Raw genomic sequence first — 57671 nt, forward strand, 5'->3', positions numbered from 1 at the left:
CGGGTTTTAAAACACGCCCTAGAAGAACAGCACGTATAATCACCTGCTCACACAAAAAAGCACTGAACAAATTCGTTCAGTGCTTTTTTTTAAGATACATACAGTGTTTTCTGAAAAATATAGTATCAAGTTTATCCGATAGATAATTTCAACATTCATAAAGAGTCTGATTATGAACAGCAGGCGTTAATCTAAATAACGGTCGATCTTAATCTTGTACGGAAATATTAACGGGAATCCATAAATAGTATCTATTCTGCACAGACAGTATCGATAACGGTGCAACAAATAATATAAACACCATAAACATAATCGTAGTTCTGTATAGAAAATGCCTACAGATCGTCACGACTCGACGATTCAGGTAGATCGGAGAATCAGTAATGAAGTTTCTCAAGGATCAGTGGTGAAGTTCCTCGCGGAATCCTTCTCCATGTACATCGTTCACTTCATTGATAACTACGAATGCACGGGGATCGACCGATTTTACGATATTATGTACACGACGAATCTCCTGACGGGAGACGACGCAGTAGGCGACTTCCTTGGCCTGCTTGGAATAAGCGCCAATCGCCGGAATCAGTGTAACTCCGCGATCCATTTCTTTCATAATAATCTCGGCAATCTCTGCGGCATGATCGCTAATGATGGTAAAGGCTTTGCCGGAATAGGCACCTTCCTGAATAAAATCGATAATTTTGGTAGCGATAAATACAGTGACCAGTGTGTATAATACCAGCTCTTTGGAAATGAAAAACAGGGAGCCACCAATAATGATAATATCCAGCGCAAGCATGATCTGGCCGATACTCCAGCCGAATGCCCGGTTCAGGATCGTCGCAATAATATCGGAGCCGCCAGTTGTCCCGCCAAACCGGAATACAATGCCGAGTCCAATCCCTAGTGTAACTCCTGCATACAGCACAGCCAGAATATAATCATGCTGTGTCTGAAAAGGAATGATCCAGCCGATATCAATCATTCGCTCGAATAACCACAGGAAAAAGGTTAGCGCAGCGATTCCTACACCAGTATAGATCATCTGCCTGCGACCGAGCATTTTGAGACCGATCAGGAACAGCGGAATATTGATAATCAGCGTAGACAGCGAGGGAGAGATGCCAAACGCATAATTCAGCAAAATGGTAATCCCCGTTACGCCACCTTCCATTAACTTGTTGGGAATAATAAAATAAAGCAAACCAAATGCGTACACTCCCGCTCCGAATAAAATCGGCAGAATCACGTGGAATTGTCGCCAGAATCGATGTGACATGTTAGCAATACCTCCAGTGGAATAGTAGAATGCAAGGACAATATTTACAGTAAAAAGGATTTGTTTTCAAAATCGCTTTAGGATAACATGGTAATGACATATTCAAAGGGAGTCATATCGCTGGATCATACATAAAAATGATATGAAATCCCCGTTACGGTCCGGCCCATCCTTAACTATATGGGGGAGTCATGGATTCGGCAATAGGCAGTATTGACAGCTCGGTAGAGCGTATACATACCTATACATGGTTTGTAATTTTTATACTATATATTTGGATGTTACGGAGGGATTGGAATGACAGAGAAGTCACTCGCGGAAATGCAAAGAGAGGTAGATGCCTACATTTCCCAATTCAAGGAAGGATACTTTTCACCACTGGCTATGCTGGCGAGAATGTCCGAGGAAGTCGGTGAGCTGGCGCGTGAAGTCAACCATTCCTATGGTGAGAAGCCCAAGAAGAATGACGAAGCGGATAATTCGATCGAGCTGGAACTGGGAGATATCCTGTTTATTACGATTTGTTTTGCCAATTCGCTCGGGATTGATCTGGCAGAAGCGCATGATAAAGTTATGCATAAATTTAATACCCGTGACAAAGATCGCTGGACACGTATCGAAGAGCAGACCGGTGAGAACGATCAATAAATAATGCCGGATCAGATTGTACTGGCTCATTTGACGGATACACACTTATAATAACTATCTATATAATGATAATGAATAGAAGCGGTAAAGGAGATTAATCATGGACAAACCGATTCGTGTAATAGTAGCTGGCGCCGGTGGGCGTATGGGCAAGGAAGTTGTTAAACTGGTACTGGGTGATGAGGAACTGGAGCTGGCAGCAGCTGTCGGTCGTTCCGATGCGGGCCGGGATGCAGGTGAAATGGTAGGAATGGGTACGTCCGGTGTGTTGGTCACTGCCGAACTTCAGGAGGCGTTGGCTGCTGGACAGGCAGATGTATTGGTCGATTTTACAAACCCGGAATTTGCCTATGAACATGCCAATCTGGCGATTGCGGCAGGAGTCCGTCCGGTAATGGGGACTACAGGCTATACCCCTGAGCAGATTGAAGAATTAAATACCAAATGCGAGCAAGCCGGTATTGGCGGATTGATTGCTCCAAACTTCTCGATCGGTGCTATTCTGCTGATGCGTTTCTCGGCTCTTGCCGCCAAGCATTTCCCGCATCTGGAAATTATCGAATACCATGGTGACCAGAAGCTGGATGCACCTTCGGGTACAGCAGTGAAGACCGCAGAGATGATCTCTGAAGTACGTGAATCGATGAAGCAGGGTAATCCCAAGGAAAAAGAAACGATTCCTGGATCGCGTGGTGGAGAATATGATGGATTCCGTATTCACAGTGTTCGTCTGCCAGGGGTATTCGCTCAACAGGAAGTTATATTTGGGAGCTTTGGACAGTCTCTCAAGATTCGTCATGATTCCTACGAACGTGCAGGATACATGCCCGGTGTGAAGATCGGGGTACAGAAAGTAATGGAATATACCGGCATGGTCTATGGATTTGAGCAGTTTGTCGACTGATCGGCATATTATCCTGAATGTCTTGTATCTCTATAATTAAGGCTAATAACGAAGTGACGGAAAAATATACCTATAAATAGATAAATGACAGGAGAGATATCTGTGTTTCACATTGCTTTTATCGCGCATGATCGTAAAAAGGATGAAATGGTTAACTTTGTAACGGCTTATGAACATGTATTTCATGGACATCAGTTGTATTCTACAGGAACAACCGGACTGCGTATTATGGAACAGACCGATCTGAAAATTCACCGCTTTATGTCGGGTCCGCTTGGCGGTGATCAGCAGATTGGTGCGCTGGTAGCCCAGAATGAGCTGGATCTGATTATTTTCCTGCGAGATCCGTTGATGGCACAGCCGCATGAGCCGGATATTACGGCATTACTGCGTATTTGCGATGTGCAGGGAATTCCGGTAGCAACCAATATTGCAACAGCGGAGATTCTGGTCAAAGCACTGGATCGTGGCGATTTTGCATGGCGTGAACTGCCGGATAAATACAAACCGGTGGAGGGTGTGGAATGAGTGAGCAGTTGGACATTCTGATCTTCGGCGCGCACGCAGATGATGCGGAGATTGGAATGGCAGGAACCATTATCAAACATACCGCAGCTGGCCTGCGTGTAGGTATTTGCGAGTTGACCGAAGCAGAGATGTCTTCCAATGGTACCGTGGAGCTGCGCAAACAGGAAGCGGCAGCTGCCGCCGAAGTGATGGGACTTGCTTATCGCAACAATCTTCAGCTGCCTGACCGGGGGCTGGAACGATCACGTGAACAGCTGGATGCGATCACGGCAGAGATTCGCCGCTGTGCACCGAAGATTGTATTTGCTCCCTACTGGGAAGATCGTCATCCCGATCATATGGTATGCAGCAAGCTGGTGGAAGAAGCTGTCTTCAACGCCAAGCTGCGCCGCTATATGCCGGAACTGCCACCGGTTACTGTACAGCAGACGTATTTCTATTTTATTAATGATCCGGGTCCGGCTAATCTAATGGTAGATATCAGTGAGCATTATGAACGCAAAATAGAGACATTATCCTGTTACGCATCCCAGTTTGGAGGTCTTGGCAGCGACAGCGATACTGTAGCTACACCGCTTAATCAAGGGTATGTAGAACGTGTTCGCTACCGCGACTCATTAGCGGGACAGCGCAGTATGACACTCTATGCAGAAGGATTCGTTACCAAAACGCCTTACGTTGTGGATCGGCTTCTATAGTTCTGCGCTTGATATCCGCATTGCACAGCCATCTGTCACAATTGGGATATCCCTTTCGCACAGGTATAACAATAGAAGACAGATGCATAGTATTTCCCTCACAAGATGTAAACTAATGAAGGATTAAAGGAAGGGAGACTGCCCTTATGGACAAGATGCTGAAAATTGGCATCACTTGTTATCCGTCACTTGGCGGATCCGGCGTCGTGGCGACCGAACTTGGCAAGCTGCTTGCCGAAAAAGGGCATGAAGTGCATTTTATTTCGCATAGTGTCCCTTTTCGTCTGGGAACTTTTCACAAAAATATTTTCTATCACGAAGTCGAGGTTAACGACTATTACGTATTCAAATATCCACCGTATGATCTGACACTAGCTAACAAAATGGCGCAGGTAGCCAAAATGCAGCAGCTGGATGTGCTGCATGTACATTATGCGGTACCGCATGCAGTCTGTGCTTTTCTGGCCAAGCAGATGATTGGTGATCATCTGAAAGTGGTAACGACACTGCACGGAACCGATATTACGGTGCTGGCTCAGGATGAATCGCTTAAGGATCTGATTCGTCTGGCAATTAATGAAAGTGATGCAGTGACAGCCGTCTCCAAGGATCTGATCCGTGAGACGCATGAGCTGCTCGATATCACGCGTGATATTGATCTAACTTATAATTTTGTCGACAAACGGGTCTATTATCCACGGGAAACTGCCCAATTATGTGAAGATTTCGGCTTTGGTGATGATCGGATTATTATGCATATTTCCAATTTCCGTCCGGTAAAACGGGTAGGGGATGTAGTGGATACGTTTGCCCGTATTAATGCCGAGATTCCTTCACGCCTGCTGTTTGTTGGAGAAGGACCGGATTTGCCAAAAATTCAGTGGCAGATTCAGGAGCTGGGACTAACCGATCGGGTACATTTCCTGGGTAAACAGGATGATATTCCACAGGTGATCTCGCTGGCGGATATTCTTATGCTGCCTTCCGAAAAAGAAAGCTTTGGACTGGTAGCGCTCGAAGCAATGGCCTGCGGTGTACCGACGATCGGTTCACAGGCAGGTGGGATTCCGGAGCTGGTCATTCATGGAGAGACCGGTTATCTGGCACAAATCGGAGATACGGAAGCAATGGCAGGTTATGCGCTACAGCTGCTGCGTGATCCAATGCTGATGCAGCAGGTACGTGAACAGTGTATCCAGCGTGCGCAGACCGAATTCAGTAATGAAGCGATGTTAAATAAATACGAACAAATTTACTACCGGGTGCTGGGACGCGAGATGTCCAAGCCTTCTCCGGTACAAGGTTGAGAGGGATCGGCAATGGATTGGAAATGGATAGATCCACAAATGGCGGAGCAGGGTATATCTCTGCTCCGTCGTCTGATTGAACAGGGATATGAAGGTTATTTTGTTGGTGGCTGTGTTCGCGATGAACTGATGGGGCGGCCGGTAAACGATATGGATATCGCGACCAATGCCACACCCGAACAGGTAATGAATATATTCGAACACACTATTCCGACAGGGATAGCGCATGGAACGATTACAGTCATTATGAATGGAGAACAGTTTGAGGTAACTACATACCGTACCGAGAGTGACTATACCGATCATCGGCGTCCAGAGCAGGTACAGTTTGTCAGTGATCTGTATGAAGATCTGCGCCGCCGGGATTTTACGATGAATGCGATTGCCCGCGGTATCGACGGCAGTTATGTGGATCCGTTTCATGGCCAGGAAGATCTGGAGCAGGGAATTATACGCTGTGTAGGTGATCCGGAAGAGCGTTTTGAGGAAGATGCACTGCGAATGCTGCGTGGTATACGGTTTTCGTCCGTGTTTGATTTTACGATTGAACCGGCTACCTGGCAGGCACTCGTGCATCGGCGTTCGCTGATTCGGTATATTGCCGCCGAACGTATTCGCGTTGAAATGGAGAAAATGATCGCCGGTCTTTATCCGTTTAAAGGAATCCGTTTGTTACAGGAGAGCGAGCTTGTTCCCGATATGAAAATTAATGTTCCATGTCCGCCGGAACAGCCGGAGCTGCTGATGCGATTGGCTGATATTCCGGCAGACCCCGCTGTACTGCGCTGGACGCTGATTGTGATGGCAATGGGACTGGACAGCGAACGGATGAAGCCGTACATGAAGGAGTGGACATTTTCCAATGCCTTTATGGATCAGGTATCCCGTCTGCTGCGTATGAATGAGCGACTGTTAACTGCTGCAGGTACGGATGCTGAGGAATCTTTATTTGAAGTGTATATATCCGCAGTTGTCCATTACGGACGTGAGACGGCCTTGCAATGGCAGCAACTGTATCCGGTTCTAATGGATAACGAACAGCAGCAGCTCGCGATATTTGCAGAACATGGCAAGCAATGGCTGGATGAAATGAATATATTCAGTCTGGGTGATGTAGAGATCAATGGACAGGAGCTGCTCGCAGCCCTTCAGGCCAAAGGCGGTCCATGGCTGGGCAAGCTGATGAACGAGATTCTGCTGGCGACGGCTGCTGGACAACTGGACAATACACGGGAAGCCATTCTGGACTATGCCCGTCAGCAGTATGAAAAGAGGGATAACTGATGCGCGATGAACAACTATTGGCGCTCTTGACCGATCGCCCGGGTGAATATATCTCAGGGGAAGAGATCAGCCGCCGGATGGCTGTCAGTCGTACCGCAGTATGGAAAGGAATCAATCGGCTCAAGGAGCAAGGATACGAATTCGAATCAGTTACCCGCAAAGGCTACCGAATAACCCGTTATCCGGATCGATTTGATGAAGTGTCCCTGCGCATGCGATTGGATCAGGTAACCTCCTGGGGACAGCCGCTGCATTTGTTCCCCTCTGTTAGTTCAACTCAGGATATCGCACGGGCTCTGGCAGAAGAAGGAGCACCTGAAGGTACATTGGTCATCGCTGAGGAACAGATCAGCGGCCGTGGCCGTCAGGGACGACACTGGCACTCGCCTCCGGGACGTGGTATCTGGATGAGTCTGATTATGCGTCCTGTACAGCCTCTGCAGTATACGCCGCAGCTGACACTGCTGGCAGCAGTCGCAGTCTGTCGTGCGCTGCGAAGTGTGAGTGACCTGAATATCGGTATCAAGTGGCCCAATGATCTATTGATCGACGGACGCAAGGTATGCGGTATTCTGGTAGAATCGGCAGCCGAGGACGGTTATGTACGGCATGCTATCGCAGGGATCGGTATCGATGTGAATCTGGCAGCCGAGGATCTGCCTGAGGAGCTTCAGGCTATTGCCACCTCCCTGCGTATGGAGAGCGGCGGAGATCCGCTGGATCGTACGCTGGTGGTAGCCGCAGTGATCCAGGAACTCGAAGCCATGTATCAGCTGTATAGTCAACAAGGATTCACGGCGATTGCCGCTTTATGGGAAGCATTGGCTTTCTCAATGGGACGGCATCTGACTGTTCATACACCGCAGGGTGAGTTGCAGGGTACAGCTACAGGTCTGGGCAATAACGGAGAGCTGCTGCTCCAGCAAAAAGACGGCAGTATTCTGCCAGTCTATTCCGGTGAAATTCATTTATAAAAAGGTATCAGGGAGATAGCAGCTGGGTCTGCATATCTCCGGTAGGTAAGTAATAAAATGTAATCAACTTTAAATAGTGAAATTGTGGAACGACTCTGGTATACTAGCAGGGAAGACGGTATCGGCATGTCCGAACCGTACTTTATGATGTTAACTTGGTGTAAGCTGGCAGGCGAGCACCATCAGACAGGATGGAGATGCAGCAGGTATTTTTTTCGGTTCGATTATATCCGACCGGCAGCCTGAAGGTAGCTTTTCTGTACGAATGAACACATTTCTGTCTGATTACATTCTGCCCTATCCAAATCATGTATTCTTCGGGATACCCATACGAAGCGAGGTGTTGGCTAACTTCAATTCTGCTCTGAGCCGTGAACTGGACCGAGACAGAAGAGATGATCGCAAAGTGACTCTTTTTTGGACTCTGGACCTTTTTAGTGAATCACTAAAAGGTTTTTTATTTTGTCCAAATACTATATTGATTAGAAGGAGCTTGATGTCACATGGCAGCCAAAACGCCGCTGAATATTGTTAAAATGAAAAAAATGAAAAAAGAAGGCGATCCGATTACGATGGTGACCGCCTATGATTACCCAACCGCCCAGCTGGCAGAAGAAGCCGGCGTAGAAATGCTGCTGATTGGGGATTCACTGGGCAATGTGGTACTGGGATATGATTCGACTATCCCGGTAACGGTAGATGATATTGTCTATCATTCTCGTGCAGTCGCACGTGGAGCACAGTCTACTTTTATCGTGGCGGATCTGCCGTTCATGACATATCACGGAAGTATAGATGAGACACTGCGCAGTGTGAAGCGCATTATGCAGGAAGGTCATGCCCACGCCGTAAAGCTGGAAGGCGGAGCAGAGATTGCCGATACCGTAGCAGCAATTACACGTGCGGGTGTGCCCGTGCTCGCTCATATCGGTCTGACACCGCAATCGGTGCATCAGATCGGTGGGTATCGTGTACAAGGCAAAGACGAACAGGATGCTCAGCGTCTGCTGAATGATGCCAAGACACTCGAAGCTGCAGGCGCATTTGGTGTAGTACTGGAGCTGGTTACGGAAGATACAGCTGCGATGATTACAGGCCAGCTGTCTATCCCGACGATCGGGATCGGAGCAGGACGCGGGTGTGATGGTCAGGTGCTGGTATTTCATGATGTGGTCAAATATACATCCGCTTATCGTGAAAAGCGTTTTGTTAAAACGTATGCCGATATCGGAACTACCATCCGCACAGCTTTGGAAGAGTATGTAAACGAGGTCAAAACACGCGCTTTTCCGGCGGAGCAGCATGCTTTTAATCCAGATCAGGAAGCACTCGACTCCTTATATGGGGCTAAAGGGAAAGGAGAGGAACAAGCGTGAAGGTACTACACAGCATCGCAGAGATTCGTCAGGAAGTGAAAAGCCTTCGCAAACAGCGTTCTCTCCATAATCATGAAGCGACGGTCGGTCTGGTACCTACCATGGGATTCCTGCATGAAGGTCATGCCAGCCTGATGCGCAAAGCCCGTGAAATGAGCGATATCGTGGTAATCAGCATTTTCGTCAATCCGATCCAGTTTGGACCGAATGAAGATTTTGAGCGCTATCCGCGTGATGAACAGCGCGATCTGGCGTTAGCGGAAGCAGAAGGTGTAGATATTGTATTCCTGCCGGCGGTAGAGGTAATGTATCCATCGCCAACTAAGACGCATGTGAGCGTAGCAGAACTGACCGATACACTTTGCGGCGCATCTCGTCCGGGTCATTTTGATGGTGTATCGACTGTAGTCACCAAGCTGTTCAATATCGTCAAACCGGATCATGCCTTTTTCGGAGCCAAGGATGCCCAGCAGGTAGCCGTTATTCGCCAGATGGTGGATGATCTGAATATGGATATCGAGATTGTTCCTTGCCCAATTGTTCGTGAACAAGATGGATTGGCACTTAGTTCACGCAATGTCTATCTCTCGGCAGAAGAGCGTGAGCAGGCATTGGTATTATCCCGTTCCCTGCGTCTGGCTAGTGAAGAAATAATCAGTAATCCGCAGATGACAGCTGGTCAGGTACGCGAACTTCTACGCCGGGAAATCGGTACTTCTGCTATCGCCGTTATCGATTACGCAGAGATTCTGTCATTCCCGCAGCTGGAAGTGCTCGCTGACGATACTGTTCTTTATCAATGTAATGGAGAAATCATTATGGCGCTGGCTGTCAAATTCGGTCCAACCCGTCTGATCGATAATGTAATCATGGAAACGAAAGGTGTGTCCCTTCATGTATAGAACAATGATGAAATCCAAAATCCATCGTGCTACGGTGACAGAAGCCAACCTGAACTACGTCGGCAGTATTACAATCGACGAAGATCTGATGGAAGCTGCAGATCTGCTGGAAAATGAAAAAGTGCAGATCGTTAACAACAACAATGGCGCTCGTCTGGAGACGTATGTGATTACCGGTCCACGCGGCAGCGGTGTTGTTTGCCTGAATGGGGCAGCTGCACGTCTGGTACAGCCTGGTGATACGGTTATTATTATCTCCTACGGCATGATGAGCCATGAAGAACTTCAGGAACATCGTCCAACTGTTGTATTCGTGGACGGTCAAAACAAACCGGTAATGGAAGCCCACAAAGAGGTTCATGCTACCATTATGTAACGCGAATGATATACATGGAGCTATGAACCGGATCTGCAGTCTGTCCAGGTAGATAATATGCGTAGGCGTACTAGAGGAAATCATGTATAATAAAAGAAACATAACGCCTAAGCAAGGTGATACTGCGTGCCTGTCAAACACGTCATGTATCACCTTTTTTTATGCATCTACAGAATAAAGGGGCGGTCGGGGAGAGATTGCTGGGCAGCCGCGATAATGGGGATGCCGAATGCGTCAGTTTCCGTCACCTCGCCACGTTTTCAAAACCGTCCTGTTCTGGTATGCTGATAGGTGAACATTTTGACATCAGGTGTGACGACTGCAAGGAAAGGATTTAGACATCCATGAAATTTGCCGTACTGGATTTTGAGACAACAGGAACCCAGTCCTCGGATGATATCATTCAGGTGGGTCTTGCTGTTATAGATCATGATTTAACGATTACACAGGTATACAGCTCCATGGTCAAACCCGGAGGGAAGATTCCTCCATTTATTACCGGATTAACGGGTATTCGCAACGAAGATGTAGCAGACGCTCCAGAACTGGATGACGTGATGCTGGAGATGATTCCGCTACTGGAAGATGCAGTGCTGGTCGGACATAATGTAGCTTTTGATTTGGGCTTTTTGCAGCGTGCACTGGACCGTACCGGTTATTTGCCGTTTACCGGCAGAGTGCTGGATACGATGGATTTCCTGCGTGTATTTTTCCCGAATCTGCCTAGTTATCAGCTGAGTATGGTCAGCAGCTCGCTTGGATTCGAACATGATCGTCCCCATCAGGCGGATAGTGATGCACTGGCGACAGCCTATGTATTTCTGAAATGCCTGGAAGAATTGGATGGTCTGCCGCTGATTACAGTACAGCGCCTGGCAGAGCTGTTCGACAATCAGGATAGTGATCTGGGCTGGTACTTTGATGGTGTGCGCATGCAGCGTGAAGCACAGCCGGCACAGGATCTGGATGAACATCGATTCTACCGCCAGCTTGCGCTGAAAGTAGGCGACTGGATGGATATCCCTTCTGCCGAGGAAGCAAGAGAAGGCATGCCGCTGGCAGATGTGTCCTTTGATGAGTTCCTGGAACAGGTCAAAGACAACTTGCGCAAGCTGCTGCCGGATTATGAAGAACGTGAGCCGCAGAATCAGATGTTTGACGAAGTAGTACGCGCACTTACGGATGAGAAGCATTTATTGATTGAAGCAGGAACCGGAACGGGCAAATCGCTTGGTTATTTGCTGCCTTCCATTTATCATAGCGTCAAAAACAGCGAGAGAGTTATGGTCAGCACGCATACGATTAATTTGCAGGAACAGCTGCGCGAACGGGATGTTCCGCTGCTGACACAAGTGATTCCGTTTGCTTTTCGTGCTGCCGTGTTCAAGGGACGCCAGCATTATTTGTGTCTGCGCAAATTTGAGCATAAAATAAATACAAAGGAATTTCAGAGTCCCAAGGAAGATGTGCTGATCGCTGCCCAGATGATTGTCTGGCTGACAGCTACCGAGACCGGGGATGATGAAGAGCTCAATATGGGCAACCGCGGTGGCGATTTCTGGGAAACGGTCGCCAGTGATACCGATTCCTGTCTGGGACGTGCTTGTCCATGGTTCCGGCAGTGCTTTTATCACCGAGCCAAGCATGAAGCCGGTGCAGCAGATGTGGTAATTACGAACCATTCCAAGCTGTTTACCGATATCAAGGCTGGACATCAGCTGCTGCCTGCCTACGAGCATCTGGTTATTGATGAGGCTCATCATCTTGAAGATGTAGCCGGCAAACATCTGGGCATGCACATGAAATATTTCACATTGGTTCATCCAATGCTGCGTCTGTTCAAGGACAGCAAGACCGGTCAGCTGGCGATTTTGCGTCAGCAGCTGGGATCTTCTGGCAGTGAACGCGGTATGGAGTGGGCAATAGCCATCGATAATCTGTATCCGGAACTAACAGATGTTAAAGAAGACTGGGATAAGCTTAGTGAGCTGTTGTTCGCTCTGCTGCCACAGCGCAGTGATGCGGCTCCAGGCGAGGCTGCGCAGTTTACCCTTCGTCTGCTGCCGCAAAAGAAACCGGAAGAATGGGCCGAAATCGCGGAGCTGGAAAATCGGATTTATATTGGTCTTAGCCAGATTATCCGTAAGGGTGAACAGGTCATGAACAAGATCAAGGAATCGGATGAGGTGCTGGATAGCGATGGACTCGTAACCGATGTATCGGGACTATTCAAGGATCTGACCGGTGTTCGCGATGATCTTCGTCATTTTATCAAGCTGGATAGTGACGATACGGTCTACTGGTATGAAGCGAACGGCAATTATCGCAGCAAATCGCTGCAGATGTATGCTGTTCCGGTCGATGTCAGCCAGCAGCTCAAAGAGCATTTCTTTGACAAAAAGAAAAGTATTGTGCTGACATCTGCAACACTGTCGATCGACAAAAATTTCCAGTACATGATCGAACAACTGGGGCTTAAGGAAGCCGAGCAGCAGGGCAAGCTGAATACCTCGATGCTGGAATCTCCGTTTAATTACCGGGAACAGTCACTTGTACTGATCCCAAGAGACTTCCCAAGCGTGAAGGGAAGTGTCGGTGATGAACACTTTGTCAGCATGCTGGCCCGTTCGCTGGCAGATGCTGCCGAGGCAACGCGCGGACGTATGCTGGTCTTATTTACTTCTTATCGCATGCTCAAGCAGGTGTACGAGCCTCTGAAGGAGAAATTATCACAGAGCGATATTGCCGTATTCGGACAGGGTGTGGATGGAGGCAGCCGGACCAAGCTGACCCGCCGTTTCCAGGAGCATCCGGCCTGCGTACTGCTGGGGACGAGCAGCTTCTGGGAAGGCGTCGATATTCCCGGAGAGGCACTGACCTGTCTGGCGATTGTGCGACTGCCTTTCCAGCCGCCCAATCATCCATTGGTAGAAGCCAAAAGTGAACGGCTCAAAAAAGAGAAGAAAAATCCATTTATGAAATTATCTGTACCACAGGCAGTTATCCGGTTCAAGCAGGGCTTTGGCAGACTGGTCCGGACAGCGAATGACCGCGGTATTGTACTTATCTATGATACCCGTGTTATCGAATCGTATTATGGTAAGCACTTCCTGTATTCGCTGCCCGGTCCCAAAATGGAACATATGCCTACGCAGCAAATGGTTCCCCGTATTGCGGAATGGCTGAGCCATCGTGAGAACGAGAAGGATGCTGCAAATCAAGAGGGGGAGCAAGCATGAAATCCGATAAAATATCAGAAGCGGTCGTGCGAAGATTACCTGTCTACCTAAGATACCTGAACGAGCTGCATACCCGTGAGGTACCCACTGTATCTTCGCAGGAGCTGGGACAAAAACTGGATCTCAACCCAGCCCAAATTCGTAAAGACCTTGCTTATTTTGGTGATTTTGGTCGTAAAGGAATCGGATATGATGTATCCTATCTGATTGAGAAGATACGTCATATCCTGAAGCTTGATCAGCAGATCAATGTCGCGCTGATTGGAGCAGGTAATCTGGGACACGCGCTTTCCAACTATAATGTCTATCTGCAGGAGACGATGAAGATTATAGCAATCTTTGATTCGTATACACCCAAGGTAGGGACCCAGATTAATACGCTGACTGTACAGCCGATAGATGAGCTGTCCGAGACAGTGAAGTCCAAGCATATCCGGGTCGGTATTATTACCGTTCCCAATACCGAGGCACAGCGTGTTGCCGATCAGCTGATTGAAGCAGGCATCGAGGCGATTCTGAATTTTGCACCGATTATCCTGAAAACACCACCACATGTACGTGTGCATACAGCAGATTTTACTACCGATCTGCTGAGTCTGGCCTACTACCTTGAAGATGGAAAGGAATTAGAGACGAATGAACAACTCACCGAGTAAATGGATGATCAAAAACGGAATCTTCGCAGCTTCCCATGGAGAAAAATCTGTATTATACGGACACATGGTTATCGAGAATGATGTGATTACTTATCTGGGCGAAGAGGAGCCTGCTGATCAGGAAGGCATGACGATCGTAGACGGTAGACATCAATTCTTTATTCCCGGATTAGTGAACAGTCATGGTCATGCGGCCATGTCCTTGCTGCGCGGTTATGGAGATGATCTGGCTCTGCAAGTATGGTTGCAGGAGAAAATGTGGCCGATGGAAGCCAAATTTACGAGTGATGATGTCTACATCGGTACAGCACTGTCTGTTCTGGAAATGCTCAAAGGCGGCACAACAACATTCCTTGATATGTATGACCGTTCCGAGCGTGTTGCCGAAGTCGTTGAGCAATCCGGCATGCGCGCAGTCCTGATGCGCGGCGTTATCGGTCTGTGCTCGGAAGAAGAGCAGAACGAGAAGCTTAACCAGGCGGTACAATTCGTACGCGACTGGCATGGTCAAGCGAATGGACGCATCACCACAATGATGTCTCCACATGCCCCGTACACTTGTCCACCGGCATTTATCGAGAAATTCGTGCAGGCTGCTCATGATCTGGATGTTCCACTGCATACCCATATGTCCGAGACCGTGGCTGAGGTAGAACAAAACGTACGTGACTACGGTCTGCGTCCGGTAGATCATCTGGAAAAACTGGGTGTATTCACTCGTCCAACCTTGCTGGCACATGCTGTTCATCTGACTGATGAAGAGATTCAAAAACTGGCTGCCCACAAAGCAACCATTTCTCATAACCCGGGCAGCAACCTTAAGCTGGCGAGTGGTGTAGCACGTGTACCTGATCTGCTGCGTGCAGGCGTAGTTGTATCCCTGGGTACGGATGGACCTGCAAGCAATAACAATCTGGATATGTTTGAAGAAATGCGCCTGGCCGCATTGATCCATAAAGGCGTATCCGGTGATCCTACGGCTGTACCTGCACTGGAAGCTCTGCGTATGGGTACCGAATATGGTGCCAAATCCGTATTCCTGGATAACACAGGCGTATTTGCAGTGGGAATGAAAGCCGATATCACATCTCTGAATATCGATCAGCCTCATTTCCTGCCGTTTACGGACTTTATCTCTCACACGGTATATTCAGCCAGCGCCAAAGATGTACTGCATGTCTGGGTAGACGGCAAGCAGCTAATCAAAGATGGCGTATCGCTGACGTTGGATGAAGAAAAAATCCGCCGTGAAGCACAGCTTGCTTTTGAAGGTTTGCTCACACGCTAACCGCAAGTTGAACAGAAAGGATGGCGTGTCTTGCGAAATTTGGGAAGTGGCAAGTGGATAGCGATTATTATTACAGTAGTAGGTCTAATAGTACTATGTGTGAACCAGTTCTATGTGCATGTTATGGCCAAGCCATGGAGCCATGAACAGGAAGCGCTGGAGATTGCCCAGAAGCAGGCTAACCTGACTTCGCTTACCCGCACGTACCAGTCGGTCTGGAATGAAAAGTCGATCTATTGGGTAGTGCAGGGACAGAATGATCAGCAGCAGGAAGTAATGGTCTGGGTCAAATTTAATAAAGACGGCACTCCGGTACAGGGAGCCAATGCTGTACATGTAGAGAAAACAGCAGGAACCATAAATGTACAACAGGTGGATCAGCTGGTACAAAAAGATCTGCCAGGTGCTGAAGTGGTTCGTACCCTACCGGGTTCGTACAACGGTAAATACACATGGCAGGTATTCGCCAAATCAGGAGATCATTATTACTATGTATTTTACAACTTCCGTGATGGCACCAAGCTGGGTGGACCGATGGAGCTGCCTAACACATTGTCCGGCAATTAATCCGGCGATATTGTTACCAGGTCATGAATGATTAACAACGATCCATAAGAAAATGAATATAAAAAGCGGCTGCAGAGATAGTAATCTCATATGCAGCCGCTTTTTTGTATATTATCACCTATTCTGCGTAGAGAATGACGTACATCCTAGCGGGAAGCCTATGGAGTCTGCACCAGAGTCTGTCGATGATCTCGATGCGGAGTGTCCAGCAGCAGCGTGTTGATCCCGTTAATCAGCGCCAATGCACTGGCCCGAATAATATCCGTATCCATCGCTCGGCCGGAATAGGTCTGTCCTTCGTAATCAATCTGTACGCTGACACGTCCGATCGCTTCCTGACCTCGTGAGATGCTGTTGATTTTGTAATGTCTCAGACTGATATCGATTCCGGTCAATTGACGAACCACACTGTATAGCGCATCAATCGGACCGTCACCGGTAGAGCTTCCCGTATACACCGATTCGCCTTTACGCAGCTGTACGGTAGCAGTGGGATGCAGATCTCCTGTGATGACTTGAAAAGAATCAAGAGAATATAGTTTGTCGGATTCATTACGGTTGGAAGATTCACTGAGCAGAAACAGCAGGTCATGATCATAGATTTCCTTTTTACGATCAGCCAGTTCCAGGAATGCGGCAAATAATGCTTCTACTTCTTCAGGCTGACGATCGCCATAGCCCAGTTTGCCGATTGCATTACGAAAGGCATGGCGTCCGGACCGTGCGGTCAGGATCAGTTCCATAGCACCCGCACCGACCTGCTCGGGAGACATAATCTCATATACATTCTTGTCCTTGAGCAGTCCATCCTGATGAATGCCCGAAGAGTGGGCAAATGCATTTTCTCCTGTAATGGCTTTGTTTACCTGCACATCAAGACCGGTCAGATGCGTCAGCAGCCGTGAGGTATTCATCAATTCTTCGGTACGTATACCCGTTGTACAGCGGTAGAGGTCTTCTTTGACCTTGAGTGCCATTACCACTTCTTCAAGTGACGTATTACCGGCACGTTCGCCAAGGCCATTAATCGTACATTCTACTTTTTGGGCACCATTACGTATCGCACTCAGCGTATTGGCAGTCGCCATGCCCAGGTCATTATGACAATGAACACTCAGCATAACCCGATCATTCAGATTCTGAAGCCGGTCATGAATACGATGGATCAGATGTCCAAATTCATCCGGTTCCGCATAACCAACCGTATCAGGAATATTGATAATAGTCGCACCTGCCCGTACCACGGCCTCAATCGTTTGCCATAAATATTCAAAGTCGGATCTTGAAGCATCTTCGGTCGAATACTGGACTTCAGGCAGCAGCGTACGTGCATATTTGACAGCATCAACCCCCATTTGACGGACAGCTTCATGAGAACGTTGAAATTTGCTCGTTACGTGTACATTGGAAGTACCCAGCACAATATGAATAAATGGATGCTCTGCAGCTTTGATGCTTTGATAAACAGCGTCAATATCCGAAGATACCGCTCGTGCCAGTGCGGTTACTGCCATGGATTGACCGGTAATAGCTGCAATTCGCTGTACAGCCTCAAAATCCCCACGGGAAGAAGCGGGAAAGCCGGCTTCAATCATATCCACTTGCAGCCTTTTGAGTTGATGGGCAAATTCGATTTTTTGCTCCAGATTCATTCGTGCCCCAGGTACCTGTTCGCCATCACGCAGTGTTGTATCCAGTACAATAATATTACGGTTCATATCCATTCCTCCTGAGTAATAGTGGTGATTCTCCATACATAACCGATACAACTTTCAACCATATCCCTAAACCATATATATAAAGCGGGGCTGCCCTGACCCGGAATCAGAACAGCAAAAAGCCCCGTCTCTGTTATAGAGACGGGGCTGAACCCGCGGTACCACTCTAATTGATAACCCGATAGTACAGGGTATCATCTTTTTCGATGGCAATCACCATCTATCCCTGTAACGGTGGAAGTCCGGCATACCCTACATATCAGGCAGCTGTTCATAGATCAGTTCGGAATGATATGCGCTACCGCTTTGCACCAACCAGCGGCTCTCTGTAAGGTTTATCAATCCTACTACTTCTAATCAGCACATTTGGCTATTATTAAGATTCAAGTATAATATATAACAAGAACATTATACGTAAGAAATCCATACAAAAGGTTGAATATGTAAATGTTTTACACAATATAGCATAGACCAATAGCCAAAAACAAGCCTTATCCGGATTTGCCAAACTTGCAGCAGACTATCCAAAAGCGTTAGTATAGTAATAAGCTTTTTTGGGATAGTACTATATATTTGCTGGTGATATAGAGGCAGATAGGCGTTTTCAGATAAATACTGCCCGTAGATAATAATGAATTATACGAATTTGCTCCAAAATATGGATTGCTTGATATAACATATTCGACAAATTAAAAAATCCGAAAGAGTTCGTCTGCATCAAGCAAACGTATCATTTTCGGATTTTGTATTATTATTTTATGTAAAATAAAGTTCATAGAGTTGCCTTAAAATGGAGCAAATGGGTATGATATACTACAATTATCTACAATTTGTGTAAATTATTTTAGAAAAACAAAAAAAAACCTGTCGTTTTTGGGTTACCGAAAGGCTAATGTCTGCCGAAATAAAGTTATACGAAAAATAACTGCATCATGTATATACACAGAGGAGGACATGTATGAAACTTCGGGCGCTGCCTGTTATGATTACCGTGGTTGTTTCAATTGCCGTACTGTTTGGGGGCTGGTTTACGTATCGTCAACTTACCCTTCACAATCCACTTATGAAAATTGTCCAGTCTTATCCGGGTGTCAACTCTGCTCAGGTTACTATTAACCAGAAAGAGGTTGCTTTGAAACTCGATTTGAAACCGGAAGCAGATTTGGGAGCTATTGTTCAACAAATTCATAAACAAAGCACCGATATTCTGGGTACACGTACTCTCAAATTAGAAGTTGTTGACCATTCCGATGCCAAGCTCAACAAGATCTGGGAAAATGCAATGTTCCCTGTATCCCAGGCAATGGCCAATCGTGAATATACCGAAATCCCCAAAACGCTTGAAGAAGTTGCCAAACTAAACAATGGTGTTCAGGCCAAAGCAGAGATGGATGATCGCAATGTCTATGTATCCCTAAGCAATGGTAAAGCAAGCAAGTTTCTGATTCTGCCGCGCACTGCTCAAGTTACAGGAGGGAATGCCTAATGCCTAAATGGACCAAAGAAATCGTTATCGGATTTGTACCTGTTATGCTCATTTTCTTATTATATATTGGATATAATATACTACCACTGCTGTTGTTAATGGCTATGGTCGGCGGCATCCTGTTCTTTATGCAAATGCGCGGTGGACTCGCAGTCGGTGCGAGCCAGGAACGCAATCGCAAAAAAGCCGGTCCTACCAAACTGACCTTTGAACAAATTGGCGGTCAGGACAATGCCAAGCGCGAACTGCGTGAAGCACTGGATTTCCTCGTACGTCATGATGAAATTAATAAATTTGGTATTCGTCCGCTCAAAGGCATTTTGCTGACAGGCCCTCCGGGAACTGGTAAAACACTCATGGCCAAAGCAGCTGCACATTATACCAATTCAGTATTTGTCAGTGCATCCGGTAGTGAGTTTGTAGAAATGTATGTGGGTGTCGGTGCCGGTCGTATCCGTGACCTGTTCAAGGATGCACGTACCCGTGCTGCCAAAGAAAACAAACAAAGCGCTATTATCTTTATTGATGAAATTGATGTAATCGGTGGTAAGCGTGAAGGTGGACAACAGCGCGAGTACGATCAGACGCTGAACCAATTGCTTACCGAGATGGATGGTATTTATAGCAATGAAGCACCACGCATTCTGATTATTGCCGCAACAAACCGTAAGGAAATGCTGGACAGCGCTCTGCTGCGTCCGGGTCGTTTTGACCGTCATATCCAGGTAGATCTACCGGACAAAAAAGGTCGTAAGCATATTCTGGAACTGCATGCTGCGAACAAACCGATGGCTGCAGAAACCAATCTGGATAAACTGGCAGAAGAAGCATATGGATTCTCCGGTGCACAATTGGAGAGCGTAATGAACGAGGCAGCTATCTATGCGATGCGTCAGGATGAAGAAGTGATCAGCCAGCGTCATATGTCGATGGCGATTGATAAAGTTATGATGGGCGAGAAGACGGATCGCGAATCCAGCGCAGAAGAAAAGCAGCGCGTTGCAATTCACGAGCTCGGTCATGCGATTATGGCAGAAGTTGTTCGTCCCAATAGTGTAGGTCAAGTTGCTCTTAGTCCACGTGGTCAGGCACTCGGTTATGTTCGTCATAATCCACAGCAGGAGCAATACCTGTATACCAAGCCATTCCTGGAAGAGCAAATTATGATTGCACTGGCTGGCGCAGCTGCCGAAGAAATGTACTATGAAGGTCGCAGCACAGGTTCCAGAGGTGACTTTGACCAGGCACTAAATATCGTACAAAATATGGTTGAAGCCGGTCTGACTAAGCTTGGTATCGTAACAATTAATATGGTTCCCAAAGAACTTCTGATGAAAGAAAGTAATGCAATTTTGGAAGATTTGGGTGAACGTACCCGCAAGCTGCTCGAAGAACGTCGTCACATTTTTGACAGCTCCCTTAACATTTTATTACAAGAAGAAATCCTCTCGGGCGAGCAATTCCGTGAACAGTTCAAGAAAAGTTCAAATGTACCAGCTTAATTCACTAAGCTGGTACTTTTTTTTTACTTTTTGCCTGTGCTACGGTATTATTAGTTGTTGGAGATTATATAGAAGCCCGGCATTTTTCATCATTACATTTCTTATGCTTGGCATAATTGAAATAGACGAAAACAATCGTTTGTCTCGTTCTGTTTTGCTTTAAATAGAGCTTGAGAAGAATATGAAAGTGTGAAGGGCCAGATGGTGTCCGGCTAGAATGATTAGCTTATACCATACTGAATATTGGAAGGGTGGAATAGAAAGCATGAATTTTAAAAAAGTCGGCGTAATCGGCGGCGGTACAATGGGTCAGGGCATTGCAGAAATGCTGGCCAAAAAAGGTATCGAGGTGCTGTTGGTTGAGAAAACTCCAGAAAAGCTGGACAATGCATGGAATATGATTGAGACCAGTCTGGACAAGCAAATGGAAAAATGGGCACTGACCCAGGCGGAGAAGAAACTGATTCTCGGCAAAATCCAGAAAGTGACTCATTTCGCAGAGCTCGGTTCCTGTGATCTGGTTATCGAGACAATCAGCGAAGATCCGGAAGCGAAAAAAGAAGTGTTCGCACAGTTGGATCAAGTTTGCTCCAGCAGCGTTATTCTGGCGAGCAACACGTCTACACTCAGCTTGACCGAGCTGGCAAGCTCCACCAAATATCCGGAGCGTGTAATCGGACTTCACTTTATCTATCCGGTATCCAAAATTGATCTGGTAGAAATCATCCGTGGTCTGCGTACTTCCGACAAAACGTTTGATCAAACCAAAAACTTTGTGGAAGAGACAGTGGAAAAAAGAGGAATCATGGTCTACGAATCTCCTGGTTTCGTAACAAGCCGTATCATCTGTCTGCTGATCAACGAAGCACTGCATGTACTTGAAGAAGGCGTAGCTTCGGCTGAAGATATCGATGATGCTATGCGTGTCGGCTACCAGTTCCAATACGGACCACTGGAAATGGCAGACCGCTTTGGTCTGGATTCCGTCAATGCTGCACTGGAGCGTATGTTCCGTGAGTATGGCGAGCTGAAGTACCGCCCGGCGATCATTTTGAAAAAAATGGTGCGTGCAGGCAGTCTAGGCGTGAAAACAGGCGAAGGATTCTTCAAGTATGACAAGGATGGTGACCGGATATGAAAGTACTCGTAATCAACTCAGGTAGTTCTTCACTCAAATACCAACTGTATGATATGACCGATGAATCCGTTCTGGCCAAAGGTCTGGTAGAGCGGATCGGGATGGACTCTTCCATTCTGACGCACAAGCCAACAGGCAAAGAAGAAGTAACCGAAGTTAGCGAAATTCTGGAGCATAACACAGCAATCCGCAAAGTTATCGACAAGCTGACTGACAAAACGCATGGCGTACTGGAAAGCGTAAGTGAAATCAATGCTGTTGGCCACCGCGTTGTACACGGCGGCGAATTTTTCAAAGAGTCTGCTGTTGTTGACCAGCAGGCTAAAAAAGATATTCGCGCACTGATCGATCTGGCGCCGCTGCACAACCCGGCTGCAATCATGGGTATTGAAGCTTCCGAAATCAATATGCCTGGCGTACCGCAGGTTGTTGTATTTGATACAGCGTTCCACCAGACAATGCCTGAAAAAGCATATTTGTATGCAATTCCACGGGTACTTTACAACAAATACAAAGTACGTCGTTATGGATTCCACGGCACGTCCCACTATTATGTCAGTCATGCAGCAGCCGAATTCCTGGGCAAGCCGCTGGAAGATCTTAAAATTATCACTGCCCATATCGGTAACGGTGGCAGTCTGACAGCTGTACAGGGCGGTGTCTCTGTAGATACTTCCATGGGTATGACTCCACTGGAAGGTCTGATGATGGGTACACGCAGTGGTGACCTTGATCCGGCAATCGTACCTTATGTAATGAACAAGGAAGAGCTGACGGTCAGCGAAGTAAATCTGATGCTGAACAAGCATAGTGGTCTGCAGGCGATTTCCGGAATCAGCAGTGACATGCGCGAGATTACCGATGGTCTGGAAAAAGGCGATCCTCATTCCACACTGGCATTTGAAATGTACGAATACCGTCTGCGTAAATACATCGGTTCCTATGCGGCAGCGATGAATGGCGTGGATGTACTCGTATTTACAGCCGGTGTAGGCGAAAACTCTGCAATTGTACGTAAAGCTGTTTGTGAGAACCTGAGCTATCTGGGTGTAGAGATCGACGAGGAACTGAACAAAGTACGTTCCGGCGATCCGCGCCGCATTTCCACACCAAATTCCAAAGTAGAAGTGCTGGTTGTACCTACCAATGAAGAGCTGGTGATTGCACGCGATACCTACCAACTCATCAACAAGTAAAAACAACAGCATGGTATAGACAAGGGGAGAATGAAAGAATGTCCACTAAAACCGTTATTAAAAGAGTCAATGAGCATATTGGCGAAACCGTAACGATTGGAGCATGGATTAACAATAAACGTTCCAGCGGTAAAATTCAGTTTTTGCAGCTGCGTGACGGTACAGGCTACATCCAGGGCGTTGTCGTAAAAAGCGAAGTTCCGGAAAGTGTCTGGAATGATGCAAAAAGCATGACCCAGGAAAGCTCCCTGTACGTAACGGGTGTTATTCGCGAAGAACCGCGCAGTAAATCCGGTTATGAAATGACCGTGACGGATATCGAAGTGATTCATATTACATCCGAATATCCGATCACGCCAAAAGAGCACGGTGTTGATTTCCTGATGGATCATCGCCATCTGTGGCTGCGTTCGAATCGCCAGCGTGCAGTAATGGTGATTCGCGCCGAGATTATTCGTGCTGTTCAGGAATTTTTCAATACTAACGGATTTACCAAAGTAGATCCTCCAATTCTGACGCCTTCCGCGGCCGAAGATACAACCGAGCTGTTCCATATCAAATATTTCGATGAAGATGCTTACCTCACACAAAGCGGTCAGCTGTATATGGAAGCTGCTGCTATGGCGCTGGGTAAAGTGTACTCGTTCGGTCCGACATTCCGCGCCGAAAAATCCAAAACCCGTCGTCACCTGATCGAGTTCTGGATGATCGAGCCGGAAATGGCATTTACTACGCACGAGGAAAGTCTGGAAGTACAGGAGCAGTTTGTATCCCATGTGGTCCAATCCGTACTGAAAAACTGCCGCGCCGAGCTGGAAACGCTGGAACGCGATGTAACCAAGCTGGAACATATCGTAGGCCCATTCCCGCGCATCACTTATGATGAAGCGATTGAGTTCCTCAAAGGCAAAGGCTTTGATATCCCTTGGGGTGACGACTTTGGTGCACCGCACGAGACTGCGATTGCTGAAGCTTATGACAAACCGGTATTTATTACTCATTATCCAAAAGACATCAAGGCATTCTATATGAAGCCTGATCCGCAGCGTCCGGAAGTTGTTCTGTGTGCGGATATGATCGCTCCGGAAGGTTACGGGGAGATTATTGGTGGATCACAGCGTATTGACGATCCGGAACTGATGGAGCAGCGCTTCCAGGAGCATAATCTGGGTGAAGCCTATCAGTGGTATATGGACCTGCGTACGTACGGAACCGTGCCTCACTCTGGATTCGGACTAGGTCTGGAACGTACAGTAGCATGGATCTGTGGTCTGGATCATGTACGTGAGACCATTGCTTTCCCTCGTATGCTGTATCGTCTGTATCCATAATTTCTGTACGGACACATGACTCAGGGTGGACGTATTGAAAGGATGGTTAAAAAAATGGGCGGAGAACAATGGAAAGCATGGGCAAAAGGCGCTGCGTATACAATGGGCATGCAGACAGCCAATATTCCTTATGCGCTGCTAAAGTATTATCAGGCATTGGATCTGGATGATGCCGAAGCGATGCTGCTGCTGCAGCTGCTGTCTTTCCGTCAGGTCGAGCATAATGAATTCCCGACGCTGGAAGAGCTGGAATGGAGAACAGGTGCAGCACCCGGCATAATCGCTGCCCGTATCCAGAAGCTCATGAAAGCCGGGTTTATCGTGATAGAAGATGAACAGGACCCAATGACAGGCATTCGCTATGAGCGGTATGATCTGAGCGGCCTGTACGAGAAGCTGGGTACAATTCTGGCTTCCGAGCAGCAGGAACGCATTACGGCGATCAGTCAGCCACCTGCGGATGCCGTGAACCAGGCAACCAAAGAAGAAGAACGGGAGCGTAATCTTTTTATTATTTTCGAAAAGGAATTTGCTCGTCCGTTATCGCCGATGGAATGTGAGACAATCTCCGGGTGGCTGGATCAAGACCGCTATCCGGAAGAATTGATTCTAATGGCCCTCAAAGAGTCTGTGTTTGCCGGCAAGCTGCATTTCCGGTATATTGACCGTATTTTGCTGGAATGGAACAGAAACCGTGTACGTACGGCTGAAGACGCCAGAGCATACACTCAGAAGTTCCGGCAGCGTTAAAAAGTATAATATGCAGATGCACTGTAAGAACAGGATATCGATATGTGCACTGTAAGAACAGGTTGTATATAAATATCAAAAAGCTGCTTTCAGGGAAAATTACTGAAAGCAGCTTTTTTGATATATAGAGAACAGTCTGGGATCACATGATAAGGGTTTAAATGCCCATCACCAAATATTATTTATAAAGTCAGTAGAAGGATCAAATAGACAAGATTCAAATAAATAATGAGGGAGATTGCTGTAGTGATAATGAGAGGATAAAAGAACAAATTGAAATATGCACGATATACAAATAAGCAGTAAGTGAACAAAAAAAATAGAAGAGATAGGCAGGAATCAAACAAGAGATAAAAGCAAAAAAACGCATTGAAATCCCTAAAAAAAGAGAGTGAAAAAAATTTTTTTCTATATTTATTTTCTCGTATTTATTTACATTAATTAACTTTTATAGTTCTACTTATACATTTTTATCAAAATGAATAAATATTCAAATATAAGAGTATTTATGTTTATGTAGTAAGATGAGAAATAATGGATAATTATTACATCAATATACATTAACGGAATATATACAGGTGAATACTCAAATAAAAAAATGATAATGTTATTTTATCTAACATAATAAATAGAGATGAAAATTATTTATATTCATGAAAATTCAGAATTCCACTGAAAAATAACATCGATTTTCAATAACAAACCCGTATATAGCAAGTTATTTAGGATATCTATATAAGTATAAAGTAAAGATCTATAAGAATAAGTATAAAATTGTTGATTCAATTAGTAAGCAAATGATAATAAAAGAAGCAGAAAAATTGTCAAAATAGCTAACATATTCGTAAATATCGTACAAAATGTGAACAACAAGTGACGTGAAGAGAATTGTAAACAGAAAATGAAACAATATGCATCCAAAAAATAGAATTGTAAAATTTATGTAAAATGTAAGCGTTACAATAATTAGGTTAGTATATAGTCATAATTGAATTTAATTTTACAAAATCATATCCATGTTGATTTCATTAGGCTTGCAATTTATTTGAAATAGGAGTAAAGTAACTTTTGCCCTTAATAAACAAGTACCGGTTGTTTGAAAAATGTGTGTAGGAGTTTATATTTATTCATCAGCGCATTTCATCATACCAGAGTACGAAGCAAAATAAGCAGTAGAATCGGTAACAGGATTTTACTTAAATAACGATGTAAAAAAACATAATTCGAGGAGAGTTAAAACCATGAACGCAAAAATTCAAAAAGTATTATTGTCCACAGTAGTAGCAGCAGGTCTGGGAACTGTTGCAGTTGGAGGAACTCACGCTTTCGCAGCTGAAAACAAATCCAATCATGATAAAATCAAAGACAGAGCAGAAGCAATCTCTGACAACGCGGCTTTCCTGGCTGCACAAGAAGCACAATTCAACGCACTGTTTGGTACTAAAGAAGATACAACTACAAAAGAAGAAGCAGCTGCCCCAACTGAGACAACTGCTCCAACTAAAACAGATGCTAAACAAGATATCGTTGTTGTAGTTCCACAAGGTGCCAGCCTGACTGAAATCGCTGCTCAATACGGTATCACTGTAGACCAACTGGTTGCTGCCAACAACCTGCTGCCTGCTGGTTACCAACTGACTGTTCCACAAAAATAAGAATTATCCACTGATCGGCCAAGAGCAGAGGGATGAATAGAGCATAAATGGAGCTCATTTGCTGCCACAAATGGGTTCCTGCTCTCAAACTTATTTTATGTAACATGCAATCTCAGATATGCAGAATCAACTTGATACTGTATGTCTGTTTTTATAATTTAATTCAGTATACGGGTATTTGTTGCAAAGGGCAATAATAAAAATAGTTTTTTATACAATAAAAGCTGACATTCCAGTGAATGTCAGCTTTTTTGTACGCTTTCATTGTTTGAAAACCGAACGAAATAAAAGAATATGATTTATTTCGTTCGGTTTTATATAGAAAAAGGACTGTTTATGATTTGCGAAGCAGTAGATCACGATAAATATATTCAAAAATAAATTCAAAAGCTTCTAAATGCCGTTTGGCTTCGAATGCATTTTTACCCCAGGCGTAAATGCCATGACCACGCAGCAGAATACCTGGAATAGCAGGGTTCAATACGCCCGACACCAGTTCGGCAATGCGGGGAATCTCCGCATAGTTGGGCAGTACCGGAATCGTAATGGCTGCATTTTCTTCCCAGATATTAAAAGCCTTGATCAATTCCAATCCCTGAATAGGCACAGCGCCGCCCTCGCCAAAGTATTCACTTACCAGATTGTTGAACACAGTATGCACATGGAATACAGCCCCACAGCCCGTCTCACGATAAATTTCGCAATGAATCAGGGTCTCTGCGCTTGGTTTTAGATCGGTAGTCTCGCATGGACGACCCGCCTGATCCACAAACAAAAAGTCGGAAGGCGTGCTAACCGATTTATCTTTGCCGCTGGCTGTAATAGCAAAATGGAAATTATCCGAAGCATAGTCACCTATACGCAGGGACAGATTGCCGCTTGTACCCGGAAACCAGTGACGTGCTGCAAACTGCTCCTTAATGCCGCTCAGCTCCTGCCAGACAGCCTGTTTTTGCTCAAGAGGTATATTAACAAAGCTCATGAATGAATCGCTCCTATTCGTTGACGAAAATCATTAATAATATCATGGAAAGTATGGAAAGGAACGTGCGAGACACCCAGCTCCTTGCACTTCTCTGTTAATACGGAGCGGGAGTAGACCAGATCAGCTATACGAGCACCTTCAAAGTCAGTCAGGCTATCGCCAATGAGGATGCGTTCATACTGTTCTGGAGGAAACTCGCGCATAACCGTCGTTTTGCACATGCCGCAATCATTCTCGCAATGTTCATCACACGGATGCGGCCACAATATTTCGATATATTCGCCGGAGAAATCCGCGCTATTGCAGAAGATATGGTCTTCCGGAATGCCGAATGGTTCCAGCAGCGGCTTGAGGAAGAAATCAATCCCTCCGCTAGTAACATAATAAGGAATCTGATGCTCTCGAACCAGATTCAGAAATTCTCGATACCCTTCACGGATACCGGCATGTGTCATAACAAACTCGATAATCTCCGCTTTGCTCGATGAAGGCATCAGAGCGAACATTGCAGTTACTCCATCGCGTATGGAGCGTTTCTGAGCGACAACCTCATGCATGATCTCTTCATAACCTGGAGGAGAGAAATGCTTCATAATGGCAACAATATTATCGGTGTTGGTAATTGTACCGTCGAAATCGCAAAAAATAACCGGTTGTTTGGATGTCATCGTTCTCCACCCCAGATCTCAATCGCCTGGGCAAGTTCCTGATGTCCCTGAACAGCGTAATCTGCCAATGAGACACCGGACAGTGCAGCATCAATCGCCTGCTGGAAAGCTCTTCCGCCTGCGCTGGCGCCGCCTGGGTGTCCGTGGATGCCACCGCCTGCATTGATAATAACATCTGTACCAAAATCCTTGAGAATCAAAGGTACGAGCCCTGGATGAATGCCTGCAGATGGAACCGGGAAGCTCTGCTTATACGGCAGGCTGCCAGTGATCAGTTGTTCGCGGATCGCCATATTTTCTTCACGCGGCATGGTGACCGAACCGTATGGAGAAGGGAACAGTACCAGATCTGCGCCTGCCAGACGCATGAGCTGACCCAGCAGTACAGAGGCGGAAATGCCGTAATAGGGTGAAGGATAATATGCGCCTGCCAGAGCAGGATGCGCCATAATCGGAATCGAAATGTCCGGATCGGCACTCAGTTCGGATAATACATCATAGCCATAGGACAGTACATTGAGCAGCAGAGCGCTGGCACCGGCATCCATTGCTTTTTTGGCCTGTTCTTTTAATTGGAAAGTATGGCCGGTCAGATTGGCAGCATACAGCACTTTTTTGCCTGTTTCTGCCTGGGCAGCTTCTGCAGCTTGGCGGCAGGCTGCTACACGTTTCTCAATCGGTGTCAGTTCGTTCTCGAACAGAATTTCGTCATCTTTGATCAGATCAACGCCTCCGAGTGCCTGTGCACTGAATTGGCGGGTCAGTTCATCGAGGTCATGACCGATGACCGATTTGAAAATACTCATCAGCAGTGGACGTTCCGGTACACCCAGCAGCTGCCGAACACCGTGAATACCGAATTTGGGCCCTTTGAAATGGCTCAGGAAGGATTCGGAGAATTCCAGATGAGTTAATTTAATGCGTCCATCCATAGAGATTTTGCCAAAAACGGTTACCAGCAGGGCAGGAATGTCACTGCTGAAATTGGCATCCGGATAAGCAATACGTACATCGGCATAACGCTCGCCGCCTTCAGGCTCATGAACTTCTACCGAAATAACTTCACCAAGGTGTTTTTTCATAGACTCCTGCTTGGCAGCAGGAAGTTCGGTCCAGCTCCCTACAGTCATTCCGACTGCAATTGACTGGGCTTTTTTGTGGAAATCCGCTTTGTCATCATGAATGCGGTAAGAAGCGATACAGTAACTCATGAATTTTCCTCCTTTAATACGGCTCCCATCTCGCGGGAGCGCTCTGTACAGCGTTCAATCGCACGGATAATGGTATCTTTCATATGTTCTTCTTCAAATACCTTCACAGCGGCTGCAGTAGCTCCATTGGGAGATGTCACTTTGGCGCGCAGATCAGCAGGATCTTCACCGGTTTGCTGTACCATATGAGCGGCACCGATAGCTGTCTGTATCGTCAACTCGCGTGCTTGCTCCATCGACAGTCCGCCTTGAATACCTGCTTCGATCATTGCTTCCATCATATAGTATATATAAGCGGGACCACTTCCGGAAATCCCGGTCAGCGTTTCCATCTGATTTTCCTCAATTTCGGTCACTGTACCTACGGCTTCGAACAGGTAGCGTACCAGTCGTCTCTGATCGGCAGACACTTCATCCGAGAAGACAATCCCGGTCGCTCCCAGACCGATCGTACTGGATGTATTCGGCATGGTACGGGCAACAGGCTGACGCTGTCCGAGCAGATGTTGAATACTTTCTACAGATAGACCTGCGATAACGGATACGAGCAGCTGATCGGGACTGAGCAGAGGGCCCAGGTGGCGTAATGCCTGGGCAGCATCTGCCGGTTTCATTGCCAGAACGATGACTTTGGAAGTGCGAAGTACATTTTCGCGTTCCGATTCATGAGCGATAACGGATACTCCATAGCGCTGAATCAGATAATTGAGGCGTTCCTGGTTGCCGCGATTCAGCATGGTCACCTGTCCCGGTACAACAACCGAGCGATGGACCAATCCCCGCAAAATGGCTTCCGCCATCGAACCTGCTCCATAAAAACATATTGGTTCCTCAATAAGTGTGTGTTGCTGTGTAGAGTGACTCATCATACATTCATCCTTTCTGTTAAAACCTTCATGGAAGGTTGGCTTGCATTAGAGTAAGCAAGTATATCGTAATTTTGAAATGACAGATTTGAACGACTGTTATTACATAGTTAATAGGTTGACCGAAATAGTGGATCGAGCCTAATGATCTGTACTATAAAACGAAGCTTGAGAATAAAATAATATTTTCAGTTGGAAATAATTTCTCATGAATAGCAGGATTCATCGTTTACGACTTCTTATTAAGAAGCTACTCACTGCTTGGATGCAGGAGCAGCAGATAGACTGCTTACTGACGAATCTGGCCGTTGCCGTAGATGCGATATTTGGTGGAAGTGAGGGCAGGCAGTCCCATTGGACCGCGTGCATGCAGCTTTTGTGTACTGATGCCAATCTCTGCCCCGAATCCAAATTCGAATCCATCGGTAAAACGGGTAGAGGCATTATGATATACAGCTGCTGCATCGACTTCCTGCATAAAGCGGGCTGCATTTTCTTCATCATGTGTAACAATGCATTCGGAATGCTTGGTGCCGTAAGTTGCAATATGCTGAAGTGCTTCATCCAGATTATTTACGAATTTAATATTCAAAATATAGTCATTATACTCGGTAGCATAATCCTGCTCTGTAGCGCTCTCTGCCCAAGGCAGCAACTCTCGGGTATGCGCGCAGCCGCGAATCTCTACCTGATGCTGACGCAGTGCATCCGCCAGCTGTAAAAAGGCTTCCTGATCATAACCAGTATGAACGAGCAATGTCTCCATCGAGTTGCAGACTGAAGGACGCTGTACTTTGGCATTGAGTACAATATCACGGGCCATATCGGCATCTGCAGAAGCATCGATGAAGGTATGACAGATTCCGGCACCTGTCTCAATCACAGGTACAGTTGAATTCTGCACGACATTCTGAATCAGGGAGCTGCCGCCCCGCGGGATAATAACATCGATCAGACCATTTAACTTCATCAGTTCATTGACCGAAGCGCGGTCTGCATCCTCGATTAACTGCAGTGCTTCTTTTGGCATGGCAGAACGTTCCAGTGCTTCATGCAGTACTTCAACAATCCTGCGGTTGGAAGACAATGCTGCCGAACCACCACGCAGCACCACAGCATTACCTGTTTTTAGCGATAATCCGGCTGCATCCACAGTCACATTGGGACGGGCTTCATAGATAATACCGATCACGCCGAGCGGAACACGAATTTTCTCGATAATCAAGCCGTTCGGACGCTCGATCGTATCCAGCAGGGTACCAACAGGATCGTCCAGATCGGCAATCTGACGGAGTGCAGAGGCAATCGCCTCAATACGCGTATAGTCCAGACGCAGACGGTCCAGCATGGACTCGGACGTACCTTCCCGGCGTCCTCGTTCAATATCTTCATCATTCGCCGTAATAATAGAATCTGCTTGATGGACAAGCGCTTCAGCCATAAGCATCAGTGCTTCATTTTTGGCAGTTGTGCTCAGATTGGCCAGCGCGCCGGCCGCCTGATGGGCCAGTGTAGCTTTGGTAACTACTTCACTCATGGGAATCCCTCCTGGATATGGGTTTTAATTCATTTTATGATTAATATCAAATTGTGAAATTTCTGGTATTGGGGCAGTATATGTTGATTATGCCATTTGTAATTTGTACCTATAGTGTAATCCATTCATCCCGGTGAATGGCTTCCAGATGCTGAATATCTTCCATTCCCAGTTTGGCAGCAATCTCGGTGCTGGGCAGACCGGCGATCTGCTGCAGCTGGTCATGATCATAATTAACAATGCCGCGTCCGAGTACTTCTTTTTGCAGATTCTGCACTTCGACTACATCGCCGATATGAAATTGTCCTTCGACCTGACGAATACCGACAGGCAGCAGACTGCGTCCCTGATGCAGCATTGCCTTTTCTGCGCCCTGATCGACGATTAAGGTACCGAGCGGGATAGAGAGGAAGCCAAGCCACTGTTTTTTCATCGGCAGGGAAGAGGTATGCGTTGTAAAATAGGTTCCTTTACCGGTTTCATTGGCAGCGTTCATCAGATCGCCAACCTCGCGTACCTGACCGACGAATACCGGTACACCACCACGGGTTGCAATCTTGGCAGCATCAACCTTGGAGCGCATACCGCCTGTACCTACTGCCGAACCGGCTCCACCAGCCATCGCATAGATTTCATCGGTAATCTCATCAATCTGTTCGTAACGTACCGCAGATGGATCTTTGCGTGGATCGGCTGTATACAGGCCATCCATATCAGTCAGAATCAGCAGATTGGCTGCTTTGGCCAGGTTGGCAACAAGTGCAGATAAAGTATCATTATCACCAAATTTGAGCTCGTCTACAGACACGGTATCATTCTCGTTAATAATAGGAATTACTCCCTGCTTGAGTAGCTCCTCGATCGTCATACTGGCATTGGCTGCCCGCTTGCGGTGGTTGAAGTCACTCCGTGTCAGCAGGATCTGAGCACTGACAATCCCGTGTTTGCCAAAAGCCTCTTGATAATCACGCATCAGCAGTGCCTGACCGACCGAGGCGGCAGCCTGTTTTTCATGCAGCAGCCTTGGACGACTACTGTATCCGATTTCCCGGAAGCCTGCTGCTACCGCTCCTGACGTTACCAGCAAGACTGAATATCCAGCCTGCTGCAGAGCAGCAATTTCCGCTGCAAAAAATTGGACGGCTTCATGATTCAGTCCACCCTGGGGACCCGTCAGCGAGCTGCTGCCGATTTTGACGACAATACGCTGTTGTACCATTAATCATTCACTCCTTTGATTCATACAAAAAAAGACCTTCATCCCCTGTATCGATTGATACAAAAGGACGAAAGTCTGTACTTCCGCGGTACCACCTTTGTTGACAGAAAATGCTTCTGTCCGGCTCCATTCCCTTATAACGGTGGGAAACCGTTCAGCGTTTGGGCGCTAAAAGCTCGGGGGCAGGTTCGGCAAGGGCTGGCGATGAATCCTTTCAGCCGGTGGGATTCACTCTCTATACACGCCGCGGGGTTGCTTACTATTCCCGTCATTGCAATTATTCATCCTATTGTCAGGACAGCTGCTGCCTATATAGAAGCATAACTTCTGTAAAAGTAGTTCTGTCCGGCATTCACAATGTTATCATTGCTGGTATTGCACATTAGAATAGCACGTTACGTTACTTTTGCCAAGCACCGCATTGCCTGCTTCCAGTAAAAAATACATTACTGACAAAAAATACAATAGTCATCTGCAATAGAGAGGTACTTTTAATTAAAGTATCACGTTGCAAAAGAATCTGTGGACTGTTCTGTATAGTAAGATCTATTCAGAGAATCAGATCCATTTCCGGTCTTAGAACAGGTTCAGTTTACCGATTCGGCGAACGGCTTCACGCAAGCGTTCTTCTGAAGTGAGCAGTCCAATACGTACATAGCCTTCTCCGTTCGTACCAAAACCGATTCCCGGTGCAACAGCCACATGTGCCTTTTCCAGCAGCAGGGTAGCAAATTCTCTGGAACCCATGCCGTCCGGTACGGGAAGCCAGCAGAAGAAGGAGCCTTTGGGAGCTTCCGCTTTCCAGCCGATCTGCTCCAATTCTTCAAAAAATGCATTACGCCGGGACTCATACATGGCTACCAGATCTTTGACACACTGCTGATCATCTGTGAGCGCACGGGCAGCTGCCGCCTGGATACCGCCAAACAGACTGACGTAGACATGATCCTGCATCAGATTGATCAGGCGGATAATTTCCTTGTTACCCAGAGCAAAAGCGACACGCCAGCCGGCCATATTATAGGTTTTGGAAAGCGTATAGAATTCGACGCCCACTTCCTTGGCACCGGGTACCTGAAGGAAGCTAACCGGCTGTTCACCGTCAAATCCAATAGCACCATAGGCAAAATCGCTGGCGACCACAATCTGATTTTCCTTGGCAAATTGTACAGTTTCTTCATAAAAAGAGTACGGAGCCGTTGCGGAGGTAGGATTATTCGGATAATTGAGAAACATCAGCTTGGCACGTTCCAGAACCTCGGGAGGTATTGCACTGTAGTCCGGCAGATAGGCATGATCCTCGGTCAGCGGCATAAAAGCCATCTCCGCACCGGATAGCGCTACACCAGACCAGTAGTCCGGATAACCTGGATCAGGGACGAGGCAGATATCACCGGATTCCAGCATAATCTGGCTGATCTCAATCAGTCCGGTTTTGCCTCCAAACAATATGGCTACTTCTGTCTCCGGATCCAGATCTACATTGTAATCTTCCTTATAGCGCTGGGCAGCTGCTTCTTTGAGAAAAGCATAGCCGGAAAATGGAGAATATTTGTGATACTGCGGATTACCTGCCGCTTCGCGTAATTCCTCGACGATATGTGGCGGAGTAGGTTGGTCGGGATTACCCTGTCCAAGATTGATTACATCATGTCCGGCAGCGACCTGCCGATTGACATCCTGAACGAGTTTGGCAAAAAACTGCTCGGGCAGCTGATTCATGACACCGGCAGGCTGGATAGCAAAAGCAGAGCCTGTTCCGTTGTTGTTATTTTGCATCGTATTCATCACTCCGGTAGGTTCATTTTGGGTAAAATCTACATAGTCTTCCTAATCTATCACGATTTATCCGATGAGTATAGATGTATTTTATGCAAACAATAGGCGGGGCATTGATTTTACCGGAATACTAAGGATATGATGGAGGCAAGCTGGATGGCATCGCAGTATGCCCCGGAATTGAATAGTAAGGAGAGAAGATGAATGACCATGCGTGCACTACATATTAGTCTGATCCAGATGGATATTGAACTGGGTAACCCTGAAGTGAATCTGCAGCGTGCCGAAGAATGGATTACTAAAGCGATGGAAGCTCATCCAAGACCAGACGTCATTGTACTGCCAGAGATGTGGAATACAGGTTATGCACTGGATCGGCTGGATGGATTGGCAGAACCGGAGAATGGACCATATACATTCTGGATGAGCGAGACTGCCCGGCATTATCGAATTACGCTGGTTGGAGGCTCGATCTCGGAACAGCGGCAGTCGGGATTTTATAATACGCTGTATGTGTTTGGACCGGACGGGGAACGTACAGCCCGCTATGACAAGATCCATTTATTTAAATTAATGAATGAAGAAAAGTTCATGCAACCCGGTGAAGAAACGGCATTATTTCCACTCGGTGATATTACGGCAGCCGCCTCGATCTGTTATGATATCCGTTTTCCCGAGCTTGCCCGTGCACTGGCACTCGCTGGCGCCAAAGTCTGGTTCGTACCGGCAGAGTGGCCGCATCCCCGCATGAATCACTGGCGTACGCTGCTCACAGCCCGTGCGATCGAGAATCAGATGTATGTGATTGCCTGCAACCGGGTAGGACAAGACGAGAAAAGCCATTTCTTTGGTCATTCGATGGTTATTGATCCGTGGGGAGAGATTGTAGCCGAGAGTAATGAAGAAGAAGGTATTCTGACAGCAACGATCGATCTGGATCTATCGGAAGAAGTACGTGGCAGAATCCCGGTATTTACCGACCGTCGTCCGGAGCTGTATCGGCACGAAGAGAAGTAATAATCCTGTATAGGCGAGCAGTCTATATATAATGGAAGAAGTCAATCCTATTATTGGCAAGAAAATAACCGTTCATTCGCTATACATCACTTAGGAATGGACGGTTATTTTAAGCAAAGAAAGATAACGCTTACATATTTTGTGCCAATCCATGTTTTCATATCCATCCACAGGGAGGCGAGTAAATGAGTACAACGTTTTTGTTGATCCGGCACGCACTGAAAGAGAAGGCGGCAGGCGATGTTGGAATCACGAGTAAAGGGAAAAGGCAGGCACAGCTCACTGCTGATTATGTGCAGCAGTATCCGATCGCTGCCGTGATAGCGAGTCCGCTGCGCCGGGCCCAAGAGACCGCTACATATATCGCTGCTGCAGTTCAGTGTCCTTTGCAACAAGACTCTCGTCTGAGAGAGCGGGCCAATTGGGGAGATCTGCCAGGTCAGACCTTCGAACAATTTGTGGACATGTGGGAACGGTGTACAGCGGATCGTCACTACGTACCTCCAGTAGGAGACTCGGCTGCCCAAGCAGCACAGAGACTGGATTCTGTATTATCCGAATTGGCAGCACAATATCCGGTAGACAGTACGATCATTATTGTCACACATGGCGGATTGATTACAGATTGGCTGGTTGGTGCCATACCGGAATCCCAGCTTGCACAATGGCATCCCGCATTTATTGCAGTTCAGAGTACGCTGATCCTGGAATGTTCGATCACTGAACTGACTTATGACCACGGAGAGTATAAGCTGCTTTCTTTTGCATCAACGACTCATTTGCATGAGACAAACGTATAATAAACAAAAACAAAAACAAAACGATCTTCATTACTTACTAAAAGTTAGGTAGTTGTGATTTAAAAACTGTTTTGCTTTACCCCCTTTCATTCTCGAACAGAGTGGATATAATAAAGATATAGAAATTATCTATAAATTAAGATATTTAAAAGTCGATGATTTCTAACTGACCATTACATCTATGAGTTACTATAAAAAAACAAAAAATACTAAAAATCCAATTGATAATGAAAAAGGAGCTGGAAATAATGACACTTCGTACAGCAGGAATTCACCACATCACTTCTTTTGTTACTGATCCACAGCGCAATGTAGATTTTTATGCAGGTATTCTTGGACTTCGCATGGTAAAACAGACTATCAATTTTGATGCTCCCGAAGTTTATCACTTGTACTTTGGTAATGAAGGCGGAAGCCCGGGGACTATCGTTACCTTTTTCCCTCAACCGGGTTCACGTAAAGGAGTAATCGGTGCAGGCCAGCTCGGAATTACCGTATTCGCTGTACCTCCGGGTGCATTTCCTTTCTGGGAAGAACGTCTGAACCGCTTAAATATTCATGTAGAAAAAGCAGAGCGCTTCGGGGAGCAGCTGCTTCGCTTTACGGATTATGATGGACTGCGTATTGAACTGGCAGAGCGTGAAGAAGGAGCTGCCAGCACCTGGGAATGGGATGGAATTACTTCCGCCCAGGCGATCAAAGGCTTTGGCGGTGGTGTACTGTTCAGTGGACGTCCTGAACGTACGTTGCATACGATCGAGCATGTACTCGGCCTGACCCGGATTGGTGAAGAAGACGGCTATGTACGCTTCAAAGCTGATGGCGATATTGGTAATATCATTGATGTGAATTCCCGTGATCTGCCGCGCGGAATCGGTGGGGCAGGCACAGTTCACCATATTGCCTGGCGTGCAGCCGATTTTGCAGAGCATGAGCAGTGGCGTGAACAGGTCGAAGCAGCCGGGTTCCAACCTACACCGGTTATCGACCGTCAATACTTCAATGCCGTGTACTTCCGTGAAGATGGAGGCATACTGTTCGAGATTGCGACTGATCCTCCTGGATTTGCCAATGATGAGACCGCTGAACAGATGGGCAGTAAATTGATGCTGCCAGAATGGTATGAACCACAGCGTGAATTGATCCAAAGCAATCTGCTGCCTATTCAAGTACGCAAAGTGGAGGGCAAATAAGATGACACTAACCATGAAGCATATATTCAAAAAGGGAACCAATCCCGATCTGCCGGTGCTGCTGCTTCTTCACGGTACGGGTGGTAATGAGAATGATCTACTGCCTCTAGCGGAAATGCTGGCACCGGAAGCTTCGGTGCTTGGCGTTAGAGGAAATGTGTCGGAGAATGGCATGCCGCGCTTTTTCCGTCGATTGGCGGAAGGTGTTTTTGACGAACCGGATTTGATTGCCCGTACACATGAGCTGAATGCTTTTTTGGACGCAGCAGCAGAGGAATATGGATTTGATCGCCGCAAAATAATTGCAGTCGGTTATTCCAATGGTGCGAATATTGCAGCCAGTCTGCTATTCCATGACGCACAATCACTCCAGGGAGCTATTTTGCATCATGCGATGGTTCCACTACGCAGTATTGAGCTCCCGGAGCTGGCAGGTATTCCCGTATTTATGGGTTCCGGTACCAATGATCCTATTATTCCGCGCGCTGAAAGCGAAGAGCTGGGAACATTGCTGGCAGACGCTGGAGCCGATGTACAGATGCACTGGGAAAATAGTGGTCACCAGCTGACCGCTACTGAAGTGCAAGCGGCAGCTGCATGGTATGCGGCAAAAATCCGCTAAAAGTGCTATCAAGTAATATACACGGGTAATTAGATATATCCAAAAGCGGAACAACGTCATAGTGACGCCTTGTCCCGCTTTTTTTATGATAAAAATGAACACTTCGGACCTAAAGTCATCTTTAGCATGCTTAATGAAAGAAGCTGATTTGTCCATGAGTACGAACTACCCACAACATTCAAATCAAAAAAACCGCCTTTCTCAATGGAAAGGCGGTTTTGGATATACAGATGAAAGTAAAATTATAAGCGATGCTGATGCTCTGCCAAGATCAATTACGGTATGACAATATTCGTTATAAAAGGATTTTTGGAGAATAATAAACAACTATTATTTCTGTTCTTCCGGTACTACGCAGGAACCGTCTGTACACATATCGCCATTAGCCGAATCACCAAGCATCTGCAGTGGATGGTCTTCTTTCCAGATATCATTTAGTGCTTTGCTGAACATTTCGGTCGGTTGGGCACCGGATACAGCATATTTATCATTGATAACAAAGAAAGGTACGCCGGTAATTCCCAACTGACTACCGAGATGTTCCTGACGGCGTACCAGCTCTCCATACTGTTCACTCTCCAGTACAGCAGTTGTCTGCTGGCGATCCAGTCCGACACTTTCAGCGATATCAATCAATGTGGCATGATCACCAATATGACGTGACTCGGTAAAGTAGGCACGGAACAGCGCTTCATTCATTTCTTCGGCTTTGTCCTGATCGGCCGCATACTGCATAAGACGGTGTGCATCAAAGCTATTAGTCAGGATCATGCTATCAAATTGGAAGTCGAGTCCTTCCTGGGCGGCCTGGTTACCTACATTCACATTCATCTCGCGCGCCTGTTCAATTGTTGTGCCGTATTTTTTGGCCAGACTTTCGTAAATATTCAATGGAATATCACGTTCTGCTGAAGGATCAAGTTCAAAGCTTTTATAGTTGACTGTTACTTCGTCGGCATGTGGAAATTGCGCCAAAGCATTTTGCAGTCTTGTTTTGCCAATATAACAGAAAGGACATTGATAGTCAGACCAGATATCGATTTTCATTTATAAAACCTCCATATGATTGTTTGCTGTTTTGTCTACAGATGGATATATGCCTGTAATGAATGCACCTGTTTTCTGACAGACGGTCAGTCACCAAACGTATGATTTTATCCTACAATAATTACTTTTAATAATCAACTAACAAATATACATATTTAAAAATCTAATACTATCCTAATCTAGTTAAGAATCGATGTTTATAGGTTGAGAACATGATTATAGAAAATAGAAAAGGAAATAAATACATCTGTCTTGGCAGGATGTGCTTTACTGTCTGGATTTCCTTGCTTATACAAATTAGATTTGTTCCTGGTTGACTACATTGGCCATTGTTTCCTTGAATGTCTCAATAAAAGCTTCTGCTGCTTTGGACAGGTAGCGTCCTTTGCGCCGGGCGATCACAAGTGTGCGGCTTGGAATAGGCTCTGCCAGGGGAAGATAGACGGGCAGGAATTCCCCGCGGCGTGCCCGGGCGATGTAATGCGGCACAAATGTAACGCCCATGCCTGTAGCAACCAGAGACTGGATCGTCTCAATATTATTACTTTCAAATACCACCTGCGGCTCAAATCCTGCTTCTCCACATACATCGAACACGATTTTGCGGAATCCCTGGCCTTTTTTCAATACAATAAACGCTTCATCCTTCAGCTCGGATAACTTGACCGGTGTATGATCACCTGCCAGAAAACGCTGGGCGAGCGGATGAGTAGGAGGAACAGCAAGATCAATTAATTCTTCTGCCACTGGCTCGTAGGTAAGTGAAGATTCGGTCAGCGGCAGAGCGAGCAGACTGAGATCGGTCTGGCCGCTGGCTGTCAGCTTCTCCAGATTGAGTGATGTATCTTCCAGTAGAACGACATCGATCTGCGGATAGGCTGCGCGAAAAGCAGGTAGTACATGCGGCAGCAGATGGGAACCGGTAATTTGCATACTGCCTACAATAACCCGTCCGCTCTGTAGCTGGGAAATGTCGGCCATTTCCTTGCGTAGCTGCTCGACGGAATCGATAATTTTCTGGGCATGCTCTACAAAGCTGGACCCGGCATGGGTGAGCTCCACTGTACTTGTATTACGTTGAAACAGCAGCACTCCGAGTTCTTTTTCCAGTTTGGATAGCTGCTGACTGAGTGAAGGCTGCGCGATATGAAGCTTCTCTGCTGCCCGTGAAAAATTGCGCTCTGCAGCAATTTGCAGTGCATATTGTAATTGTCTGAGTTCCATAATACGTCCCCTTTAGTTCACATTCTCTTATAAGATAAACCTATAACTTCTATAGATATAATATCTTAGACCTATCGCACACACAATGTTATATTGTAATCATTATAAAAAAGCCTGTTGAAACGATACAGACAGCCGATAAAGTAACTAACCATAATTTCCACAAATTTCAAATTCGAAAAAGTGGAAAGACAATTATTCAGCAGTGAAAGCAGTAGTGCATTTTCAGGTCCGATCTATACGGGAGGCGGGTTGACGCTATCCCACCGAAAATGCAGCTGCTTGGGATTACAATCCATGATGGGGTGAGAATAATGAGCAAAAAGACATTGTATGAGAAAATCTGGGATAACCACGTAATTCATCAGGAAGAAGGCAAGCCAAGCGTATTGTACATCGACCTGCATCTCGTTCACGAAGTAACTTCTCCACAGGCATTTGAAGGACTGCGTCTGAGCAACCGTCAAGTTCGTCGCCCGGAACTTACTTTCGCTACGATGGATCACAATGTGCCAACCTTTGACCGTTACAATATTACTGATCCGATCTCCAAGCAGCAGATTGATACACTGACTCAGAATTGTCGTGACTTTGGTGTGAAGCTGTTCGATCTGGATACAATCGACCAGGGCGTAGTTCACGTTATGGGACCTGAACTCGGTCTGACCCATCCGGGTAAAACAATTGTTTGCGGAGACAGCCATACATCGACTCATGGTGCGTTTGGCGCTCTGGCATTCGGTATCGGTACGAGTGAAGTAGAGCATGTACTGGCTACCCAGTGTCTACAGCAATCCACCTCCAAAACGATGGAAATCCGCTTTGTGGGTTCACGCAAGCCGGGTGTAACCGCCAAGGATATGATCCTCGGTGTGATTGCCAAATACGGAACAGACTTTGCAACAGGTTATGTTATCGAATATACAGGCGAGGCAATTCGTGAACTGTCCATGGAAGAGCGCATGACTGTATGTAACATGTCTATTGAAGGCGGAGCACGTGCAGGATTGATTGCACCGGATGAGACGACATTCTCTTATCTGCGCGGACGCCAGTATGTGCCGCAGGGCGCAGCATTTGACGAAGCAGTTGCCCGCTGGAAGGAATTAACTACCGATGAAGGCGCATCTTATGACACGATCTTGGAATTTGACGTAGATGCCCTGATTCCACAGGTGACCTGGGGTACAAGCCCGGGAATGGGAACCGATATTACGTCAGCTGTACCAAATCCTGCTGATTTTACAACTGAAAATGAACGCAGAGCCGCTGAAAAAGCGCTTGAATATATGGATCTCGCACCAGGTACACTAATGTCTGAGATTCCGGTTGATTATGTATTTATCGGTTCCTGTACAAATGGACGGATTGAAGATCTGCGTGCTGCCGCTGAAGTAGCTCGCGGTTACAAAGTATCCGATCGCCTGACAGCGATCGTCGTCCCGGGCTCCGGTCGTGTCAAAATCCAGGCAGAAAAAGAAGGACTGGATGTGATCTTCAAGGAAGCCGGATTTGAATGGCGTGAAGCAGGATGCAGTATGTGTCTCGCGATGAATCCGGATGTACTGAAGCCGGGACAACGCTGCGCATCTACATCCAATCGTAATTTTGAAGGGCGTCAGGGTCGTGGTGGACGTACGCATCTGGTATCTCCTGCAATGGCAGCCGCTGCAGCGATTACCGGTCGCTTTACCGATGTTCGTGATTGGGAATTCAAATCCGAGCCGGTATTGAACTAATTCGCATATAAGGGGGCCGTGTGACCAATATGAAATTATACACATGGTCTTGCTTCATTTATAACGGCAGAGAAAACTGCAGACTTATGTACGGTATTTAGAGAGGAGTCTATATCAATGGAACCATTCAAACAGTTAAACGGTATTGTCGCACCGGTGGACCGGGTCAATGTAGATACAGATGCCATTATTCCCAAGCAATTTTTGAAACGGATTGAACGGACAGGCTTTGGCCAGTTCTTGTTCTATGAATGGCGCTGGGATGAAGAAGGTAATGTGAATGAGAATTTTGATATGAACAAACCGCGTTACCAAGGAGCCTCTGTTTTGGTATCCCGTGCCAATTTTGGCTGTGGATCTTCCCGTGAGCATGCGCCATGGGCGATTATGGATTATGGATTCCGCTGTGTAATTGCACCATCTTTTGCAGATATCTTCTATAATAACTGCTTCAAAAATGGTATTCTTCCTATCAAGCTCTCCGAAGAGCAGGTACAGGATCTGTTTGAACGTACAGCTGAACATGAAGGATACCGTCTCAATGTAGATCTGGAGAACAAGCAGCTCACAGATGAGTATGGACTGCATATTAATTTTGATCTGGACGAGCATCGCCGGCAGTTCCTGCTGCAGGGACTGGACGATATTGGTCTAACGCTGCAGCATGAGTCCGAGATTACAGCTTATGAGCAATCCAGAGGTGCACACCTGTTTGTCTGAGTATCCAGGTCAGCAAGATGCTCCGATGTAATTTGTAGTTGTGTTTTTACAAATAGTTATTACAAAAATGCATAACTCTGTCGATATTAGCTACGACAGAGTTATGTATTTTTTTTGGTGAATGCTAATCCGGCGCAGACGGTGCAGGCTCTGCGATCTCGATCACTTGCGTCCAAAAGGAACAGGGAATAATCGAGAAAAGCATCCGGAAATGAAAATTCACTCGCAACTTTTGGAGAGCATAAGCGTCTAATATGTCGTCTGGTAATAACATTTGCCGGTACAGCCGTGCTGGGTAGTTCGGTAATCAAAACGGAAATGGTAGGGGTGAAGAATGAAGAAATTAGGTTTTTTAGTCTTTTTGTTGGTGTTTATGTGGTCCTTTCCCCATATCGGCGAAGCTGCCACAGACACGAAAGTTGTACTGAACGGTCAACAACTCAGCATTCCGGAAGAAGTGCAGAATGTCAAAGGTTCGGTGATGGTGCCGATTCGGGTGATTTCCCAGAATCTTGGTTATCAAGTGAAATGGGATCAATCTGCCGGTCAGGTCAATATTGATGGAGAAGGCAAGTCCATTCAATTGTATATTGGCAAGAATGCAGCTTCTGTAGACAACAAAACGTATAGTTTGAATACCGCGCCGGTAATCAAAAATGGTACAACAATGGTACCGATCCGACTGGTAAGTGAACAGATGGGTATCGGAGTACACTGGAACAACAGCGACAAAATTGTCACATTGACATCGACGGGCACGAGCACCGGCGGAGGAACGACTTCGGACGCGGACAATGCAACTTCCGAAAACGGTCTTGCACTGGTGAACGGCATCAGCTTCAGTGAAAGTCGCCTGCTGGTGACGCTGGACAAGAGCGTGACGCCAAAAGTATCCAAAATGGATTCACCAAATCGGATCGTAGTTGATCTGCCAAACGCTGATTTTGGCGGCGGATTCGCACAGGGACAGAATGCCGAAGCAGGACAGATTGCTACGCTGGCTGTACCAAACAACGATAATGTCTCTCAGGTTCGCTACTCTCAGTACAGTACCGACCCATCGAGTGTGCGTATTGTAATCGATCTGAAAAAAGCCAGAAACTACGAAGTCTTCAACGAAGGACAAGGACTACTGATTGTGGATCTGACAGCAGACAATGGTACGACCAAACAGCCAGATTCCAGCACAGGTGCAACCCAGCCGGGTTCATCGGTAGGTAATTCCGGTAAAAAGGTAGTGGTAATCGATGCAGGTCACGGCGACCAGGATCCGGGTGCCGTAGGCTCCCAAACTACCGAGAAAAGGTTGAACCTTGGACTGGCTCTCAAAGTAGAAGCACTGCTCAAAGATGATCCGAATATTGATGTCATTCTGACACGCTCGGATGATACCTTCCTCGAACTGAAGGAGCGTGTCAAAGTAGCTGAGAAGCTAAATGCGGATGTATTTGTATCCATTCATGCGAACAGCAGCGGTTCATCAGCAGCTTCAGGCACAGAGACGTACTATCAGCGCAGCAGCAGCAAAAAGCTGGCACAGACAATTCACAAGTACTTTGTAGCTGCTACAGGCTTCAAAGATCGTGGCGTACAATATGGTAACTTCCATGTTATTCGCGAAACGACTATGCCGGCTGTACTGCTGGAAGTTGGATTTATCAGCAACAGAACGGAAGAGTCCAAAATGATGGATTCCGCCAAGCAGGATCAGATCGCTGCATCTGTAGTGAAAGGGATCAAAGAATACCTGGGCGTATCCTGATCCATTTTGTAGCAGAAGAATATGAATCTACAATAATTCGTTCTAATCGAACCAGTCGCTCCCATCCGCAGGGAGGGCTGGTTCTTTTTTATTCCATTTTCTGTAATATTGTCAGCGTCTGAGTGATTGTAATCCATGACAATAAAATTACTGAAATTTCATGTAAAGTATAGTGCAATTACAGTCAGAACATGTTAAGATACGAATTGTATTGTCATTGAAGATGGAGCAACAGAGTCTGACACGTAATCCAGCAATCCCATCATCAGGTACCGTGAGACGATACCGTCTGCATCACGATCCATATCGTGAACAGGCGGTTTTTTGCAGGAGGAATGAAAATGAATGCCGCTACCGTAAGACATATTCTGGACACGCTTGCCGGCATGTTTCCCGATGCCCACTGCGAACTTAATCATAGTAATGCCTTTGAATTGACGATTGCCGTTCTGCTTTCTGCACAGTGTACAGACGCAACAGTCAATAAGGTAACGGTTGATTTATTTCAGAAATACCGTACACCGCAAGATTATCTGAACGTGCCGCTGGAAGAGTTGGAACAGGATATACGGCGAATCGGGTTGTATCGCAGCAAAGCCAAGCATATCCAGAATTTATGCCGGATTCTGATCGAACAGTATGGCGGCGATGTACCGAGTGAGCACGATCTGCTCGTACAACTGCCGGGTGTAGGCCGCAAAACGGCCAACGTCGTAGTATCCAATGCTTTCGGTGTGCCTGCTTTTGCCGTGGATACACATGTAGAACGGGTATCCAAACGACTGGGTCTTGCCAATTGGAAAGACAATGTACTGGAAGTTGAACGTAAACTGACGAAACGGGTACCGCGTGAAGAATGGACGCTATCCCATCATCGATTTATTTTTTTCGGAAGGTATCATTGCAAGGCGCAAAACCCGGCCTGTCAGATCTGTCCATTGCTTGATATTTGCCGTGAAGGCAAAAAAAGAATGAAAACGTCCCTTGTCATCAAGGACAAGCCGGCTAAGCCGCGTGTATCCAGAGCGAAGGACAAGCAATCTAATACTACAACATAAAAAGAGGTCGAACGTTATGAAATGCATTTCCGTCTACACTGATAACTTTGAACAATTCTCCGATATCTTCGAACAGATCGTTGCCGAAGAATTGGTTGAAAACGAAGAAAAAGTAGTTGAAGGCATTACTGTCAACTATTCTGGTGATGTACCGGAACATTACCTCGAGCGCATGGCACAAAAACGCGATGTCGTGGTTATGAAAGACAAAGGCAGAGGCATTACAATTCTGCAGCACGGCAAATTGTTTGAAGTTCTGGTTCCGGTTGCGGAAACAGAAGCAAGCGTAGTTTAATACAAAATCAATATATGACGTTTACACAGAAAGGCTGCTTGACCATATTTTTTTGTGTGAACAGCTCTAAAGCTTTTTATACTGCAGGTCCTGTACAGGTACCTATGTATAAAAAGCTTTTTTGCTATAACGCTATAGATGATCTTTAAAATGAATCGCTGGTTTCCGATACATCCTATACAATGCTACAATACAGATAAGGATAAATTTTAAAATAATGCTCCGGAGTGATCGTAATGATCCGTACCGGCTATTAAAAAGAACACAACGATTGGACCATCATCAGAAAGTGACGGAGGACATACTGATGCAAGCGATTACAACGCAGAGAGAAGATTCATTTGAACCTATTCTGGAGCAGCTCGCCCAGGAACTGAACCGACAGGGCAATTACGCAGCTGCCCAAAAAGCACATGATTTGCAGCAGAAATACCGTTCGGAGGAACTGGTACTGGCTTTTTGCGGTCATTTCTCGGCAGGCAAATCCAGTCTTATGAACTGGCTGTGCGGCAAGCAGGTACTGCCGACCAGTCCGGTACCGACTACTGCCAATATTGCTGCGATTCGCTGCGGAGAACCGCGTGCGCTCGTTCATGTACATGCAGGCGACGATCTGGAGATTGATCTGGACGAGTTGGACGAATATTGTAAAAACGGTGGCGATTACGAATCTGTAGAATTATGGGACCGGATTCCGCTGCTTGGACAGCATGGAGTACTGCTGGATACGCCTGGTGTGGATTCCACAGATGCTGCTCATGAAGCCGCTACTTATTCAGCACTGCATCGCGCCGATGTGGTCTTTTATGTGATGGATTACAATCATGTGCAGTCCGAGACGAATCTTTCGTTTGCTCGCACACTATATGAACGTGGCAAACCACTGTATCTGATTGTTAACCAGATTGACAAGCATGAAGATCAGGAGCTGTCTTTTGCAGAATATCGCAAAGGGGTAGAGCAGGCTTTTGCCAGACGGGGCATTGAACCGGCAGGTGTGTTATATGTCTCACGTCAGGTTCCAGAGCATACGTATGGTCGGCTGGAACGTCTTCGTGAGGTGATTGGCGAGCTGCTGGAGGATCATGTGCCGCTGATGCGCTACAGCCTGTCTCAGGCTGCATGGGAGCTGGCAGAGGAGCACAGCAAGTGGCTGAATGAACAGATGTCCCACGACTCCGATGATCAGGAGCTCGATCAAGATACACAATATTCTGTGGAAAAAGAGACCGAGGAGGATTCTTTTTCAGAAGAATTGGTGCAGGATCTTCCGAGCTTAAACGGAAAGATCACTCAGCTGCAGCAGCAACAGGATGAGCTGAATGGTAACTTCAAAAAGCTGCGTGACACATGGAGCTGGGAGATTGGCCGATTGGTAGAGCAGGCGAACCTGACACCGGCAACGCTGCGTGATCTTGCTCAGCTCTATCTGGAGGGTGAGCGTCCCGGTTTCAAAAAAGGACTGTTCGCTTCCCGCGAAAAAACGATGCAGGAACGCGAACAGCGCAGGCAGACCTTTTTGCAGGCGTATCAGGAGCAGGTTGCTGCCAACCTGGATATACATGTACGAGGGCTGCTGCGCGGTTGGAGTCGGGAGCATGAACTGTGGAACGAGGAACAGGAGACAGCTCTGACCGCATCGCTTCCAGAGATTACGGTTGCTGATATCGAAGCAGGTACCGGCAAGGATATGGCGATATCGGGAGAGTATGTGCTCAATTATACACGTGCACTGCGGGAGCAGACGGCTGCGAAGTATCGCCGTGCAGCACTGGAAGCAGCAGATCGTCTATTGGAACAGCTGCAACCGGAAGTAGAACGACAGACTGCCGATATAGAGGCTGAGAAACAGCAGCTGCAAGCACGTTATGATGATCTTGTCCGTCAGCAGGAAGCGGAGCAGCAGCTGCAACAGCAAGATCTATCAGTGCGCAGTATTCTGCCAAAGCGGGAGACTACAGTGCCTGACTGGCTGCCCCGTATCGAAGCCGGTGTGCAGGCAGGGCAGAATACAGCATCGGATACACAGCATGTGAGTTACAATAATCCGTTAAATCCTGCATCTGCAAAAGCAGGAGACACAGAGCAATCGGTGACCAATCAACAGGATAATAACGATAATCAGCTATCAGCGAATGTGCCATCTGCCGAATCAACTGGAAAAGATGCTGATTCGGCTGCTATCCATAGAAATGGGTTGCATACAGCTCCACCTTCTTCGGCAGCACAGCAGGAAGGAGCTTCGGCACGCCAGCAGCGTCTGCTGGGTACAGCAGAGCGCCTGCGCAGTACAGCCGGCAAGATTGCTGAACTACCGGGAATGGCGTCCCAGGCGGAAGAATTGCGCCGCCGTGCAGGGATTATGGAAGACGGCAAGTTTACGCTGGCCTTATTCGGTGCGTTCAGTGCAGGCAAATCCTCTTTTGCCAATGCATTGCTTGGCGGCTCGGTTCTGCCGGTCTCTCCTCATCCAATGACAGCAGCTATTACTCAAATTATGGGAGCGGATAGTCATTATGCTCATGGAACAGCTGTAGTCTTTTTGAAAGACGTGGAAGAAATGCAGGAAGATATCAGCGGAGCACTGCGTCTACTTGGATTGCCCGATCGCTCCTTAGAGCAGGATTGGCGCAAGGCGGTTGCCGGATTGATTCCTTCACGTATCCATCCTTCGGCACGTGCGCATTACAACTTTATTATGGCTGCGGCAGCAGGATGGGACCAGATGGCGGATCGGCTTGGGCAGCAGGTCGAAGTCGATATGGATGATTTCCGTGGTTATGTATCGGAAGAGCAGCAATCTTGCTTTGTCCGCCGAATTGACCTGTATTATGATTGTGATCTGACTCGTCAGGGAATGGTACTGGTGGATACACCTGGCGCCGATTCGGTTAATGCGCGTCATACCGGCGTTACTTTTGAATATATGAAATCTGCAGATGCACTGGTATTCGTAACCTATTACAATCATGCGTTTACAGCAGGTGATCGTCAGCTGCTGGAACAGCTTGGACGCGTCAAAGGCAGTCTGGCACTGGACAATATGTTCTTTATCGTCAATGCCTCTGATCTGGCTTCCTCTGAAGAAGAGAAAAATGATGTAGTAGGACGGATTGTTCGTGAACTGAATACGGCAGGCATTCGTGAACCGAATATTCATGCGCTGTCGAGCCGCCGTGCGCTGCACGGACAGGATGAAGGGTTCCGGGGGTTCCAGCAGAGTTTTAATACATTCGCTGATGAGACATTGGCAGGTCTGGCTGTGCATGCAGCGCTGGAAGAGATCGGCCGTATCCGGGATATGATCGTATCCTGGGAAGAAGCTGCCAGACAGGGCGAAACCTACCGTCAGCAGCGCAGACAGCAGTTGATGACAGAGCAGCAGACGGCCCGCGAAGCTGTCAGTGGTATTGCCCGTACGGAGCCTGATCGGAGGGTACAGGAGGAGAGCGGGGAGCTACTGTTCCATGTGCGTCAACGTGTACGCCTCAAAACACTGGAATGGATACCGGAAATCTTCAACCCGGCACAGCTGAATCAGGAATCTGCGGATCTCAAAGCCGACTTTGCAGCCTGCGGACGTGAACTGCAGCGGAGAGTCGGTATTGAACTGGAACAGGAAGTGCTGGCAACTACGCTGCGGATGGAGAAGGCTGCGCGTCAGCTGATCAGCGAACGGATGAGAACCTATGGACGTGAAGCGGAAGCTGCTACAACCGGATTGCGTCTGTCCATGTATGAACCATCCGGCTGGGAGACGCCGCAACTGCCACCACTGGGCTTGTCCCAGGCAGTAGATTGGAAATCGCTCTGGTCCATGTTCCGGAATCCACGTCATTTCTTTGAACAGGGAGGACGTGAAAAGCTGCGAAACGAGGTGACTGCCCGAATCGACAGTATGATTGGTCAGTTGCTGGAGGAGCAGCGTGAACGACTCGCCATTTATTATATTGACGGTCTGAATACACGTTTCCGGGAGACGGTAGAAGAGATGCACCGTCAAATTGCCGAATGGGCAGAAGCAACCGAGGCTTCACTTCGTATGTCCGACGGACCCGAACGGTGGCATCAGCTTGCTGCCGAACTGGATGAACTGGCAGCCGATTCAGCCACATCCCAGCTTCATCATTAACAATATAATTGTGCACTAAACTTATAGAAGACTGTTCATGGTACAGAACAGTCTTCTTTTTTTGTATATTTAATACCTCCTTATTATTATATAAGTAGATAGAAAATTAGTGTTTCAAATTTGAAATTATAACGCTTTTACTTTCTGCACTAAAACAATAGTTTACAAAAATCGGGACTGTGGAATAAACCGCTGTTATTAGGAGCATTTTGCATGATTTCATTATAATGGGGTCATTATATATTGATTATGGCATTAATTTAACATCATCGGCTGTAAACGGTCTCTTATCCTCTTTGCGGGCAATTGGCGACGGTGGTAAGCTTCATTATGCTAATTAACCTGACAGGTGATTGAAGGAGGAACAACATGGACGTTCTCAGGCAACTGCAAGGCTTTTACCGTGAAAAAAAGAGCTATTTTTACCTCTCCATCTTTTGTCTTGCAACCGCTACCGCGCTTGGATTGGTTTATCCGAATCTGCTGAGGTACCTGATTGATGATATTATCAGACTCAGGCGGTATGACCAGGTGCCTATGCTGGTTATCGGCTTGTTCATCGTTACGATTTTGAAAGCATGCATGCAGTTCCTGCATGGATTTTTTGGAGGGCGACTCGGTAATTTTCTCGCCTACCGGCTTCGTAATGCCTGCTATGAAAAGCTTCAGTTTTTATCCTTCCGTTATTATGATACTGCCAAAACAGGAGACCTGATGTCCCGTCTGACCGGAGATCTGGAGGCGATCCGTAACTTTATCGGGTTTGGCTTTGCCCAGCTGCTCAATGTATTCCTTATGGTCATCTTCGGTTCCATAGTCATGTTCTCACTGAACTGGCAGCTCACTCTCGTTACTCTTATTTCGATCCCATTTCTGGTGTATGTCGCTTTGCGTTTTGAATCACGTATCCATCCGGCTTTTCAGGAGATGCGTCTGGCATTAAGTTCCCTTACCACAGCTGTACAGGAAAATATAACCGGTGTGCGCACGATCAAGTCATTTGCCCGTGAAGCACATGAAGTGGACAAATTCTCGCTGCGTAATGAGCGTTACCGCACCAACCAGATTTTTGCTTCTTCCCTGTGGAGCCGCTATTTCCCTGTTATGGAGCTGCTCGCTTCGGTATGTATCGTTATTTTGCTCGGATTTGGCGGTACACTGGTCATTCAGGGTTCTATGACACTTGGGGAACTAGTCGCTTTTTTCACCCTGATCTGGTACATAATTGGCCCGATGTGGGGACTTGGCTTTCACATTAACAACTATACCCAGTCCAAAGCTTCGACTGAACGGATTCTGGAAATCCTGAATCAGCCGGTAGATATCAAGGATGAACATACGGCCAAACCTATGCACGAAATCAAAGGCCATGTCGTGTTTGACCATGTGACTTTTGCTTACGGCAACAAGCTGGCTGCCGTTGTGGATATCAACTTGGATGCACCTCCCGGTTCGGTAATCGGTCTGCTAGGCGGCACAGGCTCGGGTAAATCGACCATTATTCAGCTCTTAATGCGTGCTTATAACGTTAACGAAGGACGGATTACACTGGATGGTACCGATATACGGGATATACGGATCGAAGATCTGCGCGCACAGATCGCCTCTGTATTCCAGGAGACCTTCCTGTTCTCTTCCACCATCAAGAATAATATCGCTTATGGCATGGAAGAAGTGACGATGGAAGAGATTATCCGTGCAGCCACACTTGCCAAAGCGCATGAGTTCATTATGGAGCTGCCCAAAGGGTATGATACGATCGTCGGTGAACGTGGTCTCGGATTATCGGGTGGACAAAAACAGCGTCTCGCGATTGCCCGGGCACTGCTCAAAAATCCGAAAATTCTGATTCTGGACGATGCAACCAGTGCCGTCGATATGGCGACAGAACACGAGATTCAATCCGGCTTCCAGGAAGTAATGCGAGGACGGACAACCTTTATTATTGCTCACCGGATATCTTCACTGCGTCATGCGGATGAGATTCTGGTATTGGAAGAAGGGCGTGTTATTCAGCGCGGCAAGCATGAGCAGCTGATTGCGGCTGCCGGCCCTTATCAGGATATCTATCAGGTACAATATGCTGATCATATTTCCCGTCAGCAGGAAATTGATGATTCGGATCATCCGGAAGAATGGAACAGAGAGATGCCGCAGCCCGGCAGCGGAGAGCAGGTGAGATACCATGAGTAATCCTTCCATGAATAATATATCGGTGGATGACAAGCAAAAGGTCGCTGATACATCCGCCTCGGTACGAGTCGAGGAACGATTCATTTACCAGGATGACGAGCTGATTGATAAAGCATTCAACTGGGGACAATTCAGTCGGCTGTTCAGTTATATGAAGCCATATGCGAGGCAGCTGCTGCCATTTATCCTGCTTATGATGGTGCTGGGTACCGTGACCAAGCTGGCGGTTCCATTGATTACAGGTATGGCGATCGACCGAGCTATTCAGCCGGCAAATGGTATGCCAAGCCTCAAGCTGCTGTATGGGTTGACTGCACTGGCACTTGTACTGTATCTGATTCAGTGGGCAGCTAACGCATACCGGATCAAATACACTAATATTATTGGACAAAGAGTGATCTATGATCTTCGCTCAGATCTGTTCAGTCATATTCAGCGGTTGTCCTTTTCTTTTTTTGACAAAAGGCCGGCAGGCTCGGTACTCGTTCGTGTCACGAATGATGTCAATTCATTGCAGGATCTGTTTACCAATGGAGCCGTTAACGTAATGATTGACTGTGTACAGCTCCTGGGAATAGTCGTTATTTTATTGTTTATCAACTGGAAGCTGGGGCTTGCTGTAATGCTGACGGTGCCGATCATGTTCTTCGTCTCTACCAAGCTTCGCAAAGTGATCCGCCGCTCCTGGCAGGAAGTACGAATGAAGAATTCGCGCATTAACTCCCATTTGAATGAATCGATTCAGGGAATCCGGGTTACCCAGGCCTATACTCAGGAAAAGCAGAACATGAAGTATTTTGACAATATGAATCTATCGAGCAAGCAATCATGGGACAAAGCATCCGCAATGAACCAGATGTTTGGACCGATGATTGAGGTGACTGGAGGACTCGGCTCTGTTATTCTGTTCGGGTTCGGTACGATGCTGATTGCCAGCGGCGAGATCGAGATTGGTATTCTGGTGGCTTTTGCCAACTACGTCAGCAACTTCTGGGATCCGATTAACCGGCTTGGTAATATGTATAATCAGCTGCTGGTCGCAATGGCTTCCTCCGAACGGATATTCGAATTTATGGATGAAGAACCGTCGGTAGCAGACAAACCTGGTGCACAACCGATGCCTCGTATCCGCGGGGATATTGTGTTCAAAGATGTTATATTTGAATATGAGCCTGGTCGTCCGGCACTCAAAGGAATCAATTTGAACGTACAAGCTGGACAATCGATCGCTCTGGTTGGTCATACCGGCTCGGGCAAATCCACTATTATCAATCTGATTAGTCGGTTCTATGATATCAAAAGTGGCCATATTACGATCGATGGCCGGGATCTGCGTGATGTGACCCTGCAGAGTCTGCGCAGCCAGATCAGTATCGTACTGCAGGATACGTTTATCTTCTCGGGAACGATCCGCGACAATATCAGGTTCGGTCGTCTGGATGCGACTGACGAAGAGGTGGAAGCTGCTGCCAAAGCAGTTCATGCGCATGTATTTATCGAGAAGCTGGCCAAAGGATATGATACCGAAGTCGAAGAACGCGGAAACGTACTGTCGATGGGACAGCGTCAGCTGCTTTCCTTTGCCCGGGCACTGCTGGCTGATCCGCGCATTCTCATACTGGATGAAGCGACCGCTAGCATCGATACAGAGACCGAGCTGCGGATTCAGGAAGCACTCAAGGTACTGCTGCAGGGTAGAACATCCTTTATCGTGGCTCACCGATTGTCGACGATCCGTCATGCAGATCATATCGTTGTTCTCGATCATGGAGAGATTAAGGAAGAGGGTACCCATGAACAGCTGATTCAGCGTAAAGGGGTATACAACGGATTGATAGAAGCGCAATTCCGTTTTTTGTAAAATATAAAATAATAGACATAATTAAAATGACGATATCAACATCCTTTTATTTCCATTCACACCCTCTATCTACTGAAGCAATAAACAGCAGATAGAGGGTGTTTTATGTTCGAAATGACTTCCTGTAAAAAGCAGGAAACAAGTAAATATACAAAATGTGACAAAATTTTTGAATGAAAGCGTAATCATTTTATAAATTTCGAGATTTGTTCAAAAATTTAAGTAAAGTGGGTTGCAATCTAACTTGGAAGGTAAGAAAATAAGAGTGTCAACACATTGTAAAGTTCATCATCAACATCGTCGGGAATTTTACAATGTGTTAATCACTTAACAGCCAAGAAAATAGACAAAGAGCACAATCTGTACCAACGGAGAGTTTTGCAGTTCGAGTTGTATGCAAGCTTGACGCAGTGTAAAAAGTGGATAAGGGAGTGCTGTTTATTATGTGGGGGGCCCCAATGTCTCGCCAGGCGAAGAAGATTCTGATGCTTGGCAGTGGAGAACTTGGTAAAGAAGTAGTGATCGAAGCTCAACGTCTCGGCGTGGAATGTATCGCTGTAGACCGTTATCCGGATGCACCTGCCATGCAGGTCGCTCACCGTTCTCATGTCATTGATATGCTGAATGGACAGCAGCTCAGGGAAGTTATTACTCTGGAGCAACCGGATCTGATCGTACCCGAAATTGAAGCGATTGCGACGGATGTGCTGGTAGAGCTGGAGCAGGAAGGCTATCATGTCGTTCCTACCGCTACAGCTGCGAGATTAACGATGGATCGTGAGGGGATACGCCGTTTGGCTGCCGAGACACTCGGTTTGCCTACAGCAGCGTACCGGTTCGCGGATAATCTCGATCAGCTCAAAGCAGCCGTCGCCGAACTAGGAACACCCTGCGTAGTAAAACCTCTGATGAGCTCGTCCGGTAAAGGACAAAGCGTATGCCGTACTCCACAGGATGCGGAGGATTGCTGGAACACGGCGCTCGAAGGAGCCAGAGGCAAGTCAGTACGGGTCATCGTCGAAGCCTTTGTCCATTTTGAAAGTGAAATTACACTGCTAACGGTGCGTTCACCCTCAGGTACCCTGTATTGTCCGCCTATTGGACATATTCAGCGGGATGGAGATTATGTCGAGTCGTGGCAACCGCATTACATGACTGCGGAACAGCTGGCAGAAGCACAGCATATCGCCGGCACTATTACCGGACATCTGGGAGGATACGGATTGTTCGGAGTAGAGCTGTTTCTTACGGCGGATGGAGTGGTATTCAGCGAAGTATCGCCAAGGCCGCATGATACGGGTATGGTTACGATGGTAACCCAGGACTTGTCCGAATTTGCCCTGCATGTGCGAGCGATTCTCGGTTTTGAGATTCCTGGCGTCCATCTGCTTACCCCTGGCGCATCGGCAACACTCAAGGCAACACAGACTTCAAAAGATTTTGTTGTTGGCGGACTGGAAGAAGCATTGAAGCTGCCGCGTACGCAAGTACGGGTATTCGGCAAACCGGAGACCAAACCGGGACGCCGAATGGCAGTGGCACTCAGTGCGGACGAAAGTGTGGAAATCGCGCGGAAGCGTGCCGTAGAAGCGGCCGCTCTGCTAAAAGAGGAGTATGTACATGTCGACTAGTGTATTAATGCCTGTTGCGGAAGTCCGTAAATTCGAAAGTAAAGATGTTCAAGCTTTGACTGGCCTGATGCGTGAACTTTGTTATCCTATGACGGAGAGTGTATTGCGTGACCGGATGGCTGCCCTGGAAGGCAAGCCGCAATTTATGACACTTGTTGCCGAGCGTGAAGGACAGGTTGTAGGTATGATTGCCCTGTATCGCAAAACCTCATATGACACCGGTCATCAGACTTCCCAGATCACAGGTCTGGTTATCTCGGAAGCCTACCGTAACCAGGGAATTGGTCGTGAATTGATTACAACAGCCGAACGCCAGGCGCGTGAAGCTGGAGATCATTCCGTATTTGTCACCGGAATGAACCGTGACGAGCGTCTGTCTTCTTGCTCATTCTACCAGCATATGGGCTATGAGAAGATTGGCTGTAATTTTATCAAGCAAATGTAAGCAAGCACGGATACACAAGAACAGCTCCCTGAATAAGGGGGCTGTTTTTTGGTTAGCTGATTTGGAATTTATTCTATACATAGAATGATGTAACCCGAATTTATAAAATGCAGCAAAAGGAGAAAAAATGAGCGATAAATATGCTATTTATAATTGGGATGAAGAGAATATAGGATACTGTCAAAAAGTATGGCTGGAAAATGACGAATCCAGCAGGCAGCATCTGAAGATCTATGAATTTCGTAAAAATCCGGAGTATACCTCTGTCCAAAAACTGGATCGTATTAACCTGGGTATCCTGGATACTTATGGATCAGTGATCGGTTATTATGATTTTCCGATCAAAAGAGTCCTACAGCCCGAAGGCGCCGCTCCTTTTGCTGAAAATGGAGAGTGGGAACTGCTGGTTCATACCTATGAACAGGTATCCCGAACCCGGCGTATTCTGGAAATGTGGGATCTGCTTCGCGATCCGGATCAGCGGCAGACCGGTCTATGGGTTGATTTTACCCTGGAAGAACGTAAAATCTGGCAAACGGTTGTCCGGACCTATGCGCTGCAGACCAATTCCTGGAGAAATCAGGGACTGGAGGGGATAACCATTCATCTGGATGGACGTCTGATTACAGATCAATATGCTTTTTTCTTGATGTTGGGCGAACAGTTGAATGGACCGGCGGGCTACTACGGCAGTAGTCTGGACGCAATGGATGACTGTCTGTGTGGCGATTTTGGACCAGTGCCGCCTTTTACAGTGATCTGGTCACATTATCAATATATGGAGAACAATCAATTGCTGCAGAGACAAAATCAGAATGGTTATACCATGTTGAAGGTCATTCAGACAGCCATCTCTATTCTGGACAAT

The 57671-nt window shown here is 46.8% G+C and carries 48 protein-coding genes and 2 other annotated features (1 of these 50 running past the window's edge); of the genes, 37 read left to right on the top strand and 11 right to left on the bottom strand.

Annotation, left to right across the window (positions count from 1 at the left end):
* Positions 1–400: 400 nt before the first annotated feature.
* Positions 401–1276: a YitT family protein gene (locus tag H065_RS0109915; RefSeq protein WP_017812895.1), complete on the bottom strand. Its 876-nt coding sequence runs from the start codon at positions 1274–1276 to the stop codon at positions 401–403.
* A gap of 297 nt (positions 1277–1573) precedes the next feature.
* Here H065_RS0109915 and H065_RS0109920 point away from each other — a divergent pair, with 297 nt between their 5' ends.
* The 14 genes from H065_RS0109920 to H065_RS0109985 all read left to right on the top strand — a co-directional run bounded on the left by H065_RS0109920 (position 1574) and on the right by H065_RS0109985 (position 16023).
* Positions 1574–1924 (top strand): nucleotide pyrophosphohydrolase, encoded by a 351-nt coding sequence (locus H065_RS0109920; RefSeq protein WP_017812896.1) that lies wholly within the window; start codon positions 1574–1576, stop codon positions 1922–1924.
* A 100-nt stretch (positions 1925–2024) separates the two neighbouring features.
* Positions 2025–2828, top strand: coding sequence for a 4-hydroxy-tetrahydrodipicolinate reductase (gene dapB, locus H065_RS0109925; RefSeq protein WP_017812897.1), 804 nt, complete (start codon positions 2025–2027; stop codon positions 2826–2828).
* Between the two features lie 102 nt (positions 2829–2930).
* Complete coding sequence (gene mgsA, locus H065_RS0109930) at positions 2931–3356, top strand: methylglyoxal synthase (RefSeq protein WP_017812898.1); 426 nt, start codon at positions 2931–2933, stop codon at positions 3354–3356.
* A complete protein-coding gene (gene bshB1 / locus H065_RS0109935) occupies positions 3353–4054 on the top strand; it encodes a bacillithiol biosynthesis deacetylase BshB1 (protein ID WP_017812899.1) in 702 nt (233 codons plus the stop codon). Before mgsA ends, bshB1 begins: the two co-directional genes overlap by 4 nt.
* A 146-nt stretch (positions 4055–4200) precedes the next feature.
* Entirely contained in the window at positions 4201–5361 is a 1161-nt protein-coding gene (gene bshA, locus H065_RS0109940; RefSeq protein WP_017812900.1) for an N-acetyl-alpha-D-glucosaminyl L-malate synthase BshA, read from the top strand.
* Between the two features lie 12 nt (positions 5362–5373).
* Positions 5374–6645 (top strand): CCA tRNA nucleotidyltransferase, encoded by a 1272-nt coding sequence (locus H065_RS0109945; RefSeq protein ID WP_017812901.1) that lies wholly within the window; start codon positions 5374–5376, stop codon positions 6643–6645.
* Positions 6645–7619: a biotin--[acetyl-CoA-carboxylase] ligase gene (locus H065_RS0109950; protein WP_017812902.1), complete on the top strand. Its 975-nt coding sequence runs from the start codon at positions 6645–6647 to the stop codon at positions 7617–7619. Before H065_RS0109945 ends, H065_RS0109950 begins: the two co-directional genes overlap by 1 nt.
* A gap of 503 nt (positions 7620–8122) precedes the next feature.
* Positions 8123–8995, top strand: coding sequence for a 3-methyl-2-oxobutanoate hydroxymethyltransferase (gene panB, locus H065_RS0109955; RefSeq protein WP_017812903.1), 873 nt, complete (start codon positions 8123–8125; stop codon positions 8993–8995).
* The gene (gene panC / locus H065_RS0109960) at positions 8992–9897 is read left to right on the top strand and encodes a pantoate--beta-alanine ligase (protein ID WP_017812904.1); all 906 of its coding nucleotides are present in this window, start codon (positions 8992–8994) and stop codon (positions 9895–9897) included. Before panB ends, panC begins: the two co-directional genes overlap by 4 nt.
* Complete coding sequence (gene panD / locus H065_RS0109965; RefSeq protein WP_017812905.1) at positions 9890–10273, top strand: aspartate 1-decarboxylase; 384 nt, start codon at positions 9890–9892, stop codon at positions 10271–10273. The genes panC and panD overlap by 8 nt, the downstream gene beginning before the upstream one ends.
* A gap of 344 nt (positions 10274–10617) precedes the next feature.
* On the top strand, positions 10618–13512 hold the full coding sequence (dinG, locus tag H065_RS0109970) for an ATP-dependent DNA helicase DinG (protein ID WP_017812906.1): 2895 nt from the start codon (positions 10618–10620) through the stop codon (positions 13510–13512).
* Positions 13509–14168, top strand: a complete 660-nt coding sequence (locus H065_RS0109975) for a redox-sensing transcriptional repressor Rex (RefSeq protein ID WP_017812907.1) — start codon at positions 13509–13511, stop codon at positions 14166–14168. Before dinG ends, H065_RS0109975 begins: the two co-directional genes overlap by 4 nt.
* On the top strand, positions 14149–15456 hold the full coding sequence (locus H065_RS0109980; protein WP_017812908.1) for an amidohydrolase: 1308 nt from the start codon (positions 14149–14151) through the stop codon (positions 15454–15456). The genes H065_RS0109975 and H065_RS0109980 overlap by 20 nt, the downstream gene beginning before the upstream one ends.
* A 30-nt stretch (positions 15457–15486) precedes the next feature.
* On the top strand, positions 15487–16023 hold the full coding sequence (locus tag H065_RS0109985) for a cell wall elongation regulator TseB-like domain-containing protein (RefSeq protein WP_017812909.1): 537 nt from the start codon (positions 15487–15489) through the stop codon (positions 16021–16023).
* Positions 16024–16181: 158 nt separating this feature from the next.
* On the opposite strand, the gene H065_RS0109990 is transcribed toward H065_RS0109985, so the two are convergent.
* Positions 16182–17741 carry a 2-isopropylmalate synthase gene (locus H065_RS0109990; RefSeq protein ID WP_017812910.1) on the bottom strand — a complete coding sequence of 520 codons (1560 nt, stop codon included), beginning with the start codon at positions 17739–17741 and terminating at the stop codon, positions 16182–16184.
* 134 nt (positions 17742–17875) lie between these two features.
* Positions 17876–18111 (bottom strand) — a binding site (T-box leader).
* Between the two features lie 588 nt (positions 18112–18699).
* Here H065_RS0109990 and H065_RS0109995 point away from each other — a divergent pair.
* From H065_RS0109995 to H065_RS0110025, 7 genes are all read left to right on the top strand, one after another.
* Positions 18700–19227 carry a hypothetical protein gene (locus H065_RS0109995; RefSeq protein ID WP_017812911.1) on the top strand — a complete coding sequence of 176 codons (528 nt, stop codon included), beginning with the start codon at positions 18700–18702 and terminating at the stop codon, positions 19225–19227.
* On the top strand, positions 19227–20729 hold the full coding sequence (locus H065_RS0110000) for an AAA family ATPase (protein WP_017812912.1): 1503 nt from the start codon (positions 19227–19229) through the stop codon (positions 20727–20729). Before H065_RS0109995 ends, H065_RS0110000 begins: the two co-directional genes overlap by 1 nt.
* Before the next feature lie 265 nt (positions 20730–20994).
* Positions 20995–21867 (top strand): 3-hydroxyacyl-CoA dehydrogenase family protein, encoded by an 873-nt coding sequence (locus H065_RS0110005; protein ID WP_017812913.1) that lies wholly within the window; start codon positions 20995–20997, stop codon positions 21865–21867.
* Entirely contained in the window at positions 21864–23063 is a 1200-nt protein-coding gene (locus tag H065_RS0110010) for an acetate/propionate family kinase (RefSeq protein ID WP_017812914.1), read from the top strand. Before H065_RS0110005 ends, H065_RS0110010 begins: the two co-directional genes overlap by 4 nt.
* Before the next feature lie 38 nt (positions 23064–23101).
* Complete coding sequence (gene asnS, locus H065_RS0110015; RefSeq protein WP_017812915.1) at positions 23102–24394, top strand: asparagine--tRNA ligase; 1293 nt, start codon at positions 23102–23104, stop codon at positions 24392–24394.
* A gap of 54 nt (positions 24395–24448) precedes the next feature.
* Entirely contained in the window at positions 24449–25144 is a 696-nt protein-coding gene (locus H065_RS0110020) for a DnaD domain-containing protein (protein WP_017812916.1), read from the top strand.
* Between the two features lie 1241 nt (positions 25145–26385).
* Positions 26386–26799 (top strand): LysM peptidoglycan-binding domain-containing protein, encoded by a 414-nt coding sequence (locus H065_RS0110025; RefSeq protein ID WP_017812917.1) that lies wholly within the window; start codon positions 26386–26388, stop codon positions 26797–26799.
* Positions 26800–27133: 334 nt separating this feature from the next.
* On the opposite strand, the gene mtnB is transcribed toward H065_RS0110025, so the two are convergent.
* From mtnB to H065_RS0110060, 7 genes are all read right to left on the bottom strand, one after another.
* Positions 27134–27781 carry a methylthioribulose 1-phosphate dehydratase gene (gene mtnB / locus H065_RS0110030; RefSeq protein WP_017812918.1) on the bottom strand — a complete coding sequence of 216 codons (648 nt, stop codon included), beginning with the start codon at positions 27779–27781 and terminating at the stop codon, positions 27134–27136.
* Positions 27778–28452: a 2-hydroxy-3-keto-5-methylthiopentenyl-1-phosphate phosphatase gene (locus tag H065_RS0110035; RefSeq protein ID WP_017812919.1), complete on the bottom strand. Its 675-nt coding sequence runs from the start codon at positions 28450–28452 to the stop codon at positions 27778–27780. The genes mtnB and H065_RS0110035 overlap by 4 nt, the downstream gene beginning before the upstream one ends.
* A complete protein-coding gene (locus H065_RS0110040) occupies positions 28449–29663 on the bottom strand; it encodes a 2,3-diketo-5-methylthiopentyl-1-phosphate enolase (RefSeq protein WP_017812920.1) in 1215 nt (404 codons plus the stop codon). The genes H065_RS0110035 and H065_RS0110040 overlap by 4 nt, the downstream gene beginning before the upstream one ends.
* A complete protein-coding gene (gene proC, locus H065_RS0110045; protein ID WP_026136144.1) occupies positions 29660–30529 on the bottom strand; it encodes a pyrroline-5-carboxylate reductase in 870 nt (289 codons plus the stop codon). The genes H065_RS0110040 and proC overlap by 4 nt, the downstream gene beginning before the upstream one ends.
* Before the next feature lie 289 nt (positions 30530–30818).
* A complete protein-coding gene (locus tag H065_RS0110050; protein ID WP_017812922.1) occupies positions 30819–32066 on the bottom strand; it encodes a glutamate-5-semialdehyde dehydrogenase in 1248 nt (415 codons plus the stop codon).
* A 109-nt stretch (positions 32067–32175) separates the two neighbouring features.
* On the bottom strand, positions 32176–33285 hold the full coding sequence (proB, locus tag H065_RS0110055) for a glutamate 5-kinase (RefSeq protein WP_017812923.1): 1110 nt from the start codon (positions 33283–33285) through the stop codon (positions 32176–32178).
* Between the two features lie 60 nt (positions 33286–33345).
* Positions 33346–33566, bottom strand: a binding site (T-box leader).
* 295 nt (positions 33567–33861) lie between these two features.
* Positions 33862–35064 carry a pyridoxal phosphate-dependent aminotransferase gene (locus H065_RS0110060; protein WP_017812924.1) on the bottom strand — a complete coding sequence of 401 codons (1203 nt, stop codon included), beginning with the start codon at positions 35062–35064 and terminating at the stop codon, positions 33862–33864.
* 204 nt (positions 35065–35268) lie between these two features.
* Between H065_RS0110060 and H065_RS0110065 the strand changes: the two genes are divergently transcribed.
* The 5 genes from H065_RS0110065 (at position 35269) to H065_RS28195 (ending at position 38982) form a co-directional block, all read left to right on the top strand.
* Entirely contained in the window at positions 35269–36081 is an 813-nt protein-coding gene (locus H065_RS0110065) for a carbon-nitrogen family hydrolase (protein ID WP_017812925.1), read from the top strand.
* A gap of 185 nt (positions 36082–36266) precedes the next feature.
* Complete coding sequence (locus H065_RS0110070) at positions 36267–36881, top strand: histidine phosphatase family protein (RefSeq protein ID WP_017812926.1); 615 nt, start codon at positions 36267–36269, stop codon at positions 36879–36881.
* A 248-nt stretch (positions 36882–37129) separates the two neighbouring features.
* The gene (locus H065_RS0110075) at positions 37130–38074 is read left to right on the top strand and encodes a ring-cleaving dioxygenase (protein ID WP_017812927.1); all 945 of its coding nucleotides are present in this window, start codon (positions 37130–37132) and stop codon (positions 38072–38074) included.
* A 13-nt stretch (positions 38075–38087) separates the two neighbouring features.
* A complete protein-coding gene (locus H065_RS0110080; protein ID WP_026136145.1) occupies positions 38088–38696 on the top strand; it encodes an alpha/beta hydrolase in 609 nt (202 codons plus the stop codon).
* Between the two features lie 133 nt (positions 38697–38829).
* Positions 38830–38982, top strand: coding sequence for a hypothetical protein (locus H065_RS28195; RefSeq protein WP_238557929.1), 153 nt, complete (start codon positions 38830–38832; stop codon positions 38980–38982).
* A 44-nt stretch (positions 38983–39026) separates the two neighbouring features.
* Here H065_RS28195 and H065_RS0110085 read toward each other — a convergent pair whose 3' ends face one another.
* Both H065_RS0110085 and H065_RS0110090 read right to left on the bottom strand, forming a co-directional pair.
* Positions 39027–39743: a DsbA family oxidoreductase gene (locus H065_RS0110085; RefSeq protein ID WP_017812929.1), complete on the bottom strand. Its 717-nt coding sequence runs from the start codon at positions 39741–39743 to the stop codon at positions 39027–39029.
* A gap of 297 nt (positions 39744–40040) precedes the next feature.
* Positions 40041–40967 (bottom strand): LysR family transcriptional regulator, encoded by a 927-nt coding sequence (locus tag H065_RS0110090; RefSeq protein ID WP_017812930.1) that lies wholly within the window; start codon positions 40965–40967, stop codon positions 40041–40043.
* A 314-nt stretch (positions 40968–41281) separates the two neighbouring features.
* Between H065_RS0110090 and leuC the strand changes: the two genes are divergently transcribed.
* The 11 genes from leuC to H065_RS0110145 form a co-directional block, all read left to right on the top strand.
* Entirely contained in the window at positions 41282–42706 is a 1425-nt protein-coding gene (gene leuC / locus H065_RS0110095) for a 3-isopropylmalate dehydratase large subunit (RefSeq protein WP_017812931.1), read from the top strand.
* 117 nt (positions 42707–42823) lie between these two features.
* Positions 42824–43426: a 3-isopropylmalate dehydratase small subunit gene (gene leuD / locus H065_RS0110100; protein WP_017812932.1), complete on the top strand. Its 603-nt coding sequence runs from the start codon at positions 42824–42826 to the stop codon at positions 43424–43426.
* A 373-nt stretch (positions 43427–43799) separates the two neighbouring features.
* Positions 43800–45188 carry an N-acetylmuramoyl-L-alanine amidase family protein gene (locus tag H065_RS0110105; RefSeq protein ID WP_338010872.1) on the top strand — a complete coding sequence of 463 codons (1389 nt, stop codon included), beginning with the start codon at positions 43800–43802 and terminating at the stop codon, positions 45186–45188.
* 341 nt (positions 45189–45529) lie between these two features.
* Positions 45530–46246, top strand: coding sequence for an endonuclease III (gene nth / locus H065_RS0110110; RefSeq protein WP_017812934.1), 717 nt, complete (start codon positions 45530–45532; stop codon positions 46244–46246).
* 16 nt (positions 46247–46262) lie between these two features.
* Positions 46263–46541 (top strand): hypothetical protein, encoded by a 279-nt coding sequence (locus H065_RS0110115; RefSeq protein WP_017812935.1) that lies wholly within the window; start codon positions 46263–46265, stop codon positions 46539–46541.
* Positions 46542–46848: 307 nt separating this feature from the next.
* A complete protein-coding gene (locus tag H065_RS26945) occupies positions 46849–50673 on the top strand; it encodes a dynamin family protein (protein WP_017812936.1) in 3825 nt (1274 codons plus the stop codon).
* A gap of 369 nt (positions 50674–51042) precedes the next feature.
* Positions 51043–52866 carry an ABC transporter ATP-binding protein gene (locus tag H065_RS0110125; RefSeq protein ID WP_017812937.1) on the top strand — a complete coding sequence of 608 codons (1824 nt, stop codon included), beginning with the start codon at positions 51043–51045 and terminating at the stop codon, positions 52864–52866.
* Between the two features lie 7 nt (positions 52867–52873).
* On the top strand, positions 52874–54727 hold the full coding sequence (locus H065_RS0110130; protein ID WP_081604107.1) for an ABC transporter ATP-binding protein: 1854 nt from the start codon (positions 52874–52876) through the stop codon (positions 54725–54727).
* Positions 54728–55170: 443 nt separating this feature from the next.
* Positions 55171–56358 carry a formate-dependent phosphoribosylglycinamide formyltransferase gene (gene purT / locus H065_RS0110135; RefSeq protein ID WP_026136147.1) on the top strand — a complete coding sequence of 396 codons (1188 nt, stop codon included), beginning with the start codon at positions 55171–55173 and terminating at the stop codon, positions 56356–56358.
* Positions 56348–56803 (top strand): GNAT family N-acetyltransferase, encoded by a 456-nt coding sequence (locus H065_RS0110140; RefSeq protein WP_017812940.1) that lies wholly within the window; start codon positions 56348–56350, stop codon positions 56801–56803. The genes purT and H065_RS0110140 overlap by 11 nt, the downstream gene beginning before the upstream one ends.
* Positions 56804–56930: 127 nt before the next feature.
* On the top strand, positions 56931–57671 hold the 5' portion of the coding sequence (locus H065_RS0110145; protein ID WP_017812941.1) for a barstar family protein. Its footprint extends 27 nt past the window's final position; only the first 741 of its 768 coding nucleotides appear in the window; the start codon lies at positions 56931–56933; its stop codon lies off the right edge, out of view.

This window comes from Paenibacillus shenyangensis, assembly GCF_000346635.1.
Lineage (GTDB): Bacteria > Bacillota > Bacilli > Paenibacillales > Paenibacillaceae > Saccharibacillus > Saccharibacillus dauci.

Excerpts from the sequence above, each read along its gene's own strand:
- H065_RS0110065 (WP_017812925.1), top strand. The coding sequence starts at position 35,269 with ATGACCATGCGTGCACTACATATTAGTCTGATCCAGATGGATATTGAA.
- H065_RS0110025 (WP_017812917.1), top strand. The coding sequence starts at position 26,386 with ATGAACGCAAAAATTCAAAAAGTATTATTGTCCACAGTAGTAGCAGCA.
- H065_RS0110005 (WP_017812913.1), top strand. The coding sequence starts at position 20,995 with ATGAATTTTAAAAAAGTCGGCGTAATCGGCGGCGGTACAATGGGTCAG.
- proC (WP_026136144.1), bottom strand. The coding sequence starts at position 30,529 with ATGAGTCACTCTACACAGCAACACACACTTATTGAGGAACCAATATGT.
- H065_RS26945 (WP_017812936.1), top strand. The coding sequence starts at position 46,849 with ATGCAAGCGATTACAACGCAGAGAGAAGATTCATTTGAACCTATTCTG.
- nth (WP_017812934.1), top strand. The coding sequence starts at position 45,530 with ATGAATGCCGCTACCGTAAGACATATTCTGGACACGCTTGCCGGCATG.
- H065_RS0110040 (WP_017812920.1), bottom strand. The coding sequence starts at position 29,663 with ATGAGTTACTGTATCGCTTCTTACCGCATTCATGATGACAAAGCGGAT.
- H065_RS0110085 (WP_017812929.1), bottom strand. The coding sequence starts at position 39,743 with ATGAAAATCGATATCTGGTCTGACTATCAATGTCCTTTCTGTTATATT.
- bshA (WP_017812900.1), top strand. The coding sequence starts at position 4,201 with ATGGACAAGATGCTGAAAATTGGCATCACTTGTTATCCGTCACTTGGC.
- mtnB (WP_017812918.1), bottom strand. The coding sequence starts at position 27,781 with ATGAGCTTTGTTAATATACCTCTTGAGCAAAAACAGGCTGTCTGGCAG.
- asnS (WP_017812915.1), top strand. The coding sequence starts at position 23,102 with ATGTCCACTAAAACCGTTATTAAAAGAGTCAATGAGCATATTGGCGAA.
- H065_RS0110140 (WP_017812940.1), top strand. The coding sequence starts at position 56,348 with ATGTCGACTAGTGTATTAATGCCTGTTGCGGAAGTCCGTAAATTCGAA.
- dapB (WP_017812897.1), top strand. The coding sequence starts at position 2,025 with ATGGACAAACCGATTCGTGTAATAGTAGCTGGCGCCGGTGGGCGTATG.
- H065_RS0110020 (WP_017812916.1), top strand. The coding sequence starts at position 24,449 with ATGGGCGGAGAACAATGGAAAGCATGGGCAAAAGGCGCTGCGTATACA.
- H065_RS28195 (WP_238557929.1), top strand. The coding sequence starts at position 38,830 with ATGAAAGAAGCTGATTTGTCCATGAGTACGAACTACCCACAACATTCA.
- H065_RS0110010 (WP_017812914.1), top strand. The coding sequence starts at position 21,864 with ATGAAAGTACTCGTAATCAACTCAGGTAGTTCTTCACTCAAATACCAA.
- H065_RS0110000 (WP_017812912.1), top strand. The coding sequence starts at position 19,227 with ATGCCTAAATGGACCAAAGAAATCGTTATCGGATTTGTACCTGTTATG.
- H065_RS0110105 (WP_338010872.1), top strand. The coding sequence starts at position 43,800 with ATGTGGTCCTTTCCCCATATCGGCGAAGCTGCCACAGACACGAAAGTT.
- proB (WP_017812923.1), bottom strand. The coding sequence starts at position 33,285 with ATGGTACAACAGCGTATTGTCGTCAAAATCGGCAGCAGCTCGCTGACG.
- H065_RS0110115 (WP_017812935.1), top strand. The coding sequence starts at position 46,263 with ATGAAATGCATTTCCGTCTACACTGATAACTTTGAACAATTCTCCGAT.
- H065_RS0109920 (WP_017812896.1), top strand. The coding sequence starts at position 1,574 with ATGACAGAGAAGTCACTCGCGGAAATGCAAAGAGAGGTAGATGCCTAC.
- H065_RS0110080 (WP_026136145.1), top strand. The coding sequence starts at position 38,088 with ATGAAGCATATATTCAAAAAGGGAACCAATCCCGATCTGCCGGTGCTG.
- panB (WP_017812903.1), top strand. The coding sequence starts at position 8,123 with ATGGCAGCCAAAACGCCGCTGAATATTGTTAAAATGAAAAAAATGAAA.
- H065_RS0109995 (WP_017812911.1), top strand. The coding sequence starts at position 18,700 with ATGAAACTTCGGGCGCTGCCTGTTATGATTACCGTGGTTGTTTCAATT.
- H065_RS0110070 (WP_017812926.1), top strand. The coding sequence starts at position 36,267 with ATGAGTACAACGTTTTTGTTGATCCGGCACGCACTGAAAGAGAAGGCG.
- bshB1 (WP_017812899.1), top strand. The coding sequence starts at position 3,353 with ATGAGTGAGCAGTTGGACATTCTGATCTTCGGCGCGCACGCAGATGAT.
- H065_RS0109950 (WP_017812902.1), top strand. The coding sequence starts at position 6,645 with ATGCGCGATGAACAACTATTGGCGCTCTTGACCGATCGCCCGGGTGAA.
- H065_RS0109915 (WP_017812895.1), bottom strand. The coding sequence starts at position 1,276 with ATGTCACATCGATTCTGGCGACAATTCCACGTGATTCTGCCGATTTTA.
- H065_RS0110125 (WP_017812937.1), top strand. The coding sequence starts at position 51,043 with ATGGACGTTCTCAGGCAACTGCAAGGCTTTTACCGTGAAAAAAAGAGC.
- H065_RS0109980 (WP_017812908.1), top strand. The coding sequence starts at position 14,149 with ATGAACAACTCACCGAGTAAATGGATGATCAAAAACGGAATCTTCGCA.
- H065_RS0110050 (WP_017812922.1), bottom strand. The coding sequence starts at position 32,066 with ATGAGTGAAGTAGTTACCAAAGCTACACTGGCCCATCAGGCGGCCGGC.
- H065_RS0110130 (WP_081604107.1), top strand. The coding sequence starts at position 52,874 with ATGAATAATATATCGGTGGATGACAAGCAAAAGGTCGCTGATACATCC.
- purT (WP_026136147.1), top strand. The coding sequence starts at position 55,171 with ATGTGGGGGGCCCCAATGTCTCGCCAGGCGAAGAAGATTCTGATGCTT.
- H065_RS0110060 (WP_017812924.1), bottom strand. The coding sequence starts at position 35,064 with ATGCAAAATAACAACAACGGAACAGGCTCTGCTTTTGCTATCCAGCCT.
- leuC (WP_017812931.1), top strand. The coding sequence starts at position 41,282 with ATGAGCAAAAAGACATTGTATGAGAAAATCTGGGATAACCACGTAATT.
- panD (WP_017812905.1), top strand. The coding sequence starts at position 9,890 with ATGTATAGAACAATGATGAAATCCAAAATCCATCGTGCTACGGTGACA.
- H065_RS0110075 (WP_017812927.1), top strand. The coding sequence starts at position 37,130 with ATGACACTTCGTACAGCAGGAATTCACCACATCACTTCTTTTGTTACT.
- dinG (WP_017812906.1), top strand. The coding sequence starts at position 10,618 with ATGAAATTTGCCGTACTGGATTTTGAGACAACAGGAACCCAGTCCTCG.
- H065_RS0109990 (WP_017812910.1), bottom strand. The coding sequence starts at position 17,741 with ATGAACCGTAATATTATTGTACTGGATACAACACTGCGTGATGGCGAA.
- H065_RS0110035 (WP_017812919.1), bottom strand. The coding sequence starts at position 28,452 with ATGACATCCAAACAACCGGTTATTTTTTGCGATTTCGACGGTACAATT.
- H065_RS0109975 (WP_017812907.1), top strand. The coding sequence starts at position 13,509 with ATGAAATCCGATAAAATATCAGAAGCGGTCGTGCGAAGATTACCTGTC.
- leuD (WP_017812932.1), top strand. The coding sequence starts at position 42,824 with ATGGAACCATTCAAACAGTTAAACGGTATTGTCGCACCGGTGGACCGG.
- H065_RS0110090 (WP_017812930.1), bottom strand. The coding sequence starts at position 40,967 with ATGGAACTCAGACAATTACAATATGCACTGCAAATTGCTGCAGAGCGC.
- H065_RS0109945 (WP_017812901.1), top strand. The coding sequence starts at position 5,374 with ATGGATTGGAAATGGATAGATCCACAAATGGCGGAGCAGGGTATATCT.